At 71.2% G+C, this 55,734-nt stretch carries 56 protein-coding genes and 3 tRNA genes (2 of these 59 cut by a window edge); 24 read left to right on the forward strand and 35 right to left on the reverse strand.

What is annotated here, in order from left to right; translation table 11 throughout:
* Positions 1-837, reverse strand: the 5' portion of a protein-coding gene (locus ACLBWJ_RS07560; protein WP_323987108.1) for a cupin domain-containing protein. Its footprint begins 375 nt before the window's first position; the window shows 837 of its 1,212 coding nt (coding positions 1-837); the start codon lies at positions 835-837; the stop codon falls past the left edge of the window.
* Between the two features lie 152 nt (positions 838-989).
* On the opposite strand from ACLBWJ_RS07560, the gene ACLBWJ_RS07565 reads away from it, so the two are divergent.
* Positions 990-1,718, forward strand: coding sequence for a YoaK family protein (locus ACLBWJ_RS07565; RefSeq protein WP_323987107.1), 729 nt, complete (start codon positions 990-992; stop codon positions 1,716-1,718).
* Positions 1,719-1,878: 160 nt separating this feature from the next.
* Here the strand turns inward: ACLBWJ_RS07565 and ACLBWJ_RS07570 are convergent, their stop codons facing one another.
* On the reverse strand, positions 1,879-2,676 hold the full coding sequence (locus ACLBWJ_RS07570; RefSeq protein ID WP_447660012.1) for an MOSC domain-containing protein: 798 nt from the start codon (positions 2,674-2,676) through the stop codon (positions 1,879-1,881).
* Positions 2,677-2,853: 177 nt separating this feature from the next.
* Here ACLBWJ_RS07570 and ACLBWJ_RS07575 point away from each other — a divergent pair, with 177 nt between their 5' ends.
* The 6 genes from ACLBWJ_RS07575 to ACLBWJ_RS07600 all read left to right on the forward strand — a co-directional run bounded on the left by ACLBWJ_RS07575 (position 2,854) and on the right by ACLBWJ_RS07600 (position 9,881).
* The gene (locus ACLBWJ_RS07575) at positions 2,854-3,765 is read left to right on the forward strand and encodes a formate/nitrite transporter family protein (RefSeq protein ID WP_447660013.1); all 912 of its coding nucleotides are present in this window, start codon (positions 2,854-2,856) and stop codon (positions 3,763-3,765) included.
* 75 nt (positions 3,766-3,840) lie between these two features.
* Entirely contained in the window at positions 3,841-6,417 is a 2,577-nt protein-coding gene (gene nirB / locus ACLBWJ_RS07580; protein ID WP_447660014.1) for a nitrite reductase large subunit NirB, read from the forward strand.
* On the forward strand, positions 6,414-6,821 hold the full coding sequence (gene nirD, locus ACLBWJ_RS07585) for a nitrite reductase small subunit NirD (protein WP_447660015.1): 408 nt from the start codon (positions 6,414-6,416) through the stop codon (positions 6,819-6,821). The genes nirB and nirD overlap by 4 nt, the downstream gene beginning before the upstream one ends.
* Complete coding sequence (gene cobA / locus ACLBWJ_RS07590; protein ID WP_447660016.1) at positions 6,818-8,047, forward strand: uroporphyrinogen-III C-methyltransferase; 1,230 nt, start codon at positions 6,818-6,820, stop codon at positions 8,045-8,047. The genes nirD and cobA overlap by 4 nt, the downstream gene beginning before the upstream one ends.
* Positions 8,044-9,186, forward strand: coding sequence for a uroporphyrinogen-III synthase (locus ACLBWJ_RS07595; RefSeq protein WP_447660017.1), 1,143 nt, complete (start codon positions 8,044-8,046; stop codon positions 9,184-9,186). Before cobA ends, ACLBWJ_RS07595 begins: the two co-directional genes overlap by 4 nt.
* Complete coding sequence (locus ACLBWJ_RS07600; protein ID WP_447660018.1) at positions 9,183-9,881, forward strand: sirohydrochlorin chelatase; 699 nt, start codon at positions 9,183-9,185, stop codon at positions 9,879-9,881. Before ACLBWJ_RS07595 ends, ACLBWJ_RS07600 begins: the two co-directional genes overlap by 4 nt.
* Before the next feature lie 26 nt (positions 9,882-9,907).
* Here ACLBWJ_RS07600 and ACLBWJ_RS07605 read toward each other — a convergent pair whose 3' ends face one another.
* Together ACLBWJ_RS07605 and ACLBWJ_RS07610 are read right to left on the reverse strand one after the other, a co-directional pair.
* The gene (locus ACLBWJ_RS07605) at positions 9,908-10,576 is read right to left on the reverse strand and encodes a ThuA domain-containing protein (RefSeq protein WP_112616041.1); all 669 of its coding nucleotides are present in this window, start codon (positions 10,574-10,576) and stop codon (positions 9,908-9,910) included.
* A gap of 99 nt (positions 10,577-10,675) precedes the next feature.
* Positions 10,676-11,302 (reverse strand): TetR/AcrR family transcriptional regulator, encoded by a 627-nt coding sequence (locus ACLBWJ_RS07610; protein ID WP_447660019.1) that lies wholly within the window; start codon positions 11,300-11,302, stop codon positions 10,676-10,678.
* 63 nt (positions 11,303-11,365) lie between these two features.
* On the opposite strand from ACLBWJ_RS07610, the gene ACLBWJ_RS07615 reads away from it, so the two are divergent.
* The 3 genes from ACLBWJ_RS07615 to ACLBWJ_RS07625 all read left to right on the forward strand — a co-directional run bounded on the left by ACLBWJ_RS07615 (position 11,366) and on the right by ACLBWJ_RS07625 (position 15,612).
* A complete protein-coding gene (locus tag ACLBWJ_RS07615) occupies positions 11,366-12,457 on the forward strand; it encodes an agmatine deiminase family protein (protein WP_447660020.1) in 1,092 nt (363 codons plus the stop codon).
* The gene (locus tag ACLBWJ_RS07620; RefSeq protein WP_447660022.1) at positions 12,454-14,175 is read left to right on the forward strand and encodes an amidase; all 1,722 of its coding nucleotides are present in this window, start codon (positions 12,454-12,456) and stop codon (positions 14,173-14,175) included. The genes ACLBWJ_RS07615 and ACLBWJ_RS07620 overlap by 4 nt, the downstream gene beginning before the upstream one ends.
* A gap of 69 nt (positions 14,176-14,244) precedes the next feature.
* Positions 14,245-15,612 (forward strand): pyridoxal phosphate-dependent decarboxylase family protein, encoded by a 1,368-nt coding sequence (locus tag ACLBWJ_RS07625; RefSeq protein WP_447660023.1) that lies wholly within the window; start codon positions 14,245-14,247, stop codon positions 15,610-15,612.
* A gap of 36 nt (positions 15,613-15,648) precedes the next feature.
* On the opposite strand, the gene ACLBWJ_RS07630 is transcribed toward ACLBWJ_RS07625, so the two are convergent.
* From ACLBWJ_RS07630 to tilS, 17 genes are all read right to left on the reverse strand, one after another.
* A complete protein-coding gene (locus tag ACLBWJ_RS07630) occupies positions 15,649-16,383 on the reverse strand; it encodes a hypothetical protein (protein WP_447660024.1) in 735 nt (244 codons plus the stop codon).
* Between the two features lie 60 nt (positions 16,384-16,443).
* Positions 16,444-17,913 carry a cardiolipin synthase gene (gene cls, locus ACLBWJ_RS07635; protein WP_258524646.1) on the reverse strand — a complete coding sequence of 490 codons (1,470 nt, stop codon included), beginning with the start codon at positions 17,911-17,913 and terminating at the stop codon, positions 16,444-16,446.
* 65 nt (positions 17,914-17,978) lie between these two features.
* Positions 17,979-18,170, reverse strand: coding sequence for a hypothetical protein (locus ACLBWJ_RS07640; RefSeq protein ID WP_112615987.1), 192 nt, complete (start codon positions 18,168-18,170; stop codon positions 17,979-17,981).
* 4 nt (positions 18,171-18,174) lie between these two features.
* Positions 18,175-19,347 carry a DUF4192 family protein gene (locus tag ACLBWJ_RS07645; RefSeq protein WP_447660026.1) on the reverse strand — a complete coding sequence of 391 codons (1,173 nt, stop codon included), beginning with the start codon at positions 19,345-19,347 and terminating at the stop codon, positions 18,175-18,177.
* Between the two features lie 96 nt (positions 19,348-19,443).
* Positions 19,444-20,961 carry a lysine--tRNA ligase gene (gene lysS, locus ACLBWJ_RS07650; protein WP_447660027.1) on the reverse strand — a complete coding sequence of 506 codons (1,518 nt, stop codon included), beginning with the start codon at positions 20,959-20,961 and terminating at the stop codon, positions 19,444-19,446.
* Positions 20,962-21,141: 180 nt separating this feature from the next.
* Positions 21,142-21,780, reverse strand: a complete 639-nt coding sequence (locus ACLBWJ_RS07655; RefSeq protein ID WP_447660028.1) for a formylglycine-generating enzyme family protein — start codon at positions 21,778-21,780, stop codon at positions 21,142-21,144.
* Positions 21,777-22,481 (reverse strand): DUF2520 domain-containing protein, encoded by a 705-nt coding sequence (locus ACLBWJ_RS07660; RefSeq protein ID WP_282501918.1) that lies wholly within the window; start codon positions 22,479-22,481, stop codon positions 21,777-21,779. Before ACLBWJ_RS07660 ends, ACLBWJ_RS07655 begins: the two co-directional genes overlap by 4 nt.
* Positions 22,478-24,265: a PH domain-containing protein gene (locus tag ACLBWJ_RS07665; RefSeq protein WP_447660029.1), complete on the reverse strand. Its 1,788-nt coding sequence runs from the start codon at positions 24,263-24,265 to the stop codon at positions 22,478-22,480. Before ACLBWJ_RS07665 ends, ACLBWJ_RS07660 begins: the two co-directional genes overlap by 4 nt.
* Positions 24,262-24,870: a PH domain-containing protein gene (locus ACLBWJ_RS07670; protein WP_274178197.1), complete on the reverse strand. Its 609-nt coding sequence runs from the start codon at positions 24,868-24,870 to the stop codon at positions 24,262-24,264. Before ACLBWJ_RS07670 ends, ACLBWJ_RS07665 begins: the two co-directional genes overlap by 4 nt.
* Positions 24,818-25,306 (reverse strand): DUF3180 domain-containing protein, encoded by a 489-nt coding sequence (locus ACLBWJ_RS07675; RefSeq protein ID WP_112615975.1) that lies wholly within the window; start codon positions 25,304-25,306, stop codon positions 24,818-24,820. Before ACLBWJ_RS07675 ends, ACLBWJ_RS07670 begins: the two co-directional genes overlap by 53 nt.
* Complete coding sequence (gene folK / locus ACLBWJ_RS07680; RefSeq protein WP_282501916.1) at positions 25,303-25,851, reverse strand: 2-amino-4-hydroxy-6-hydroxymethyldihydropteridine diphosphokinase; 549 nt, start codon at positions 25,849-25,851, stop codon at positions 25,303-25,305. Before folK ends, ACLBWJ_RS07675 begins: the two co-directional genes overlap by 4 nt.
* Positions 25,848-26,216 carry a dihydroneopterin aldolase gene (folB, locus tag ACLBWJ_RS07685; RefSeq protein WP_114589233.1) on the reverse strand — a complete coding sequence of 123 codons (369 nt, stop codon included), beginning with the start codon at positions 26,214-26,216 and terminating at the stop codon, positions 25,848-25,850. Before folB ends, folK begins: the two co-directional genes overlap by 4 nt.
* Entirely contained in the window at positions 26,213-27,055 is an 843-nt protein-coding gene (gene folP, locus ACLBWJ_RS07690) for a dihydropteroate synthase (RefSeq protein WP_323987087.1), read from the reverse strand. Before folP ends, folB begins: the two co-directional genes overlap by 4 nt.
* The gene (gene folE, locus ACLBWJ_RS07695) at positions 27,052-27,642 is read right to left on the reverse strand and encodes a GTP cyclohydrolase I (RefSeq protein ID WP_323987086.1); all 591 of its coding nucleotides are present in this window, start codon (positions 27,640-27,642) and stop codon (positions 27,052-27,054) included. Before folE ends, folP begins: the two co-directional genes overlap by 4 nt.
* Before the next feature lie 9 nt (positions 27,643-27,651).
* On the reverse strand, positions 27,652-29,667 hold the full coding sequence (gene ftsH, locus ACLBWJ_RS07700) for an ATP-dependent zinc metalloprotease FtsH (protein WP_282501913.1): 2,016 nt from the start codon (positions 29,665-29,667) through the stop codon (positions 27,652-27,654).
* Between the two features lie 84 nt (positions 29,668-29,751).
* Complete coding sequence (gene hpt / locus ACLBWJ_RS07705; protein ID WP_023952935.1) at positions 29,752-30,303, reverse strand: hypoxanthine phosphoribosyltransferase; 552 nt, start codon at positions 30,301-30,303, stop codon at positions 29,752-29,754.
* Positions 30,304-30,312: 9 nt separating this feature from the next.
* On the reverse strand, positions 30,313-31,314 hold the full coding sequence (gene tilS, locus ACLBWJ_RS07710; RefSeq protein WP_447660030.1) for a tRNA lysidine(34) synthetase TilS: 1,002 nt from the start codon (positions 31,312-31,314) through the stop codon (positions 30,313-30,315).
* A 160-nt stretch (positions 31,315-31,474) separates the two neighbouring features.
* On the opposite strand from tilS, the gene ACLBWJ_RS07715 reads away from it, so the two are divergent.
* Positions 31,475-32,008: an inorganic diphosphatase gene (locus tag ACLBWJ_RS07715; RefSeq protein ID WP_120263697.1), complete on the forward strand. Its 534-nt coding sequence runs from the start codon at positions 31,475-31,477 to the stop codon at positions 32,006-32,008.
* An 80-nt stretch (positions 32,009-32,088) separates the two neighbouring features.
* Here the strand turns inward: ACLBWJ_RS07715 and ACLBWJ_RS07720 are convergent, their stop codons facing one another.
* Positions 32,089-33,534 (reverse strand): peptidoglycan DD-metalloendopeptidase family protein, encoded by a 1,446-nt coding sequence (locus ACLBWJ_RS07720; protein ID WP_447660031.1) that lies wholly within the window; start codon positions 33,532-33,534, stop codon positions 32,089-32,091.
* A gap of 228 nt (positions 33,535-33,762) precedes the next feature.
* Here ACLBWJ_RS07720 and ACLBWJ_RS07725 point away from each other — a divergent pair.
* The 4 genes from ACLBWJ_RS07725 (at position 33,763) to ACLBWJ_RS07740 (ending at position 34,458) form a co-directional block, all read left to right on the forward strand.
* Positions 33,763-33,835: transfer RNA gene (locus tag ACLBWJ_RS07725), tRNA-Glu, on the forward strand.
* A gap of 21 nt (positions 33,836-33,856) precedes the next feature.
* Positions 33,857-33,930: transfer RNA gene (locus ACLBWJ_RS07730), tRNA-Asp, on the forward strand.
* A gap of 70 nt (positions 33,931-34,000) precedes the next feature.
* Positions 34,001-34,073, forward strand: a tRNA-Phe gene (locus tag ACLBWJ_RS07735).
* 133 nt (positions 34,074-34,206) lie between these two features.
* Positions 34,207-34,458, forward strand: a complete 252-nt coding sequence (locus ACLBWJ_RS07740) for a hypothetical protein (RefSeq protein ID WP_447660032.1) — start codon at positions 34,207-34,209, stop codon at positions 34,456-34,458.
* Between the two features lie 73 nt (positions 34,459-34,531).
* Here ACLBWJ_RS07740 and ACLBWJ_RS07745 read toward each other — a convergent pair whose 3' ends face one another.
* The 3 genes from ACLBWJ_RS07745 to ACLBWJ_RS07755 all read right to left on the reverse strand — a co-directional run bounded on the left by ACLBWJ_RS07745 (position 34,532) and on the right by ACLBWJ_RS07755 (position 36,347).
* The gene (locus ACLBWJ_RS07745; RefSeq protein WP_447660033.1) at positions 34,532-35,227 is read right to left on the reverse strand and encodes an SOS response-associated peptidase; all 696 of its coding nucleotides are present in this window, start codon (positions 35,225-35,227) and stop codon (positions 34,532-34,534) included.
* 81 nt (positions 35,228-35,308) lie between these two features.
* The gene (locus ACLBWJ_RS07750) at positions 35,309-35,446 is read right to left on the reverse strand and encodes a hypothetical protein (protein WP_199484999.1); all 138 of its coding nucleotides are present in this window, start codon (positions 35,444-35,446) and stop codon (positions 35,309-35,311) included.
* A 16-nt stretch (positions 35,447-35,462) separates the two neighbouring features.
* Complete coding sequence (locus ACLBWJ_RS07755; RefSeq protein ID WP_447660034.1) at positions 35,463-36,347, reverse strand: DUF72 domain-containing protein; 885 nt, start codon at positions 36,345-36,347, stop codon at positions 35,463-35,465.
* A gap of 141 nt (positions 36,348-36,488) precedes the next feature.
* On the opposite strand from ACLBWJ_RS07755, the gene ACLBWJ_RS07760 reads away from it, so the two are divergent.
* The 4 genes from ACLBWJ_RS07760 (at position 36,489) to ACLBWJ_RS07775 (ending at position 41,094) form a co-directional block, all read left to right on the forward strand.
* A complete protein-coding gene (locus tag ACLBWJ_RS07760) occupies positions 36,489-37,652 on the forward strand; it encodes a polysaccharide deacetylase family protein (protein WP_447660035.1) in 1,164 nt (387 codons plus the stop codon).
* Positions 37,653-37,747: 95 nt separating this feature from the next.
* Positions 37,748-38,875 carry a glycosyltransferase gene (locus ACLBWJ_RS07765; protein ID WP_112615951.1) on the forward strand — a complete coding sequence of 376 codons (1,128 nt, stop codon included), beginning with the start codon at positions 37,748-37,750 and terminating at the stop codon, positions 38,873-38,875.
* Between the two features lie 19 nt (positions 38,876-38,894).
* Entirely contained in the window at positions 38,895-39,155 is a 261-nt protein-coding gene (locus ACLBWJ_RS07770) for a glutaredoxin family protein (RefSeq protein ID WP_023952954.1), read from the forward strand.
* Positions 39,156-39,489: 334 nt separating this feature from the next.
* Entirely contained in the window at positions 39,490-41,094 is a 1,605-nt protein-coding gene (locus ACLBWJ_RS07775; RefSeq protein ID WP_378716834.1) for a DEAD/DEAH box helicase, read from the forward strand.
* A gap of 156 nt (positions 41,095-41,250) precedes the next feature.
* Here ACLBWJ_RS07775 and ACLBWJ_RS07780 read toward each other — a convergent pair whose 3' ends face one another.
* The 5 genes from ACLBWJ_RS07780 to ACLBWJ_RS07800 form a co-directional block, all read right to left on the reverse strand.
* Positions 41,251-42,372: an adenosine deaminase family protein gene (locus ACLBWJ_RS07780; protein ID WP_447660036.1), complete on the reverse strand. Its 1,122-nt coding sequence runs from the start codon at positions 42,370-42,372 to the stop codon at positions 41,251-41,253.
* Positions 42,373-42,470: 98 nt separating this feature from the next.
* The gene (locus ACLBWJ_RS07785) at positions 42,471-43,553 is read right to left on the reverse strand and encodes an extracellular solute-binding protein (protein ID WP_447660037.1); all 1,083 of its coding nucleotides are present in this window, start codon (positions 43,551-43,553) and stop codon (positions 42,471-42,473) included.
* Between the two features lie 85 nt (positions 43,554-43,638).
* Positions 43,639-44,631: an ABC transporter ATP-binding protein gene (locus ACLBWJ_RS07790; protein WP_447660039.1), complete on the reverse strand. Its 993-nt coding sequence runs from the start codon at positions 44,629-44,631 to the stop codon at positions 43,639-43,641.
* Positions 44,628-45,425, reverse strand: a complete 798-nt coding sequence (locus tag ACLBWJ_RS07795; RefSeq protein ID WP_023952964.1) for an ABC transporter permease — start codon at positions 45,423-45,425, stop codon at positions 44,628-44,630. Before ACLBWJ_RS07795 ends, ACLBWJ_RS07790 begins: the two co-directional genes overlap by 4 nt.
* Positions 45,422-46,243, reverse strand: a complete 822-nt coding sequence (locus ACLBWJ_RS07800) for an ABC transporter permease (protein ID WP_274178182.1) — start codon at positions 46,241-46,243, stop codon at positions 45,422-45,424. Before ACLBWJ_RS07800 ends, ACLBWJ_RS07795 begins: the two co-directional genes overlap by 4 nt.
* Positions 46,244-46,449: 206 nt before the next feature.
* On the opposite strand from ACLBWJ_RS07800, the gene ACLBWJ_RS07805 reads away from it, so the two are divergent.
* Positions 46,450-47,436: a LacI family DNA-binding transcriptional regulator gene (locus ACLBWJ_RS07805; RefSeq protein ID WP_447660041.1), complete on the forward strand. Its 987-nt coding sequence runs from the start codon at positions 46,450-46,452 to the stop codon at positions 47,434-47,436.
* Between the two features lie 81 nt (positions 47,437-47,517).
* On the opposite strand, the gene pip is transcribed toward ACLBWJ_RS07805, so the two are convergent.
* Together pip and ACLBWJ_RS07815 are read right to left on the reverse strand one after the other, a co-directional pair.
* The gene (gene pip, locus ACLBWJ_RS07810) at positions 47,518-48,495 is read right to left on the reverse strand and encodes a prolyl aminopeptidase (protein ID WP_447660091.1); all 978 of its coding nucleotides are present in this window, start codon (positions 48,493-48,495) and stop codon (positions 47,518-47,520) included.
* A 40-nt stretch (positions 48,496-48,535) separates the two neighbouring features.
* Positions 48,536-49,888 carry an MFS transporter gene (locus tag ACLBWJ_RS07815; protein WP_447660042.1) on the reverse strand — a complete coding sequence of 451 codons (1,353 nt, stop codon included), beginning with the start codon at positions 49,886-49,888 and terminating at the stop codon, positions 48,536-48,538.
* 63 nt (positions 49,889-49,951) lie between these two features.
* Between ACLBWJ_RS07815 and ACLBWJ_RS07820 the strand changes: the two genes are divergently transcribed.
* The 4 genes from ACLBWJ_RS07820 (at position 49,952) to ACLBWJ_RS07835 (ending at position 53,830) form a co-directional block, all read left to right on the forward strand.
* On the forward strand, positions 49,952-50,542 hold the full coding sequence (locus tag ACLBWJ_RS07820; protein ID WP_282501901.1) for a CGNR zinc finger domain-containing protein: 591 nt from the start codon (positions 49,952-49,954) through the stop codon (positions 50,540-50,542).
* A 64-nt stretch (positions 50,543-50,606) separates the two neighbouring features.
* Positions 50,607-51,611 carry a malate dehydrogenase gene (locus ACLBWJ_RS07825; protein ID WP_447660043.1) on the forward strand — a complete coding sequence of 335 codons (1,005 nt, stop codon included), beginning with the start codon at positions 50,607-50,609 and terminating at the stop codon, positions 51,609-51,611.
* A gap of 15 nt (positions 51,612-51,626) precedes the next feature.
* A complete protein-coding gene (locus tag ACLBWJ_RS07830; RefSeq protein ID WP_447660044.1) occupies positions 51,627-53,327 on the forward strand; it encodes a cation:proton antiporter in 1,701 nt (566 codons plus the stop codon).
* A gap of 47 nt (positions 53,328-53,374) precedes the next feature.
* Positions 53,375-53,830 (forward strand): recombinase family protein, encoded by a 456-nt coding sequence (locus tag ACLBWJ_RS07835; protein WP_023952973.1) that lies wholly within the window; start codon positions 53,375-53,377, stop codon positions 53,828-53,830.
* 6 nt (positions 53,831-53,836) lie between these two features.
* Here the strand turns inward: ACLBWJ_RS07835 and ACLBWJ_RS07840 are convergent, their stop codons facing one another.
* The 3 genes in view from ACLBWJ_RS07840 to ACLBWJ_RS07850 are tightly spaced (at most 12 nt apart) and all read right to left on the reverse strand, a layout consistent with a single transcriptional unit that may run on beyond the window.
* Positions 53,837-54,856 carry a LacI family DNA-binding transcriptional regulator gene (locus tag ACLBWJ_RS07840; RefSeq protein WP_112615933.1) on the reverse strand — a complete coding sequence of 340 codons (1,020 nt, stop codon included), beginning with the start codon at positions 54,854-54,856 and terminating at the stop codon, positions 53,837-53,839.
* A 12-nt stretch (positions 54,857-54,868) separates the two neighbouring features.
* A complete protein-coding gene (locus ACLBWJ_RS07845; RefSeq protein ID WP_274178176.1) occupies positions 54,869-55,711 on the reverse strand; it encodes a hypothetical protein in 843 nt (280 codons plus the stop codon).
* On the reverse strand, positions 55,708-55,734 hold the 3' end of the coding sequence (locus ACLBWJ_RS07850; RefSeq protein WP_323987066.1) for a bifunctional 4-hydroxy-2-oxoglutarate aldolase/2-dehydro-3-deoxy-phosphogluconate aldolase. 579 nt of this gene lie beyond the right edge of the window; 27 of the gene's 606 nt are visible here — the last part of the coding sequence; its start codon lies off the right edge, out of view; the stop codon is at positions 55,708-55,710. The genes ACLBWJ_RS07845 and ACLBWJ_RS07850 overlap by 4 nt, the downstream gene beginning before the upstream one ends.

Consider the following 55,734-nt stretch of genomic DNA (forward strand, 5'->3'; position numbering starts at 1 on the left):
GGCGACCGTGGATGAGTACGTGTAGTTGGTCGAGTCGGCGATCTGGATGGAGCCGCCCGTGTTCTCGTGCAACGGCTTCGATCGCGAGAGGCGGAAGATGACCGGCTCCATGCCCCATTCGACGCCGGCCGCGGCCTGGTCGGCCTCGAGCGCCGGCGGCTCGTCACCGGGGAAGATCCACAGGTTGTGCAGAGGGATGTCGGAGAAGACCTCCTGGGCAACGCCGAAGTTCTTCGCCAGGACCTCCGGCGGTGTGTGGGCGAACCAGTCGGTGAGGAGCAGCGTGTTCGACTCGGACTGGTCGCCGTCATCGAAGGCGAGGACGAACTCGGCCCCGTCGGGTCCGAGACCCTGGAGCGAGTGCGGGGTACCGGCGGGGAAGAACCACAGATCGCCCTCCTCCACGTCTTCCACGGCGGGAAGACCGGAGCGACTGAGGGTCGTGACGCGCGCTTTGCCCCGGGTCATGACGGCCCACTCGGCAGTCTGGTGCCAGTGCAGCTCACGGATGCCGCCGGGCTCGAGGTACATGTTGACGCCGGCGATCTCGTCGGAGATGTGGAAATCCTGCTTCGTCAGCTCCCGCGCCCAGCCGCCCCGCTGGACGCGGCGCGGCGAGATGTTGAACGAGGACCAGAAAAACGGCTGGGTGCTGATGTCGGTCGCCGGCGCGTGAATCTGGTTGGGGAACTGCGAGGTGATAGCCGTGTTCTGCGGGCCGGTCATCGTGTTGCTCTGCGGGCGATCGGCGATGTTGACCTCGCCCTCCTGCGGCAAGTCGGGGTTGCCCAGCGTGGGAACCTCGTGCCCGACGGGGACGTTCTCAGACGAATCCATGGCTTGCTCCTTCGTGACGGATCCGGACGGTATTCAGGAGTCTGGCGATGCCCCGCGATGCGTCACAGGGATAGCTGACGAACGGGTATTCGACACTCGTCGGACGCCGTCGATCGCTCCGTTCGCTTGGGTGGAAGGCCCAGGGAGGTTCCATGTCGCTCGCCCACGCCTCATCGATTCGTCGCTACCCGCTCCTGGAGACGGTGTGGGCGTCGGCGTCTCTCGCGTTCGTCTCCGGACTGCTCGACGCATGGACGTTCGGCCAGGTCGGCACGTTCGCGACCGTGCAATCCGGCAATCTCATCTCGCTGGGCTACGCCACCGCGGAGGGAGACGTCGACCGCGCGCTCCTTGCGGCCAGTTCCGTTCTCGTCTTCGCGGCCGGAGCCTTCGCGTGCAGCATCCTCATCCTCGGGCTCGCTCGCCGGGGGAAGTCGTACTCGGCGCCCGTCCTTCTCGGCGAGGTCGTGATCGTCACGGTCCTCGCCGTGCTGAGCGTCACCCGCGGATCGGAACCGATGTGGATCGCCGGGGCCGTCAGCTTCGTCGCCGGCGTTCAGGGCAACGCCTTTCACCGCGAGACGGGGATGCTCTATGGCAACATCGCCGTCACCTCGGTCATCCAGATGGCCGCCGGCCTGCTGGGACGCGCGGTCGCACGCCGCATCGCCGACGACGGTGAACAGCACCTCCGCCCGGCAGGGGCGTACGTGGCCGTGCTCGTCGCATTCGCTGCGGGAGGCGGGCTCGGCTTCAGCGCGAACGCGGTCCGGTCCGGCTTCTCGTTGATTCTCGCCGCTGCGGTTCTCCTCGGGCTGTGGACGTATGCCGTCCGCGGACGCGGGGCCGTCGACCCGGCGCAGAACGCACCGACGCCGTAGAAGCTCCCGCCGCCGACATCCCGGCTCAGCCCTCGAGCACCAACCCCGTACCGCGCTGCAAGGCGCCGCGACCGACACGCCGCTCAGCGGCATCCGTCCCGGGGTGTCGGTCGGGAACACTTGCATCCCGGCACCCACGAACGGATGCCGTCATCCCGGCTCAGCCCTCGACGACGACCTCGTCGCCCACCCGCACCACTCCCCCGCCGGCGGCGGGGAGGAGGAGGATGCCGAGGGTCGGCTCGGCCTGATCGAACTCGGTCGTCAGCACGCGCAGCAGGCGCGCGTCGCGCTCGCCCGTGTCGGGGTTGGCCATGATCGCGGCGCACCGGCCGATGGGGCGCTGCACGTCGAACGCGACCTCACCGATGCGGACGCGCCCGCTCCACCCCAGTTCATCCCACGCCCCGGCACCCGAAACCACGATGTTCGAGCGGAACCGCCGGCTGTCGACGGGCGCGGCCACCGCGGCATCCACGTCCTCGACCGAGGCGGCACCGTGCAGCGAGACGTAGCCGCGGGCCCGGTCCTGGAACCGGGCGGTGACACCGTCGCCGACGAGCCGCAGGGGCAGCACCCCCTCCTTCTCGAGCCGCCGGGCATCCGGTGACGCCTGCACGAACGCGGTCACGGCTTCCTCGAGCTCGCGCCGCCCGGCCTCGTCGAGCCCCGCCTCCGCGAGCACGACACCGTCGGCGCTCAGTCGCAGCCGCCGCACGTCGGCGTCGAACTGCAGGGCCACACGAGCAAGCGCCGGGAAGTCCATGAGCGCGAGGCCGCGGCTCTTCGGCCACGACTCCAGGCCGTCGGCGCCCTCGGGCTCCACCGCGTCGGCGAAGCGGAACGCGAGCACCCGGTCGCCGGCGATTCGGCCGTCGGGCTGGACGACGAGCTCGTCGCGCGCTTCCGGAGTGAACCCCTTGACGGGATAGCGGTACAGGGCGGAGACGACGGGCACACCGCTACTCTGCACCACCCCGCCCGAATCGCCACCAGCGCCCGCGATCTCACAACCGCCGATGGTCCGAAGAGAGAAAGAGGTAACGGAACGGACGATCAGCGAGACCGCCGGGGAAACACCCCGCCTCTAGCGTCGAGCACCATACCCACCGGCTCTCGACCGAAGGAGGACGCGATGTCCTACGTCAAGCCCACCGAGCTCGTTCAGACCGTCATCGACGCGGGCGCGTCGAAGGTCATGCTCTCGACCCGCGACACGCTCATCCGCTCCATCATGGGCGGCGCCGTCCTTACGATCGCCGCTGCCTTCGCCGTGACCATCACCGTGACGACGGGGATACCGCTGCTCGGCGCCGTGCTCTTCCCGATCGGCTTCATCATGCTGTACCTGCTCGGCTACGACCTGCTGACCGGCGTCTTCGTGCTCGCGCCGCTCGCCTGGCTCGACCGGCGGCCGGGGGTGACGCTCGGCGGCATCCTGCGCAACTGGGGGCTGGTGTTCCTCGGCAACTTCATCGGCGCCTTCACCGTGGCCGTGCTGATGGCGATCGTCGTCACGTACGGCTTCTCGACGCCGCCGAACGAGGTGGGTCAGGCGATCGGCCACATCGGCGAGGGCCGCACGGTGGGCTACGCCGAGCACGGCGCGGCGGGCATGCTCACGCTCTTCGTCCGCGGCGTCCTGTGCAACTGGATGGTCGCGACGGGCGTCGTGCTGGCGATGATCTCGAAGGATGTCATCGGCAAGATCTTCGCGATGTGGATGCCGATCATGCTCTTCTTCTTCATGGGATTCGAGCACTCGATCGTGAACATGTTCCTGTTCCCCTCGGGGCTCCTCCTCGGCGGCGACTTCACGATCATGGACTACCTGATCTGGAACGAGATCCCCACCGTGCTCGGCAACCTCGTCGGAGGCCTCGTCTTCGTCGCGATCCCGCTCTACTTCACCTACGGCCGGCCGACTTCGCCGCGCCGCGTGCGCGCGCCGAAGCGAACCCGTGCGACCGGGACCGCCGAGCCTGTAGCCACCGAGCCCGCCGCCGCGGAGCCGGCAGCCGTCGAGCCCGCGACCGCCCGGGTGTGACGCATGGTCCGCACCGTAAACAGCCGGAAACACGCCGCTGACGGCGCCGCAACCTCGCCCGCGTACGGTCACGACATGAGCTCCACCGGCCCCACCCGACACGTCGTCGTGGTGGGTGCCGGGATGGTCGCCCACCGTTTCGTCGAGAGCCTGCTGAGCCGCGCAGACGACACCTGGCGCGTGACGGTCGTCGGCGACGAGCCGCGACACCCCTACGACCGGGTCGGGCTGACGTCGTTCTTCGCCGGCGCCTCCACCGAAGACCTCGAGCTCGACCGGTCGCCGTTCGACGACGAGCGCGTGCGGTTCCTCCGCGGGCGCACCGTCACCGGCATCGACCGCGACGCCGGCGAGGTGCTCGTCGACACCGGCGAGCACATCGCTTACGACCGGCTCGTGCTCGCGACGGGCTCGTACGCGGCCCGGCTCGCCGTGGACGGATACGACCACGAGGGCTGCTTCGTCTACCGCACCCTAGACGACGTCGAAGCCCTCGAGGCGTTCGTGCAGCGCCGGTCGGCCGAGCTCGGCCGGCCGCTCACCGGAACCGTCATCGGCGGCGGCCTGCTCGGCCTCGAAGCGGCGGGCGCGCTGCAGGGACTCGACGTCGACTGCACCGTCGTGCAGTCCTCCGACAGGCTGATGTCGGCTCAGCTCGACCTTCCGGCCGGAGATGCCCTGCGCCGCCTGATCACGGCACGGGGTATCGGGGTGCGCACCTCGGCGCTGACCACCCGACTCGACGCCGATCGCACCGGCCAGGTGGTCGGGCTCGAGCTCCGCGACGGCACGTGGGAGCGCACCGACGTCGTCGTCTTCACCGTCGGCGTCCGGCCCCGCGACGAGCTCGCGCGCGCAGCGGGCCTCGCTGTCGACCCGCGCGGCGGCGTCGTGATCGACCAGGGGTGCGACACCTCGGATGCCCGAATCCTGGCGATCGGCGAGGTCGCCAGCTTCGGCGGGCAGTGCGTCGGTCTCGTTGCTCCCGGCTACGCGATGGCCGAGGTCGCCGCGACGCGCCTGCTCGGGCTCGAGGCCAGCTTCGGCGGCTTCGACGTGTCGACGAAGCTGAAGCTGTCGGGCGTGGATGTCGCGAGCTTCGGCGACGCGTTCGCCGAGACGCCCGGAGCGCTCGACGTCGTGTACGCCGACCCGGTGGCCGGGGTCTACAAGAAGCTCGTGCTCTCCGACGACGCGAAGACACTGCTCGGCGGCATCCTCGTCGGAGACGCGTCGGCCTACGGATCGCTCCGCCCGCTCGTGGGCGGCGCGCTCGGCGGCGACCCGGTCGCCTACCTGATGCCGGACGGCGGCGTCGCGGCCCCGACCGGCGAGCTGCCCGATGCGGCCCTCGTCTGCTCGTGCAACAGCGTGACGGCGGGCGGCATCCGTTCGGCCGTCCACGACGAGGGATGCACGGATGTCGCCGCCGTCAAGGCCTGCACGAAGGCGGGAGCCGCGTGCGGCTCGTGCGTCCCGATGATCAAGAAGCTGGTCGGCGCCGAGCTCGCGAAGTCGGGCGCGACCGTCAGCAACGCCCTCTGCGAGCACTTCGACCTGTCGCGCCGGCAGCTCTTCGACGCGGTGCGGGTGTCGGGCCTGACGACGTTCAGCGCCGTGATCGAGCGCTTCGGCGCGGGGCGCGGATGCGACATCTGCAAGCCCGCGCTCGCCAGCATCCTGTCGACCCTCACCGGTCGCCACGTGCTCGACGGCGAGAACGCGACGCTGCAGGACACGAACGATCACGTCATGGCGAACATGCAGAAGGACGGCAGCTACTCCGTCGTCCCGCGCATCCCCGGCGGCGAGATCACCCCGGCGAAGCTGCTCGTGATCGCGCAGGTCGCCCAGGACTTCAACCTGTACACGAAGATCACCGGCGGCCAGCGGATCGACCTCTTCGGGGCTCGGCTCGAACAGCTGCCCGCGATCTGGGGGCGGCTCGTCGACGCCGGCTTCGAGTCGGGTCACGCCTACGGCAAGTCGCTGCGCACCGTGAAGTCGTGCGTCGGGTCGACCTGGTGCCGATACGGTGTGCAGGACTCCGTCGGCATGGCGGTGCGCCTCGAACTGCGGTACCGGGGCCTGCGCGCCCCGCACAAGTTCAAGCTCGGGGTCTCGGGATGCGCCCGTGAATGCGCCGAGGCCCGAGGGAAGGACGTCGGGGTCATCGCGACCGAGACCGGGTGGAACGTCTACGTCGGCGGAAACGGCGGGTTCACTCCGCGTCACGCGGTGCTGCTGGCCGAGAACCTCGACGACGACGCCCTCCTGAGGGCGATCGACCGCTTCCTGATGTACTACATCTCGACGGCCGACCGGCTGCAGCGCACCGCTCCGTGGTTCGAAGACCTCGAGGGCGGGATCGACGGTCTGCGTGCGGTCATCTTCGACGACGCGCTCGGGATCTGCGCCGATCTGGATGCCGCGATGGCACGCCACATCGACGCCTACGAGGACGAGTGGGCGGCGACCCTCGCCGACCCCGAGAAGCTGCGGCGGTTCGCGTCGTTCGTCAACGCGCCGACGACGCCCGACCCGTCGCTGGCCTACACCGTCGAGCGCGGTCAGCCGCGACCCGCCACCGCCGACGAACGCACCGACGACCGCGTGCTCATCGCCGGCACGACCCTGGAGGTGCGGTCATGACTCTGGTGGACGACACGGTGAGCGAGACCGCCAGCGCATCGCGCGCACAGCGGCGCAGCTCGGCATGGACGGCGGTGTGCCGGCTCGACGACCTCGAGGTCGAACGCGGCCGTGCGGCGCTGCTCGGAGACCGGCAGATCGCCCTGTTCCTCCTGCACGACGGTCGTGTTCACGCGACGGCCAACCTCGACCCGTACAGCGGCGCGCACGTCATGTCCCGCGGGATCGTCGGCACTCGCGGCGACGCACCCACCGTCGCGTCCCCCATGTACAAGCAGGTCTTCGACCTGCGGACGGGCGCGTGCCTCGACACCCAGGGCAAGGACCCACGGATGCTGCCGGTCTGGCCGGTGGCCGTCGACGGCGAGGGCACCGTGTTCATCCGCGACGGAGGTGCGGCATGACCACGATGCTCGGGCTCTCGCTCACCGGCCGGCGCGTCGTCTTCGTCGGCGGCGGTGATGTCGCTGCCCGGCGGATCGGACGCTTCCTCGATGAAGGAGCGGACGTCCGGGTCGTCTCCCCCGTTCTCGGCGACGCCATGCGGGATGTCGTGACCGCGCACGGCCTCACCTGGCTGCCCCGCGACGTGCGGCGCGACGACATCGCCGACGCCTGGCTCGTGCACACGGCCACCGGCATCCCTCGCGTGGATGCCGCGGTCGCGGCCTGGTGCGAATCCGAACGGGTCTTTTGCGTCAACACGTCCGACGGCGCGCACGGCACCGCGCGACTGACGGCCGAGACCCGCAGCGGCGATGTCATCGTGGGGGTCGCCTCGGACGCGGGCGTCGACCCGCGGCGGGCCGTGCGCCTGCGCGACGCGATCGCCGCCGCGCTCCGCGCCGGCACGCTGCCGCTGCGCCGCCGTCGCCGCGGCGGGGGCCGGGTCGATCTCGTGGGCGGCGGGCCGGGTCCCGCCGATCTCATGACCGTGCGGGGCCGGCGCCTGCTCGCCGAAGCGGATGTCGTCGTGGCCGACCGGCTCGGCCCCATCGATGTCCTTCAGGAGCTCGAGCCCGGCGTCGAGGTCATCGACGTCGGCAAACAACCCGGTCACCACCCGGTCACGCAAGGCGAGATCAACGCGCTGCTGGTCGCTCACGCCCGTGCCGGCAAGCGCGTCGTTCGGCTCAAGGGTGGCGACCCGTTCGTGTTCGGGCGGGGCGGCGAGGAGGTCGCGGCCTGCCACGCGGCCGGCATCCCGGTCGAAGTGGTGCCGGGGCTGACGAGCATCGTGTCGGTGCCGCAGGCCGCCGGCATCCCCGTCACCCACCGCGGGGTCTCCGCCGGCCTCCACGTCGCCAACGGCCAGGGGCCGATCACGCCGTCGACACGGGCGGCGCTCGGCGACGACGCGATCACGACCGTCTTCCTGATGGGCGTCGCCGCGCTGCCGCGCATCGTCGAGGCCGCGCGGGCCGCGGGCGCTCCTCTCGAGTGTCCTGTCGCCATCGTCGAGCGGGGGCACACGCCGCAGCAGCGCACGACCCGATCGACGCTCGCGACGGTGCTCGCGGATGCCGCAGCCGCCGGTGTCACGAATCCCGCCGTCATCGTGATCGGCGAGGTCGCCCGAGCGGGCCTGCTGCTCGCGCCGGCTGAGGAGCGGGAGCGCGTCATCCAGTGAACCAGTCCGTCCGTCCCGCGCTCTCGGCCGCCCTCGGCGGCTGCACGATCGTCATCGCCGTCGATCGGCGATCGAACGAGCTCGCGACGGCGCTCGAGAGACACGGAGCGACCGTGCGCCATGCCCCGGCGCTGAGCATCGTGCCCCACATCGACGACGAGGCGCTCATCTCGGCGACGCGCTCGCTCATCGCCGATCCCCCGGATGTCGTCGTCGTGACGACGGGCGTGGGATTCCGGGGCTGGATGGAGGCTGCCGACGAAGCGGGACTCCTCGACGATCTGCACGACGCCTTCGCGGGTGCCCAGATCGTCGCCCGCGGGCCCAAGGCGCGCGGCGCGATCCAGCAAGCGGGTCTGCTGGCGGACTGGGTCGCCGAGTCGGAGACCTCGGGTGAGCTCGGCGAGTTCCTGCTCGCCGAAGGCGTGCGCGGTCGCCGCGTCGCGGTGCAGCATCACGGTTCGGGAGCCGATGGCCTCGACGAACTGTTCACGGGGGCGGGCGCGGAGGTCGTCAGCCTCACCGTGTACCGGTGGGGGCCGCCGCCGGATCCGGCCGCCGTCGCGCGCTCGGTCGTCGCGACCGCGCAGGGTGAGGTCGACGCGGTGCTGTTCACGTCCGCTCCGGGCGCAGCGGAATGGATCGCGACGGCCCGGCGGGAGGGTGTCATCGACGAGATCGTCCGGCGGGCGCGGGGCCGGCGGCTGCTTCTCGCGGCGGTCGGGCCGATCACGGCGGCTCCGCTCCGCGGTGCCGGAGCGGAACCCCTCATCGCCGAGCGCGGGCGGTTGGGCTCGCTCGTCCGTGCCGTGGTCACCCACTTCGGCGGCGGGCACGCACCCTCGCTTCCGACGCCGGCGGGGCTGCTGGAGCTGCGCAGCTCGGCCGCCGTTCTCGATGGCCGCGTCATCCCGCTCTCGCCGACCTCGGCCCTCATCCTCGAAGCGCTGTTCACCGCGGCGGGTGGCGTCGTGAGTCGCGCCGATCTGCAGCGGTCGCTTCCGCGTTCGAACGCCGGCGACCACGCTCTCGACGTCGCGATCGCCCGCACGCGCGAAGCGCTGGGGTGCCCCGGCCTCATCCGGACGGTCGTCAAGCGCGGCTACCGACTCGACCTGACGACGGGAACGACACCATGACGCCGGTCCTCATCGCCTGCTCTCACGGCACGAGCTCCCTCGAGGGGCGCGCCGCGATCGCCGGCGTCGTGACGCGAGTCCGACAGATGCTTCCCGGGGTGCAGGTCGAAGAAGCGTTCGTCGACGTGCAGGAGCCCGAGATCGACGCCGTCGTGGCAGGCGTGCCCGCGGGGGCGGCATCCGTCGTGGTGCCTCTCCTGCTCTCCACCGGCTTCCACACGCGGGTCGACATCGCACGCGCGGTCGCAGCGGCTCCCGGCCCGTGCGTCGCGACTCCCGCGCTCGGTCCGCACGACCTGCTGGCCGGTCTGCTCGCCGAGCGGCTGCGCGCCGCCGGCCTGGGCGCAGCCGACGCGCTGCCCGGCGCCGAGGCCGTCGTGCTCGCGGCGGCGGGATCGTCCGATCCGGCGGCCGAGGTCGACGTCGCGGCGATGGCCGACCTGCTGGCCGCCCGCCTGGGGATGCCGGTGTCGGTGGGTTTCGCCGCGGGCGCCGGCATCCGCATCGACGCGGCGGTCGCGGCCGCGCGCTCCGCCGGAGCGACACGCGTCTTCGCCGCGAGCTATGTCCTCGCGCCCGGGCACTTCGCGGGCGTGATCGCGGGCGCCGGCGCCGACGACGTGACCGACCCCCTCGCGCCCGACGAGGCGGTGGCAGCCGTCGTCGTCGAGAGGTACCGCGCCGCGCTTCGCTGACGCGTCGGGTACCGCTGGCACGCGATTCAGCTGCCGGCGACCGCCCAGGCCGCGAGGGCGGCGACGAGCGTGCGATGGCCCGAGGCCTCGAAGGCTTGCGCGTCGTGGCCGAGCACGTCAACCGCGATGCGCCCGCCGCCGTACTCCCGCACCCACGCCGCGGCCTCCTTCGCGCCGTCGCCCTCGTGCCACGCCACGACGGTGCGCTGCCCGAGCCGCTGCAGCGCGCAGTAGCGCTCGTCGTGGGTGTGGAAGGTGGTCGGCACCTCGGCGGGCACGGCATCCGGCTCGACCTGGACCGTCATCTCGCCCGCCTCGGGGTGGAACGACAGCTCGGGCAGCCAGATCGCGCCGAGCGCCGGCGCCCACTCCGGGTAGTCACGCAGCGATGAGACCGCCGAGTGCACGGCCAGGACGCCGATGCCGCGCTCGAGCGCCGCGGCGAATCCGGCCACGGACGACGGCGGAGCACCCCGCGTCAGGCTGGTGCCGCTGCGCCACGGGTCGCCCGCGCAGACCGCGACGAGGTCGTATCCGTCGAGGTTCGCCATGCCCTGGTCGACGTCGTCCGAGACGGCGACATCCCAGTCGCGGTGGCGAAGGATGTCGGCGACCTGCGCCCCGACCTCAGCGAAGGGGTGCCACGGATCGGCGTACCGACCCGATCCGGTCAGGACGAGTGCTCGATGTGCCATGGCGGTGTCCCCCTCGCTTGTGTGCTCCCCACCGTAGGGCGACCACCGGAGACGTCGCAGACGGGTTGAGATTGGACGCCGCCTGTGACAGCGACGTGGTCACGCGGCGGTGAGCTCCCCGGGCCGGAGTCCGAGCATCGCCTCGACGGCGGTCGACATGAGGCGGATGCGCGCATCGGCGTCGCGCCACGAGACGAGAGCGTGGGCGTTGAGCCCGTCGATCATCCCGAGCACCTGAGCCGCGACCGCAGCGGGGTCGTCGACCCGGAACGACCCCGTGCGAACGCCGTCGCGGATGATGCCTTCGAGCAAGGCCGTCCAGGCATCCATCTGCGCGCGCACGCGCTCGGCGAGCGCGTCGTTGCGGCGACCGAGCGCCCACGACTGCACCCACACGAGGGTGACGTCGGAACGGGTGCCGTCGAGGAGCGTGCGCAGCAGCTCGCGGACGAGGGCGACGGCATCGGGACTGCCCGCCCGCAGGTGCTCGAGGTCGCACAGCTCCGCCGCGACGATCGTCTCGAAGGCGGCAGCGACGACGTCGTCCATGCTCGGGGCGTGGTGCGCGACGAGCGCTGGCCCCACGCCGACGGCCGTCGCGACGGCGCGCAGAGTCACCGCGCTCAGACCGTGCTCGCGGGCGATCCGTTCGGCGGCGGCGGCGATCTGCGCGCGGCGCTGCTCTCCGCTCAGTCTCGCTCGCCCCGCGGAATCCTTTGACGCCATGCCCGCCAGTCTGTACGCTTCCGAGAAATTGATCAACTGATCAACTAATCCGGAAGGACCGCGATGGCCTGGAGGATGCCGGCTGAGACCGCGCCGCACGATCGCACGTGGATGGCGTTCCCGCGCGTCGGGTTCACCCTCGGAGACACCGATGCCGACCGGGCCGACGGATACGCCGCCTGGACCGCCGTCGCCCGGGCCGTCGCCGAGTTCGAGCCCGTCTCGATGCTCGTCGATCCGACCGAGACCGCGCGGGCGCGCGACCTGCTGGGCAGCGCGATCGAGCAGCACGAGACACCGGTCGACGAGTTCTGGATGCGCGACCACGGGCCCACCTTCGTCGTCGACGACGAGCGGCCGGGCGTGCTCGGTGCGGTCGACTGGATCTTCAACGGGTGGGGCGCCCCCGCCTGGGCCGACTGGCGCCTCTCGGCCGAACACGCGCGCATCATCGCCGCCCACGTCGGAGCAGAGCTGGTCAGCTCGATGCTGGTCAACGAGGGCGGCGGCATCCACGTCGACGGCGAGGGCACGGTGCTGCTGACCGAGACCGTCCAGCTCGATCCGCGCCGCAATCCCTTCGCCGATCGGGCGCGCGTCGAGGCCGAGATGCTGCGCACGATCGGCGCCGACACGGCCATCTGGCTGCCGCGCGGGCTCACGCGCGACTACGACGAGTTCGGCACGAACGGCCACGTCGACATCGTCGCGACCTTCGCCGCGCCCGGACGGGTGCTCCTGCACGCGCAGCCCGACCCCGCGCACCCCGACCACGCCGTGATGCCCGAGATCCGCGCTGCCCTCGAGGCCGCGACGGATGCCGCGGGCCGGCACCTCGAGATCGTCGACCTGCCCGGCCCCGCGCAGCTGCGCGACGCCGAGGGCTTCGTCGACTTCAGCTACGTCAACCACCTCGTCGTCAACGGCGGGGTCATCGCGTGCGGCTTCGGCGACCCCGCGGCCGACGACCGCGCCCGCGGCATCCTCGCCGACGCCTACCCCGGCCGCCGCGTCGTGACCGTCGACGCCCGGCCGCTCTTCGCCCGCGGCGGCGGCATCCACTGCATCACGCAGCAGCAGCCCGCTCTGCCCTCCCCCGCCGGACACGCACTTCGTGGCGACTCGACGGGAAGAGCAGCGGGGACAGAACGGTGATCGAGGTCTACGAGGCCTGCATCGGCGAGCTGGGGGCGGCGCTCGCGAGCGGCGAGGCCACTGCGGTCGAGCTGGTCGAGGCCTACCTCGCCCGCATCGACGCCTACGACGGCCCCGACACGGCAACGGGGCTGAACGCCGTCGTCGTCCGCAACCCCGATGCCCTCGCCGAAGCCCGCGCGTCGGATGAGCGTCGCGCGCGCGGCGAGAGCCGGGGCCCGCTCGACGGCATCCCCTACACCGCGAAGGACAGCTACCTCGTGCGCGGCCTCACCGCGGCCGCCGGAAGCCCCGCGTTTGCCGACCTCGTCGCGCGACGCGACGCCTTCACGATCGAGCGGCTGCGGGATGCCGGGGCCATCTGCCTCGGGCTGACCAACATGCCCCCGATGGCCAACGGCGGCATGCAGCGCGGTCTCTACGGGCGGGCCGAGAGCCCGTACAACGCCGATTATCTGACCGCCCCGTTCGCATCGGGATCGTCGAACGGCTCGGGGACGGCCACCGCAGCGAGCTTCGCCGCGTTCGGGCTCGGCGAAGAGACGTGGTCGAGCGGGCGCGGCCCGGCCTCGCACAACGCCCTCTGCGCCTACACCCCGTCGCGCGGCGTGATCTCGGTGCGCGGCAACTGGCCACTGGTGCCGACGATGGATGTCGTCGTCCCCCACACCCGCACCATGGCCGATCTGCTCGCCGTGCTCGACGTCGTCGTCGCAGACGATCCCGACACCCGCGGCGACTTCTGGCGGATGCAGCTCTGGGTCGAGATCCCGGCCGCCTCCGCCGTCCGCCCGCAGAGCTACCGCGACCTCGCGGTCACGGGCCCCGCCGACGCCCGCGCCGTGCTGGCCGGCCGGCGCATCGGCATCCCGCGCATGTACATCGGCGCCGATCCGGATGCCGGCACCGCCGACTCACCCGGCATCGGCGGGCCGACCGGGCAGCGCATCGAGACGCGGCCGGGCGTGATCGCGCTGTGGCGGTCGCTTCGCACCGAGCTCGAGGCAGCCGGAGCAGAGGTCGTCGAGACCGACTTCCCCGTCGTGTCGCGCTACGAGAACGACCGGCCCGGCGCGGGGTCCGTCGCGACGAACGGACGCGTGAGCCCCGAGTACCTGCGCCGCGAGATCGTCGACCTGTCGGCGTGGGCGTGGGACGACTTCCTCCGGGCCAACGGCGACCCCGCCTTTCCCGGTCTCGCGGGCGTCGACGGAGCGCGGATCTTCCCGCATCCCGACGGCGCCCTGCCCGACCGCTACGACGGATTCGACGACGACATCGCCGAGTACCCCGCCTGGGTCCGCGCACATCCGGGCATCGCGCTCACCGACATCCCGCATCTCGAGGCCGGGCTCCGCGGTCTCGAGGAGACCCGGCGCGTCGACCTCGAGGAGTGGATGGATGCCGCGGGCCTCGACGCCGTCGTCTTCCCCGCCGTCGCCGATGTCGCTCCCGCTGACATGGACGTGAATCCCGCTTCAGCCGACATCGGGTGGCGCAACGGCACGTGGATCGCCAACGGCAACCTCGCCATCCGCCACCTCGGCATCCCGACCGTGACGGTTCCGATGGGACTCCTTCCCGACAACAGGATGCCGGTCGGCCTGACGATCGCCGGACGCGCGTACGACGACAGCGCGCTGCTGCGACTCGGGGCGGCCGTCGAGGCACTCGCTCCTCGCCGGATCGCACCACCGCGCACGCCGCCGCTGACCTGACCCGACCCGACCCCGCCCGGGGTCCCCGCCCCTGCCCTTCCCGAACTACCCTCGACGCAAGGAGGACCCATGACCGAGCGCTTCCCCGCCCGCATGCACGACGTCACCGATGAGACGCGCGCGATCGTCGATCTCGTGCTCGAGTACTCGCGCGGCCGGCTCCTCGCCGAAGACACGCCGCTCGACAAGCCTCTGCCGCCGACCGAACTGCGCCGCCTGGCCGGGCGCACCATCGACGCGGACGGCATCGGCGCCCGCAAGGCCATCGGCGTCTTCGAGCACATCCTCGCCCCGTCGTGCATCTCGACCGACGACCCCCGCTACCTCTCCTTCATCCCGAGCGCGCCGTCGAAGGCCGCCGCCGCGTTCGATCTCGTCGTCTCGGCGAGCGCGCTCTACGGCGGGTCGTGGCTCGAGGGCGCCGGAGCGGTGCACGCCGAGAACGAGGTGCTTCGCTGGCTCGCCGACGAGTTCGGGCTGCCCGCGAGCGCCGGTGGTGTCTTCGTGCAGGGCGGCACGCTCGGCAACCTCTCGGCGCTCGTCGCCGCTCGCGAGACCGCTCGCGGACGCGGCATCCGTCCCGACCGCTGGCGCGTGGTGTGCAGCGCGGAGGCCCATTCGTCGATCGCGTCGGCCGCTCGGGTCATGGATGTCGAGGTCGTGGCCGTACCCGTCGCGGATGACGGCGTGCTGCGCGGCGACGCGGTGCGGGCCGCGCTGGCGGAGCACGGCGAGAGCGTGTTCGCGGTCGTCGCGACCGCCGGGTCGACCAACTTCGGCATCGTCGACGACATCGCCTCGGTGTCGGCGGTCACGCGCGAGCACGGCGTCTGGCTCCACGTCGACGGGGCGTACGGTCTCGCGGCGATGCTCTCCCCGGTTGCGCGCCACCGCTTCGCCGGTGTCGAGAACGCCGACTCGGTCATCGTCGACCCGCACAAGTGGCTGTTCGCACCGTTCGACGCCTGCGCGCTGATTTACCGCGACCCCGAGCTCGGGCGACAGGCGCACACGCAGCACGCCGAGTATCTCGACACCCTGACCGAGACCTCCGACTGGAGCCCGTCCGACTACGCCGTGCACCTCACGCGCCGGCCGCGCGGTCTTCCGCTGTGGTTCTCGCTCGCGACCTACGGCACCGACGTGTACCGCGACGCCATCACCCGGTCGATCGAGCTCGCCGAGCGCATCGCCGCCGAGATCGGACGCCGCCCGGAGCTGACGCTGGTGCGCCGCCCGCAGCTCGGCGTCGTCGTCTTCGAGCGCGTCGGGTGGGAGCGGTCCGACTATGCGCGCTGGTCCTCGGATCTGCTCGAGCGTCAGCACGCGTTCGTCACCCCGAGCAGTCACGCCGGTCGGACGAACGCCCGCTTCGCGATCCTCAACCCGCGGACGACGTACGACGACCTCACCGGCATCCTCGACACGATGGCCTGATCGGCACGCGGGCGCTGACGGCCGCAGGGGCCAGCGTCAGCCGATGATGGAGATCCGCTGCTCGTCGCCCGCGGGCGACACCAGCACGATCTCGCCCGGGCGAGCGTCGTCCGAGACGCCCTCGACCGCGACCACGCTCAGCCGGGGCGCGTAGTCCATCGTGCAGACCTGGTCGGCGGCGGGCGTCGCCTCGGTGGCGCGCACCGCGTCGCCGTCGAGGGCGACGGTCTCGAACACGGGCGGGCAGCTCGACGAGCCCCAGGTCAGCAGAACGAGGCCCGCGTCGTCGAACCAGCCGGCGCTCGGCAGCATCTCGTCGTTCACCCCGCCCGTCGAGCCCTCGAGACCGGCGACCCCGTCGAGGTCGGCGTCGCCGGTGTAACCGCCGGACACGACGATGTCGACGTCCTGCGTGGGGTCGACGCCCGTCGGCAGCCCGACGTACGACGCGCGCGGCGCATAGTCGCGCGTGCAGGCCATCCCTTCGGGATCGCTCAGCTCGACCGTGACCGTCTGCCCCGAGGCTGTCACCTCGCCGACGACGGGCTGACACGAGGAGCTGCCGTAGGTCACGAGGCCGACAGCACGCCCGCCGTCGAGCCACGCCGCCTCGACGTCGGCGTCCTGCGACGGCGCCGCGGAGCCGGCATCCGATCCGCTGGAACCCGTGTTTCCGGGCGCGGCCCCGCCGGGGGTCGTGGCGCAGCCGGCGAGCGCGAACGCCGAGAGGAGCAGCAGTGCGGATGCCGTGGTCGTACGTGTCGTCGTCATGGTCTCATCCTTCCGTCATCCCGAGAGTGTCGCGTCACCGCGCATCGTCTCAGAACCCGATCACTGCAGGGCGGAGGTCAAGCGCGCGAGGTTGTCGAGCACCGTCGATCTGAGCGGCTGCTTCATCCACTCCTCGAGCGTGAGCTCACGCGAGAGCGACCGGTACTGGTCTTCGACCTGGCGCAGCTGGGCGATGAACTCCTCGCCGCGCACGAGCATCGAGATCTCCAGGTTCAGACCGAACGACCGCATGTCCATGTTGCTCGAGCCGATGATGGCGACATCGTCGTCGATCGTCAGGCTCTTCGTGTGCAGGATGTAGGGCTTGCGGTACATCCAGATCTTAACGCCCGCGCGCAGCAGCGCCTCGTAGTAGCTGCGCTGGGCGTGGTAGACCATCGCCTGATCGCCCTCTTCCGAGACGAACAGCTCGACCTGCAGGCCACGTTGGCAGGCTGTCTGCACCGCCAACAGCAGCCCCTCGTCGGGCACGAAGTACGGGCTCACGATGATCACGCGCTTCTGAGCGGCGAAGAGGAGCGCGGTGAACAGCTTGAGGTTGTTCTGGAACTCGAACCCGGGTCCGGACGGGACGATCTGGCAGTCCAGGTCGCCCGGCCCGCTCTCGAGCTCGAACAGACCCACGTCCTCCGATGGCGCCGAGCCGGTCTCGCTGTACCAGTCGGAGAGGAACACCGCGTCGATGCTGGCGACCACGGGACCCTGCACCCGCACCATCAGGTCGACCCAGTGCAGGCCGCGCTTGATGTTCTTCTTCAGGTTGTAGGTCGAGTCGGTCATGTTCTGCGATCCGGTGAACGCCACGCGGCCGTCCACGACGATGAGCTTGCGGTGGTTGCGGAGATCGGGGCGCTGGTACTTCCCCCGCAGCGGCTGCACCGGGAGCATGTGGTGCCAGTCCGCGCCCATGGCCGTGAGGCGCTTGACCGTGGCGCGATAGTTCGGCTTGCCTCGGTTGGCCCAGTAGTCCAGGAGTACGCGCACAGTCACGCCGCGGGCTGCGACCTCCTCGAGCGCCGCGAAGAAGACGTCGGTCGTCTCGTCGGACTGGAGGATGTAGAACTCGACGTGCACGTATCGCTCGGCCGTGCGCACCTCTTCCGCCATCCGGCGGATGCTCTCCTCGTAGTCGGAGATGATCTCCGCGCCGTTGTCGCCCGCGAGCGGCATCGCGCCCAGATTGCGGTTGAGCGTGACGACCGAGGTGAACCACGCGGGGGCGTCGGGTCGGAGGGTGCCGAAGTCGAGCCCCTCGCTGGTCTCGCGGATGTACTGGTTGATCTCGCGCTGCATCCGGCGCCGCTTCCGCGGCAGGCGCGGGTTGCCGATCAGGAGGAACAGCAGCACACCGACGAATGGGATGAAGTAGATCGCGAGCAGCCAGGCCATGGCCGCCGTGGGCCGCCGGTTGCGCGGGACGACGATCACCGCGGTGATGCGGATGATGAGGTCGGCGATGAACACCAGGACGAGCCACCAACCGGGGAACTCGAACGCGGTGAACTCGATCGTCACGCCGCCCCTCCGATCTCCTCGGAATCAGCGTATCGGGCGCGACCGCTCATCCCACGGGTTCAGGGGGTCGAGCTGTCGGGCGCCGGAGCGGCGAGCCCACGGGCCGCACGCTCTTCCGCCTCGATCTTCGCGTACGCCCGGCGCTCGGTGCGATCCATGCGCAGGATGCCGCGGAGGACGAAGACGAAGAGCACCGAGACCACGAGGGTCGGCAGCAGCGACCAGATGACCGCGCTCACGTATTCGTCCATGCCCCTATCGTACGGGTCCCCGCTGATGAAAGGCCCAGTCCGGCAGGTGACCGATCTGCGCGAACGACAGCAGGATCTCGGCAAGCCCGTGATCGGGATCGATCTCGAGGGCGCGCTCGGCGTACGACGCGGCATGCGACGATCGCCCCAGCGCCCAGGCGAGCCACGCGCACAGCGCAAGCGGTCCGGGCCGCAATCGACGCGGAGCCAGCGCGGCGACCTCGCGCACCACCGCGAGCGCGGCGAGCAGGCGCTCGGGATCGGGCCGGTCGCCGTTGCCCCACATGATCCGGCCGAGGCGCTCGGGATACTCCTCGCCCTCCTCCCACCGACGCTGCGCATCGAGGGCGTCGTCGCCGCGGCCGGCATCCGTCGCCCATTGCACGAGGGCGACGTCACGCAGGGAGGGTCGCGAGAGGCACCAGGCAAGCAGCGCGACGACGAGGGGATCGAGCTCGGCGGGATCGCCGTCGAGGACCCGTTCGAACAGTCGCGGCGGGTCGTCGAGCTCGCACGCCGCCTCGAGCGCGGCGGGGTCGACGCCGCTCCCACCCTCTGCCCCCGCGTCTCGCGTTCCCCGCCGGCCGCCGCCCACCCGAGGGATGCCGCACAGCACCGCGAGGGCCGTCTCGAGCGAGCGGAGCGCGCCGCCCACCACGCGGCGCTCTGCGGCGCTGCGCCGCGGCAGCTCGGCGCCCGACGTGTGATCGCGATCGATCGCCGGCCCCGGGCCCGGATCGCCGTCGCGCGCGGCGGCCCGTTCGATCTCGCTGAGCGGCCTCCCGCCCGCCGGGCACGACGCGTCGAGGTGAGATCCCCAGCCGTCCGTCGCGACGGTCAGCAGGTCGACGACCCGCACGCCGCAGACGTCGGCCGCCCGGCTCACCGCCGCCAGGACGGGAACCGCCGGCAGCCCGTCAGCCGCGGACTCCGAAGCGTACGCGATCGCCGTCAGGGCATCGGCATCCGGAATGCGACACACCATTCCCACGATGGTCGCGGCGGCGCTGTCGAGGTCACCGAGGGCGCCGGTCGGCAGGTCGACGCGCATCGCCCCGAGGCTCCGCGACCCCGCGAAGGGCACAACGACGAGGCTGCGGCTCGGAGCGAAGCCGAGCAGGTGAGGAACGAGAGAGAGGAAGTGCGCGGCATCCGCGGCGCGAACAGTCGTGGTCATGCAGACCAGGCTGGCGCCGGGCCGAGTGGTGCAGAGCCCGGCCGGGGCAGGATGTGGAAACCCGGACGGCTCCCTGGCCCTCGCAGGAACCGCCGGTTACTTGACGAGCGGGAAGAGGATCGTCTCGCGGATACCGAGGCCCGTGATCGCCATCAGCAGGCGGTCGATGCCCATGCCCATGCCACCGGTGGGCGGCATGCCGTGCTCGAGGGCGCGCAGGAACTCCTCGTCGACGCGCATCGCCTCATCGTCGCCGCGCGCGCCGAGCTTGGCCTGCTCGACGAAACGCTCGCGCTGGATGACGGGGTCGACGAGCTCGGAGTAGCCGGTCGCCAGCTCGAAGCCGCGGACGTAGAGGTCCCACTTCTCCACGACGCCCGCGATCGAGCGGTGCTCGCGGACGAGCGGCGACGTGTCGACCGGGAAGTCCATGACGAAGGTGGGGCGCTCGAGCCCGCCCTTGACGAAGTGCTCCCAGAGCTCTTCGACGAGCTTGCCGTGCGTCGCGACCTTCTCGGGTACGACGACACCCACCTCCGCGGCGAGGGCCTGGAGCTCCTCGAGCGAGGTGGCGGGCGTGATGCCGCGTCCCGCGGCGGCCGAGAGCGAGTCGTACATCGAGATGCGGTCCCACTCGCCGCCGAGATCGAACTCGGTGCCGTCGGCCCACGTGACGGTCGTCGATCCCGCGACGGCGATCGCCGCGTTCTGGATGAGCTCCTGCGTCAGGTCGGCGATGCCGTTGTAGTCGCTGTACGCCTGGTAGGCCTCGAGCATCGCGAACTCGGGGCTGTGGGTCGAGTCGGCACCCTCGTTGCGGAAGTTCCGGTTGATCTCGAACACGCGGTCGATCCCGCCCACGACGGCACGCTTGAGGAACAGCTCGGGCGCGATGCGCAGGAACAGCTCGGTGTCGAAGGCGTTCGAGTGCGTGATGAACGGGCGCGCGGCGGCACCACCGTGCTGCACCTGCAGCATCGGGGTCTCGACCTCGAGGAAGCCGTGCTCGTCGAACGTGCGACGGAGCGAAGCGTTGACCTTGGCGCGGGCGACGACCGTCTCGCGTGCGGTATCGCGCACGATGAGGTCGAGGAAGCGCGAGCGCACGCGGCTCTCCTCGCTCAGCTCGGAGTGGAGGTTCGGCAGCGGCAGCAGCGCCTTCGACGCGATCTGCCAGGCGGACACCATGATCGACAGCTCACCGCGGCGGCTGGAGATGACCTGGCCCGTGACTGAGACGTGGTCGCCCAGGTCGACGAGCTCCTTCCACGCCTGCAGCGACTCGTCGCCGACCTCGGCGAGCGAGACCATGGCCTGGATGCGGCTGCCGTCACCAGACTGCAGCGACGCGAAGCAGAGCTTGCCGGTGTTGCGGCTGAACACGACGCGCCCCGCGACCGAGGCGGTCACGCCGGTCTCGGCACCGGCCTCGAGGTCGGCGTAGCGCTCGCGCAGCGCCGGGATGGTGTCGGAGACGGCCACAGCGACGGGATAGGCGCCGCCCGCGGCATCCTCTCGCTCGCTCAGCAGCCGCTCGCGCTTGGCGAGGCGCACGGCCTTCTGTTCGATGACGTCGTCGGCGTCGTCGACGGGGGGCACGGGCGCGTCGCTCATGGCAGAAGAACTCCTCGGGATTCGACGTGCCAGTCTACCGAGCGTGCCGCGGGCGCTTGACGATACAGCCGTCGGACCGCTGGTGCTAGTGTCGCCTCGGCGGCGTCGCGGCACTACTCCAGCACCGCCGATCCGACGAGTGTGCACCTACCGGCCACCCGACGACCCCGAGCCGGGCCGCTAAGCGACGGCGCCGCGGGCGACGCGCAGGCCGATGTCGTCGTGAGCGCTGTCGGGGCGCGCCCCGCGGCGCGTTCCCGCCCGCACGGACGTCGCGGCATCGGCGAACCCGCCGCCCCGGAACACCCGGTCGCGCGACCCGGCGTCGGGGGCGAAGAGGTCCCAGCACCACTCCGAGACGTTGCCGAGCATGTCGAAGAGGCCGAAGAGGTTCGGATGCCGCCCGCCCACGTTCTGCGGCGACGAGAGGTTGTCGGCCGCGGTCCAGGCGATCTCGGCGAGCGGGCCGTAGTGCGCGGCACGCGAGCCCGCACGGCAGGCGTACTCCCACTCGCGCTCGGTCGGCAGCCGGTACCCGTCGGAGTCGTCGTACCAACGCACCTCGTCGCCGTCGACCGCGTAGGCGGAGTCGAGCCCCTCCCATTCCGACAGCGCGTTGCAGAACCGCACGGCTCTCAGCCACGACAGCTGCACCGCCGGACGCCGCGGGTGCGCGGCGGTCACCCCGAGCACCTCGCCGAGTTGCTCCTCGGTGACGGGATACACCCCGATCTCGAAGGACTCGACCCGCGGGCCCTGGCCCGCGCCCGCGACGGGCAGCTCTCCGGCCGGGATGCGGGCCAGCTCGACGTCGCTCACAGCAGTTCGTCGTCGGGGGTCGCGCCGCGGCCCGCCTCGGTCAGCGCCCGCTCGACGGTCGAGTGCACAAGGGTCGAGAGGAAGCGACCCGGGGCCGGCACTCCGGCGTCCTCGAGCAACGCGGCCGACTGCTGCACGATCGAGGCGGCGAACTGCGTCGCGGTCGCGATCGCCTCGCCGTAGGCCGGACGGTCGGCGTCGGCGACGACGACGGGCTCGCAGCCCAGCTCGACGGCGAGCGCCTGCCCGATCGGCAGGACGGCGGCCGGCGCGGTCACCGCGGCGTAGGCGCCCGTGAGCTGGCGGAGGTCGAGGGTCGACCCGGTGAACGCGATCGCCGGGTGCACGGCGAGCGGGATGGCTCCTCGTGCGGCGGCCGGCGCCAGCACATCGAGCCCGTGCCCGGGGTCGGTGTGCAGCACGAGCTGCCCGACCTGCCAGGCGCCGAGCTCGGCGAGACCGCTGACCAGCGGGCCGAGCTCGTCGTGCGGCACCGCGATCACGACCAGTTCGCTGCGACGCACGACCTCGTCGGCGTCGAGCACCGGCACCCCCGGGATGACCGCGTCGACTCGTTCCCGATCGGATCCCGCGGTGACGCCGGTCAGCGCGTGGCCGGCGCCCGCGAGCGCCGCGCCGATGACGGGTCCGACCCGGCCTGCGCCGATGATGCCGACGCCCAGGCGCGAGCTCGCGGTCATCGTTCGCTCTCCGGCGAGGTCTCCCCCGCGGGAGGCACATACGGCGGGGGCGGCACGGCGCCCGGCGGGAGCTCGGTCACGCTCGGCGGGGGCGGCACCGGGCTCGGGCCCGCGTTCGGGCTCGGCACGGGAACGGGCGCCGCCGGCACGGGAGGCACCGACTCAGCGACATCCGCCACCTCGGCCCAGCGGTGCGAGCGGTCGGATGCCGCGGCCGAGACGGCTACGTGGGCCACCCGCTCGAACGCTGCGATCACGTCGTCGCGGTCGATGCCCGCGACCGCGGTGAGCACCGGGCCCGAGACGGTATGAGCGCGCAGCGTCGCGACGCGCAGCGCGCGCGACACCGGCCCCTGGTGCAGCGCGACGGACTGCAGCCGGGCGAGCGGCAGCACCGCGAGCATGCGCCAGATCAGCCCGCGCCGCAGCATCAGCAGGTCACCCTCGATCGCGAGGCCGTTCCGCCGCCACGACAGCGGGCGCACGATGCGTGCCCGCCGCGGTGTCGTGACGTATCCCCCGGCGGACGAGCCGCCGAGCACACCGTTCCGGACGATCGCCGCGCGCTCCTCCTCGCTGACCGATGGCAGGATGAGGCCGAGCACCCGCTCGACGTCGGCGAGCGTGCCGACGGGAAGGACCGTGGTGAACTGATCGGTCGTCGTGTCGGAAGCGCTCCGGCCGGTCATGCGGTTGATCCGAACCGTCCACCACCCGAATCCGCGCCAGAGGATGGACTGCGTGATCTCTACGGCATGGATGCGTCCGGGAGGCAGGATCTCCGACACGGTCGTGAGCAGGCCGAACGTCACGCGCACGCCGTCGCGCGTCGGCGCGATCGAGTAGCGCAACGACTTCACGATCGTGCGCACCCAGTACGCGCCGAAACCGAGCAGCGCGGGGAAATAGGCGAAAAGCACCCAGTACACGCCCTGCGACAGGGCGATCGCGAGCGCGGTAGCGCCCGCCAAAATCACGACGGTGCCCCAGCTGGCGAGCTGCGACCCGATGAGTCGCCCGGGCGGGATGCGCACGACGGACTCGGGCTCGGCAGCATCCGCGTCGTCGCCTTCGATGAGACCGGTGATGCCGCGGGCGACGGTGTCGGCGACGGCGATGCGCGCGCCGCCGGCCGCTGCCGCGGCAGCCCGCTGTTCGGCCAGACGCTGCCCCGAGGCCAGCCTCAGGATGTCGGCGCGGATCGTCTCGGCATTACCGGTGGAGAGGTATTCGAGCTTGACGTTCGCGTCGGCACCCGCACCCACGATCTCGAGCTTCGCCGCGCCCAGAAGCCGCGCGACCGCGGGGCGGGTGAGGTTGACGCCCTGCACCCGGTCGAGCGGTGCGCGACGATGCGTGCGCGAGAGGATGCCGCTGCGCACCTCGACGTCGTCGTCGGTGATGCGGAAGGTGTGGAAGCGCCACGACAGGTAGAACGCGCCGATGATGAGCGCGAGCACGCCGACGGTGACGAGCAGGGCGATCAGGAGGAGGTTGTTCGCCAGCACCCACCCGATCGGGTCGCCGGCGGCCTCGTACTCCTCCCACTCGTCAATGGGGGCGTCGGGAGCGAACGCCGGCACGAAGATGCTGATGAGCCGGTCGCGCATGTTCGCGACCACGATGCCGAGCACCACGAGCAGCGCCAGCCCGCCGCGCAGCAGCGGCGTCAGCGGATGCAGCCGGTGCCACTCACCGTCGCTCAGGGGTGAGCGGACGAGCTCGGCCGGCGGAGCGGAGACGGTCGCGTCGGCCGGGGGCGGGGTCGGTACGGGGTCGGTCACAGCCCGGTCCGCCGCGATTCAGCCACCGACATCAGGTGGTCGCGCAGCGCCTCGGCAGCCTGCTGCGTGAGGCCCGGGATCACGACGCCCGTCGCTGCCGCGGCCGTGACGAACTTCAGCTGCGCGATGCCGAACCCGCGGTCCATCGGCCCGTGCGTGATGTCGACGAGCTGCATGCGGCCGTACGGCACGGCGACCATGCGCTGCCACAGGATCCCGCGGCGGAAGACCAGGTCGTCTTCGCGCAGCTGGTATCCGATCGAGCGCACCTGGCGCGGCAGGATCGCCATGCCCGCCAGGGTCAGCACGATGAGGATGATGCCGGGGATCAGCAGCCAGGGCAGATCGAAGACCAGAAGCGCCACGAGCAGCGCGGCGACGATGATCGCCAGGATGAACCCGTTGCTGATCAGCTGCACGGTGAGGTATTTGCGCGAGATCTGGTGCCAGACGCCCTGCTCGAGGGCGAGACGCCCGGCTCCGCGGGGCTCGCGGATGCGGTCGTACGTGCCGGCGTCGAGGGTGGCGTCGATCGCGCCGGACTCCGCAGCGTCAGTGGTGGGAGGGAGTGGCGTCGGGCTCGGGTGGTCCGGGCTGGTCGTCATCGTCGTCCTTCCGAATGGTGCAGAGCTGTTCTGCGATCACACCGGCCGCCACGAGCACGACGGCTCCGACGATCGCGGCGACGACCGCTCCCGTCGAGCCTACTGACGGCGGGACCGGCCGTGTGAGAAGGAAGAGCAGGAGGCCGACGCCGATACCGCCCACGAGCGCTCCGACGATGCTCGACGCCTTCGCCAGCATCGCGACGCGCACGGCGCGGAACGGGTCGACCCGCGGAGCCTGACCCCGCGTCGCCCGACGGATCGGCAGCGCGAGGGCGATGACCGAGACCGCCAGCAGCACGAAAAGCACCGGGAGCATGACCGACGGGGTGAAGGTCGCGCGCCCCGCCCCCGTGAGCACCTGATCGATGACGAACCCCGCGGCGATGCCGAGCACCGCCGACACGATGAGGGTCGCGGGAGACGTTCGTCTCACGGCGTGCTCCCGGGCAGCGCGGCCAGCAGCGCGTCGACGCGCCCGCGTCCGGGGAGCACGGCGTCGGGGTCGACCGCGAGCCACGGCCGGAGCACGAAGTCGCGCTCGTGCGCACGCGGATGCGGCAGGACAAGCGTCGGGGTCTCGCAGACGACGTCGCCGTGCGCGATGAGGTCGAGATCGAGCGTGCGATCCTGCCACCGGGCCTGGTCGGCCGAGCGCGGGGCCCGGCCGTGACGCTCCTCGATCGCGTGCAGGTAACCGAGCAGCACGCTGGGCGCCAGCCGCGTGTCGACGAGGGCGACCGTGTTGAGATAGGCCGGGGCCGCGGCATCCGGTCCGTCGAGGGTCAGCGCGACCGTCTCGATCGGGTCGGCCGACCGCGCGACCCGGGTGAGCGGCAGCCCGTCGAGATCAGCGATCGCTCGCGCGACCGTGTCGGCCCGGTCACCGAGGTTCGCGCCGATCGCGACGACGGCTCGACGCGCGGGCGCGCTGTCGGCCGGGCGGGGCTCGGGCGATTCTTGGGCGAGGCGGCGGCTCATCGGTTCTCCCGTCGTCGGGTGAGGGTCACGCTGACATCGCCGAAGGGCACCGCGATGGGCGCCTGCGGCTTGTGCACGGTCACGGCAACGGCATCCACGCGATCGAAAGCGAGGGCCGCGCGGGCGATACGGTCGGCGACCGTCTCGATGAGGTCCGCGGGCTCGCCCGCCAAGATCGCGGCGACCTGCTCGGCCAGCTCTCCGTAGTGGACGGTGTCGGCGACGTCGTCGCTCGCGGCGGCGTCGGCCAGCGACAGGTCGAGCTCGACGTCGGCGATGAACTCCTGGCCCTCGCGTCGTTCGTGCTCGTAGACGCCGTGATACCCGACGGCCCGGATGCCGCGCACCGTGATGCGGTCGCTCATGAGGCCTCCCGCCATCGCGCACGCACGGCCAGCGCGTCGCGGGTCGTCGCGACATCGTGCACGCGCACTCCCCACGCTCCTGCATCGGCCGCCAGCACGCTCGTGACGGCGGTCGCGAGATCGCGCCGGGCGAGGTCGAGCCGGCCGGCGTCGGGGATGTCTGCGCCGGGGGCTTCTGCGTCGCGGGCGTCTCCGATGGCCTCGCGCAGGAAGCCCTTGCGGCTCGTGCCGACGAGCACGCGCTTGCCAAGCCCGACGATGCGTTCGAGGTGGTGCAGCACGGTCCAGTTCTGGTCGCCGCGCTTGCCGAAGCCGATGCCCGGGTCGAGGACGATACGCGAAGGAGCGATGCCGGCCGCCGTCGCCGCGCTCACGCGATCCTGGAGCTCGGCTACCACTTCTGCGACGACGTCCTCGTAGCGGGCCGTGGCGTACATGTCAGTCGAGTGTCCGCGCCAGTGCCCGATGACGACCTCCGCATCGGATGCCGCGACCGCCGCGAACATATCGGGATCAGCGAGCCCGCCCGAGACGTCGTTCACCATGCGGGCCCCCGCGGCGACGGCGGCCGCGGCGGTGCCGGCGTTCATGGTGTCGACGCTCACGACGATGCCGCGCGCCGCGAGCGCCTCGACCACCGGGACGACCCGCTCGCGCTCGACATCGGGGTCGACGCGCTCGGCGCCCGGGCGGGTCGACTCGCCGCCGACGTCGACGATGTGCGCGCCGCTGCGACGCAAGGCCTCGGCGTGACCGACGGCGGCGTCGAGGTCGAGGTAGCGCCCACCGTCGCTGAACGAGTCGGGCGTGACGTTGAGGATGCCCATGATCGCCGTCATGCCGCACCGCCCGAGATCAGGGCGATGAGCTCGGCCCGCTCGGCCGGCCCGGTGTAGACGCCGCGGGCGGCGACCGTCACGGTCGAGGCATCCGCTTGTCGTCCGCCGCGCATCGTGACGCACTCGTGTGCGGCATCGAGCACGACGAGCACGCCGCGCGCGTCGAGTGCGCCGGCGATGGTGTCGGCGATCTGCTCGCCGAGGCGCTCCTGCACCTGCGGGCGCGCCGCCAGGGTGTCGACCACACGGGGCAGCGCGCCGAGCCCGACCACCTGCTCACCCGGCAGGTAAGCGATGTGCGCGTGCCCGGCGAAGGGCAGCAGGTGGTGCTCGCAGAACGAGCGGAACCGGATGCCGCGCACCATGACGGCGCCCGACGGCAGCGTGTCGGGAGCCGGGCCGCGCGCGACCGAGATCGTGTGCGCCAGAGGTTCGGCGGCGTCAGCGCCGACTCCCGAGAAGAACTCCGCGTACGCGTCGGCGACCCGCTGCGGGGTCTGCTTCAGCCCGGGACGGTCGGGGTCCTCCCCGATCGCCTCGAGCAGGTCGCGCACGAGGGCGGCGACGCGTTCGCGATCGACGGCCACGCCCCGAGCCTACGCGGTCGCGGGTCGCGCCTGCCCCGAGGGGCGGCGGTGCGGAGCGCGCTCGGCGGCGGTCTCGGCATCCGTCTCGGCGACGGTGGATGCCGCCAGCCCGGCCTCTTCACGACGCTTGGGGACGTCGATCGGGGGCAGGCTCGAAACCGGACGGTCCTGGCTCGAGAGCCACTGCGGGCGCGGCGGGAGCTTCTTGATGTCCTTGAAGATCTCGGCGAGCTGCAGGTGGTCGAGGGTTTCCTCCTCTAGCAGCGCGAGCGCCAGCTTGTCGAGGATGTCGCGGTTGGCGTTGATGACCTCGTACGCCTCGTTGTGCGCCTGCTCGATCAGCAGCCGCACCTCGGCGTCGACGCGCTCGGCGATGCGCTCGGAGAAGTCACGGCCGTGCCCCATGTCGCGACCCATGAACACCTCGCCCGACGACGACCCGAGCTTCACGGGGCCGACCTCGGTCGTCATCCCGTACTCGGTGACCATTTTGCGGGCGATACCGGTGGCCTTCTCGATGTCGTTGGAGGCACCGGTCGTCGGGTCGTGGAACACGACCTCTTCGGCGACGCGTCCGCCCATCGCGTAGGTGAGCTGGTCCTGGAGCTCGTTGCGGGTGACGGAGTACTTGTCCTCGAGCGGCAGCACCATCGTGTAGCCGAGCGCCTTGCCGCGCGGGAGGATCGTGACCTTCGTGACCGGGTCGGAGTGGTTCATCGCCGCGGCGGCGAGGGCGTGGCCGCCCTCGTGGTACGCCGTGATGAGCTTCTCCTTGTCCTTCATGACGCGCGTGCGGCGCTGGGGACCGGCGATGACGCGGTCGATCGCCTCGTCGAGTGCGCGCATGTCGATCAGCTGCGCGTTCGAGCGCGCGGTCAGCAGCGCGGCCTCGTTCAGCACGTTCGCGAGGTCGGCGCCGGTGAAGCCAGGGGTCTTGCGAGCGATGACGGCCAGGTCGACCGAGGGCGAGAGCGGCTTGCCGCGTCCGTGCACCTCGAGGATCTTCTGGCGGCCCTTGAGGTCGGGCGCGTCGACACCGATCTGGCGGTCGAAGCGGCCCGGACGCAGCAGCGCCGGGTCGAGGATGTCGGGACGGTTCGTCGCGGCGATGACGAGCACCGAGACCTTCGGGTCGAATCCGTCCATCTCGACGAGCATCTGGTTGAGCGTCTGCTCGCGCTCGTCGTGACCGCCGCCCATGCCGGCGCCGCGGTGGCGGCCGACGGCGTCGATCTCGTCGATGAAGATGATGGCGGGCGAGTTCTCCTTCGCCTCCTTGAAGAGGTCGCGCACCCGGCTCGCGCCGACACCGACGAACATCTCGACGAAGTCCGAGCCCGAGATCGAGTAGAACGGCACACCGGCCTCGCCCGCGACGGCGCGCGCGAGGAGCGTCTTACCGGTGCCGGGAGGGCCGTACAGCAGCACGCCCTTCGGGATGCGGGCGCCGACGGCCTGGAACTTCGTCGGATCCTTCAGGAAGTCCTTGATCTCCTGCATCTCCTCGATGGCCTCGTCGGAGCCGGCCACGTCGCCGAAGGTGACCGTCGGGGTCTCCTTCGTGACGAGCTTGGCCTTCGACTTGCCGAACTGCATGACGCGGCTGCCGCCGCCCTGCGCGCTCGACATGAGGAACCAGAAGAGCAGGCCCAGCAGCACCAGCGGCAGCATGAGCGAGAGGAAGCCGTCGAACCACGTGGCCCGCGGCACGACGTCGTTGTACCCGTCCGCCGGGTTCGCCGCGTCGACGGCCGCGACGACCTCGTCGGCACGTGCGGAGGTGTAGTAGAACTGCACCTGCTTCGAGCCCTCGAAGTCGTCGGAGAGCGTCAGATCGACGCGCTGATCGCCGTCCGTGGTCTGCACCTTCGTGACGGTGTCGCCCTTGAGCAGCTCGAATCCCTGCTGGGTCGTGATCTGCTTCGCGCCGGTGAGGCTGGAGATCAGCATGAAGCCGATCAGCAGCAGCGCGCCGATGAGCAACACGTACATCAGCGGGTTGCGCGTGACTTTCTTGACGTCCATGGTGCGATCAGGCTACCCCGCGCCGACTATGCGGGCTCTGTGCGTTCGTTTTGGGCGTACCGGGAGCCGGCACGCGAAGCCCGTTCAGCTGTAGACGTGGGGCGCGAGGATCGCGACATCCCGCAGGTTGCGGTACTTCTCCGCATAGTCGAGGCCGTAGCCCACGACGAAGTCGTTCGGGATGTCGAAGCCGACGTACCGGCAGTCGATCTCGACCTTCGCGGCCTCGGGCTTGCGCAGCAGCGCGAGCACTTCGAGCGACTCGGCACCGCGCGACTGGAAGTTCTCGAGCAGCCAGCTGAGGGTCAGGCCCGAGTCGATGATGTCCTCGACGATCAGGACGTGCTTGCCGTGCAGATCGGCGTCGAGGTCCTTCCGGATCTGGACGACTCCGCTCGACTTCGTGCTCGCGCCGTAGGATGACACCGCCATCCAGTCCATCGTGATGTCGCGCTTGAGCGCGCGGGCGAAGTCGGCCATGACCATCACGGCACCCTTGAGCACGCCGACGAGGATGAGCTCCTTGCCCTCGTAGTCGGCCTCGACCCGGGCGGCGAGCTCGGCGAGCTTGGCCTGGATCTCCTCCTCCGTGACGAGGACATCGGTGAGCTGGTCGGCGATCTCGGCAGCACGCATGCGACGAGTTTAGGCGCCGCTCCCGCCCGCCGAGAACTCGACGAGTCGGCCGACGCGGCGGGCGCGGCATCCGGGAAGGTCGATCGGCCCCTGGCCGGAGTAATCGGTGATGAGCCGGGCGACCTCGAGGGTCTGGCTGCGCGTGAGGCTCTCGTGGAACTCGCTCTGCACGACGTGGCGGATGATGCGGTGGCGCAGCGCCGGCGGGTTGGCGGCGAGCGCGGCGACCGAGATCGCGATGCCCGCCTCGGCCGGCTCGACGATGTCTTCGATCGTCTCGGCGATCATGTCGTCGAAGGCCTGCGCGTCCTCGCGCAGTTGCTCGGCGGTGCGCGCGAGCGCCTCGGCCACGCCGGGGCCGAGCTCGGCCTCGAGAAGCGGAAGGACGCGGTCGCGGACCCTCACCCGGCTGAAGCGATCGTCACGGTTGTGCGGGTCGAGCCAGGGCTCGAGCCCAGCCGCCGCGCAGGCCGCGACGGTGGTTTCGCGCCGCACCGCCAGCAGTGGACGGAGCCAGCGCACCCCGGAATCGTCGTCGGTGCGGTCGGGCGCCATGCCCGCGAGGCTCGTGGCGCCGGAACCTCGAGCGAGCCCGAGCAGGACCGTCTCGGCCTGGTCGTCGAGAGTGTGGCCCAGCAGGACCGCGGCGGCGTTCGCGTCGCGCGTGGCATCCCGCAGCACCCCGTAGCGCGCCTCGCGGGCCGCAGCCTCGGGGCCGCCCGCGGTGCCGACCTCGACGCGCACCACCAGCGGGTCGAGGCCGAGGCCTGCCGCGGCCCGCGCGGCAGTGAGCGCGACCTCGTCGGAACCGGGCTGCAGCCCGTGGTCGACCGTCACCGAAGCCGCGCGCAGGCCGAGCTTCGGAGCCTCGAAGGCCGTCGCGGCGGCGAGGGCCAGCGAGTCGGGCCCGCCCGAGAGCGCGACGATCACGGTGCTGCCGGCAGGCAGCGCCGACAGCGATGCGCGCACGGCGCGACGGACCTCGGCGATGGCGGGGCTGAGCGACGGCACGCCCCTACGGTAGCCGTGCTCGTGCCGTCGCCAGGCTGGAGCGGCGCAGCGCGGCCCCGTCGCGGGCGCGAAACCCGGGCTGAGCCTTGTATAGGGCGCGGCGGGCGGCGCAAGTAGGCTGGACGGCGGCATCCCACCGTCTTATCGAAGGAGCACACGTATGGGCGCGTACGACGCCGTCATCGAAATCCCCCGCGGCAGCCGCGTGAAGTACGAGGTCGACCACGGCACCGGCCGGGTCTTCCTCGACCGCGTGCTGTTCACGCCGATGGGATACCCCAGCAACTACGGCTTCTTCGAGAACACTCTCGGCGAGGACGGCGACCCGCTCGACGTGCTCGTGCTGCTCGACCGCGACATCTACCCCGGCGTGCTGGCGAAGGTCCGCCCCGTCGCCGTGCTGAAGATGAGCGACGAGGCCGGTGGCGACGACAAGGTCGTGGCCGTGCTCGCGAAGGACCCGCGCTGGGCGCACATCCAGGATGTCGGCGACATCGACGACTGGACCAAGAACGAGATCGGCCACTTCTTCGAGCACTACAAGGACCTCGAGCCCAACAAGTGGGTCAAGGTCGACGAGTGGGCCGGCGCCGCTGAGGCCGAGCGTCTCGTCTCCGAGGCGTTCGAGCGCTTCGAGGAGCACGAGGGCCAGACGAAGACGCAGGGTGAGGGCGAAGCGCCCAACTCGCTCTGACGCTCAGACGAACGCGAGGAGGGGCGGATGCTGCGGCATCCGCCCCTCCTTCGTCGTTCCGGGCTCGCGAGCGCTGAGGCTCAGACCGAGATGCCCCGATCGCGCAGGAACGGCGCGGGGTCGATGCGCTCGCCGTTGCGGTAGATCTCGAAGTGCAGGTGGCAGCCCTGCGAGATGCCGGTATTACCGGCATAGGCGATGACCTGTCCGGCCGAGACGCGCTGCCCGTATCCGACGTTGAAGCCGCCGTTCTGGATGTGCGCGTAGCCCGAGATGATGCCGCCGCCGTGGTCGACCTTGATGTAGTTGCCCCAGCTGTTCGTGTACGCCGCGAAGACGACGGTGCCGGATGCCGCGGCATAGATCGGGGCGCTGCATCCGCCGGCGAAGTCGATGCCGCGGTGCCCGCTGGTGCACACACCGCCAGAGCAGATGGTGCCGCGATTGCCATACCAGGAGCTGATGTAGCCGGGACCGGGGCGCACCCAGCCGGAGGGCTGGACCTGTCCGGCGCCGCCACCACCGCCGCCACCGCCGCCGCCGCCACTGTTGCCGCCGCCACCGCTACCGCCGCCACCGCTGTTGCCTGCGGCGGCTGCCGCTGCTGCGGCCTCCTGGCGACGACGCTCTTCCTCGGCGGCACGACGGGCTGCCTCTTCTCGCTCGCGGCGACGACGCTCCTCGTCGCGACGGCGCTGCTCTTCGACTCCGGCCTGGTAACCGGCGACCGTCGTCGCCGTCTCGTCCTTGAGCGCCGCGAGCTGCGCCTCGAGGGTCGCCATGTTCGCGGTCTGTTCTTCGAGGGCCGCCTGAGCCGCCGTCGCAGCTTCCTGCGCGGCGATCATCTTCTGCTCGGCTTCGACCTTGAGGCGGTCGCGCTCGTCGCGAGCGACGCCGGCCTGGTCACTGAGGCTCTGTGCGGTCTCGCGGGCGGCGACGGCATCCGTGTACACGCCTCGGTTCGCCTGCAGCAGCTTGTCCATGGTGCCGAGGCGGGCGAGCAGATCGTCGGCGCTGGCCGCGGAGTCGGAGAAGAAGAGCTTGAGGCTCGTGTCGTCGCCGCCGTTTCGGTAGAGCTGGGCGGCCAGCTTGCCGGCGCGGCGCGCGGCCTCGAGGGCGGCGGCAGACTGCGCATCCGCCTGCTCCTGAAGCGAGGTGGCGCGGGCACTGGCGTCTTCGAACGCGGCCTGGGCCTGCGCGTACTCCTCGCCCAGGCGCGCGGCCTCGGCCTGCTTGTACGCGACATCTGCGGCGAGGTCGGAGATCAGCTTCTCGATACGCGAGATCTCGGCGGCCTTCGCCGCCTCGTTGCCCTTGGCGCGCTGCACGTCATCCCACGACGGATAGCCCTCGATACCGAAGGCCGACGGGATGCCGGGGGCGAGAAATGCCGTCGCTGCGACGAAGCCGACGGCGCCGAGGCCGAGGGCGCCACGGCGCGAGATCAGCTGGGAGAGCTTCTTGCTCTCTGCGGGCGTCGGGGCGCAGCCGCAGTCTTCCGGGGAGTCGAGGCTCTCGTATCGCACGCGGGTGATCCTCCATATCGCGTGAGCAACTTCGTTCACAGTAGCAACACACGTCACAACACCGGAAGCGTCGTCGACGACGTCCGGAGCGTGCGAACCCGGCCATTGTGACCCGGAGACACGCCCGGGCGGCGGACGCCACGCCCCCGATTCGCACATCCGCGCCGGATCGCATATGCTTGTCCCTCGGTAAGCGTGAACGTTTGACTCCCGGGTCTGGGTTCGCTCGGCCCCATCGTTTAGCGGCCTAGGACGCCGCCCTTTCACGGCGGTAGCACGGGTTCGAATCCCGTTGGGGTCACTCCCACAACTTAATAAGCATGGCCCTGTAGCGCAGTTGGTTAGCGTGCCGCCCTGTCACGGCGGAGGTCGCGGGTTCAAGTCCCGTCAGGGTCGCTCTAAAGCGACGGGCCCTTTGGTTTCCAGAGGGCCTTTCGTCTAGGACATGGCATCTCTGACGCCATGCGGCTCTGTAGCTCAGTTGGTAGAGCGCACGACTGAAAATCGTGAGGTCACGGGATCGACGCCCGTCGGAGCCACACGGACCGTCATTACAACGGTCCCAGAAACCCTCGCCTAGCTTCTACATGGCGGGGGTTTTGCTTTGGGCTGGCGCCGCAGCGCGTCGCGCCGGCCGGGCCGGCAAGCGCCGACGGCCGCTATCGTCTTGGCATGAAGGCGTCGCTCCAGCTGCAGAGTCCCCGCACGCAGCGGCCGCGCCGGTGGGCGGTGGTGCTGGCCGCATTCAGTGGCGCCGCGTTCATCGCGTCGATCGTCTTCGCGGGCGTGCTTCCGGATGCCCCGGCACTGGTCTACCCGGCACTGCACTTCATCGGCCTCGCGACGGGGCTCAACGGGTATCTCCTGTGGCAGCGGTCGGACCCCGCGTACGACTACCGTCAGGAGCCGACAGCCGACGAGTGACGTCGCCGGACGGCGCGCCAGCGCCCGCGTCACGACGCCCCCGCACGCCACACGGCACGACAACCGCCACCGGCTAGGCCACCGGGTCCAGCAGCGTCGGGTCGGCGGGATCGACCGTGCGGGAGTTGCTGACCTTGCGGTCGACGACGTGCTCGCGGATCGTCGAGGCGACCTGGCCGGACGTGTGCTCCAGCATCGCGAGCGTCTCCGCCTTGCGGTCACCGGTGAGCTTCTCTGGGCTCAGCCAGGCATCCCAGGTATCGGGTGTCAGAAAGGCCGGCATCCGGTCGTGCACCTGTCCGCTCGCATCCCGCGCCTCGCGGGTGATGACGACGAAGCAACGCGTCTTCTCGCCGGTCGGCAGTTCCATCGACCAGGTGAGCCCGGCAGCCGAGAGCAAGCGGTCGCCGTGGAGGAAGTGCGGGGTCTTCGGGGTCTTCTCGCCGGTCCACTCGAAGTAGCCCCGCATCGGAACAATGCATCGAGCCGCGCTGAATGCCGGCGCCCAGAATCCCTGGGCCAGCTTCTCCATCCGCGCGTTGATGATCGGACCGCCCCGCGGGCGATTCGCCGGCTTCTGCCAGTCCCAGCGCACGAGCTCCAGGACCCGCCCTTCGCCCCGGTCGCGGACGATCGGAGCATCCTCGGTCGGCGCGATCGAGTACGCACCGGCCCACGACTTCACCCAGTCCTCGGGGTCGCCACCCTCGGCGACGTACTCCCGGATGAGCTCATCCGTCTTGGCGTCGTTCGCGAATCGACCGCACATGTCAGCGACCCTACGGCCCGGGGCGGACGGCGTCGAGCAGATACCTCTGCACCTTGGGCGAGGTACGGAGGCCCGACCGGCTCAGGCCGGCTCGGTGACGCGGACGAGTCCGCAGTTCAGACACGACCACGCCACGAGGAACGCTTCGTCGTCGAGGATCTCGAAGCGCAGCGGATCGCCGCAGGTCGGGCAGACCCACGGTGCCGGCTGCGCGCTCACGCGCCATCCCGATCGGTCACCCGCCGAGCCTAAACGCCGCATCGCGCCGTCGGGCGAGAGCGACGGCATCGTGCGGCGCCCTCCCCCGGGCGTCGTTGTCGAAGTACACCCACACGTCACGCGGACGGCCATCGGATGCCGCCGAGCCGTCGGCCCATCCGCGGATGCGGTCCGCCCACTCGTCGAGCTCGGCGTCGGTGTACCCGCTGGCGTACAGGTCGGTCGCACCGTGCAGCCGGACGTACACGTGCCCCGCGGTCGTGACCTCCTCGAACCGGGGGAAGCGTCCGGCGGTGTCGGCGACCACGAGCGCGGTGTCGTGCGAACGCAGCAGCGCGAGCGCGGCATCCGAACCGAAACCGGCCGACCGGGGCTCGAGGGCGTGGCGGATCGGGCGGTCCTCCTCGATCTCGAGCCACGCCCGCCCGTCGAGGCGTTCGTCGTGCCGCTCGGCGAGCGCGAGGGCCTCGCCTGTCGTCCGCGGCAAGAGCGCCAAGAACTCTGCGAGCACATCGGCGTCGAACTCCTCGCGTTCGGGAAGCTGCCAGAGCACAGGTCCGAGCTGCCGTCCGAGCGCGAGCACCCCTGAGGCGAAGAAATTCGCCAGCGCCGTCTCGACTCCGCGCAGCCGCAGCATGTGCGTGACGTAGCGCGAGCCTTTGACGGCGAAGACGAACGACTCAGGCACCTCGCTCCGCCACCGCTGATAGCTCGACGGGCGCTGCAGCGAATAGAACGACCCGTTGAGCTCGGCCGTCGACATCCGCTCCCCGACATATTCGAGCTCGCGTCGCTGAGCGAGTCCCGTGGGATAGAAGTCGCCCCGCCACCCGGCGTACCGCCACCCCGAGATGCCGACGCGCACCCGGCCGGCGTCGGCTCCTGCAGGTGGCGCGTTCATTATTCCCCAGTCTCCACCCGCGAACCGAGGCAGGAAAAGGGGGTTGCCCTCGCCCGAGCATCCCAGAACACCGGCGAGTACCCGCATAGCCGAGCGCCCTAGGATTCGACGGACGCACCGGGCACCACAGGGGGAGTAACGATGGGCGCAACGCGACGTTCGAACGCGGGAGGACGGCGCAAGCGCCGGGCGATCGGCATCGGGGCAGCCCTCACCGGGGTTCTGCTCGTCGCAGCGGTCGGGGGCTGGTTCGCCGCCGATGCGATGCAGCGCGCGAGCACGACGCCCGACCCGGCGGCATCCGAGCCCACCCCCGCCCCCACGACCGACGCCGCGACCCCGACGCCCGAACCGCTGTCGCCGGCGGAGCAGCTCATCGCCGATGCGGACGATCCGAACGCGTGCGCCGTGTCGTTCACGGGCGACGCGATCGACATCGCCCCGGTCCTCGAGACGCAGGGGAAGCCCTACGCCTCCCTGCCGCTCCCCTCGCGGGAGGGCATGGTGTTCGCCGGCTGGTACGACACCGCCGAGCATGCCGCGGCTCTGTCGATTCCCGGCCGCCTGAACGGCGCGGATGCCGTCGCCTGCGACGCCCAGCAGCGCACCGTGCACGCCGCATGGATGAGCACCGCCGATAACGACGGCGCGAGGACGCGCGTCCCGATCCTGATGTACCACCAGTTCACGACGAAGCCGGAAGGCGAATCGGGCTGGCTCCGCGGCAACTACGCCTACATCGGCGACTGGGAAGCTCACCTGAAGTACATCTCCGAGCAGCAGTTCTACCTGCCGACATGGCCGGAGCTGAGCGCCTTCATCGACGGCAGGCTCTTCCTGCCCGACCACTCGGTCATCATCACCGACGACGACGCCGACCCGACGTGGCTCGAGCTCGCCGTGCCGCTCGTCGAGAGATACCGCGTGATGACGACATCCTTCGTGATCACCTCCAACGGCGCCGGGCCCGAACTCACCCCCTACGTGCTCAAGCGCTCGCACACCCACGACATGCACTCCGCGGGAGCCGACGGGAAGGGCCGCATCGTCAACTGGACGCATGACGAGATCGTCGCCGACCTCGAGACCTCGGCGACCGTGCTCGGCGGCGCGAAAGAGGTGATCGCCTACCCGTTCGGCCACCACAACGACGCGGCCAAGCAGGCGGTCGCCGACGCGGGCTTCGAGATGGCGCGCACCACCGAGCCCGGCTACGTGTCGATTGGAACCGACAAGCTGGCGCTGCCGGTGGTCCGCGTCAACTACGGGATGACCGTGGATGACATCAAGAAGGCCATCGGGTGAATCTCAGGCGATATCCAAAGAGTCAACGGGTTGTACGCATATGAATCCTCAGTACTGTGTGAACTCCCCCGTCCGTTTCCACTTGCGAGCGATTCATGGATCTGACGATCGTCGTCCCGACCTTCAACGAAGGCCCGAACGTCGTGGAGCTGCTGCGGCGGATCGGTGACGCGGTCGACGACCGGATGATCGAGGTCGTCTTCGTCGACGACTCCACCGACGACACCCCCGCCATCATCGAGCGGGCGGCGAAGACGGCCGACTTCCCGGTGCGACTGATCCACCGCGACGAGCCGGTGGCGGGACTCGGCGGGGCCGTGGTCGACGGCATCCGGGCCGCGAACTCGTCGTGGTGTCTCGTGATGGACGGCGACCTGCAGCATCCTCCTGAGGACATCCCGCGGCTGCTGGCGCGAGCCGACCGCGGCGACGTGGATGTCGTCGTCGCCTCGCGCTACATCGCCGGCGGCGACTCGAAGGGCCTCGCCGACGCCACGCGAACGACCGTCTCGCGCGCGTCGACACTGCTGACCAAGGCGATGTTCCCCCGCAAGCTCGGTGAGTGCAGCGACCCGATGACCGGGTTCTTCCTGGTCGACCGCGACACGATCGACATCGACGCTCTGCGTCCGCGCGGCTTCAAGATCCTGCTCGAGATCCTCGCTCGCCGGCACATGCGCGTCGCCGAGGTGCCGTTCGCCTTCGCGCCCCGTTACGCCGGCTCGTCGAAGGCGACCTTCACGCAGGGCATCCGGTTCCTGACCCAGCTGCTGATGCTCCGCTTCGGGCGGATGTCGGCGTTCGCGCTCGTCGGCGGCGTCGGCGCCATCGCGAACCTGGTGATCATGTGGGGCCTCATCCGGCTCGGCATGGACTATCTGCCGGCATCCATCATCGCGAGCGAGATCACGATCATCGGCAACTTCCTGTTGCTGGAATACCTCGTCTTCAGCGATATGCGCTCGGAATCGGGCAGCATGACGCAGCGGTTCGTGAAATCGTTCACCTTCAACAACGCCGAGGCGATCATCCGGATCCCGGTGCTGTGGGTGCTCGTCGAGAACGCACACATCCCGAGCGTCATCGCCGCGGGACTGACCCTCATCGCCGCGTTCGTCGTGCGCTTCGTGTTCCACGCGCTCGTCGTCTACGCGCCCAAGAAGCAGCGCGTCGCCCCGGTGCTCGAGGCCGCCCCCGAGCGCGCCCGGGCCGCCGAGTACTGAGCGGACGTACCCTGGAAGCATGACCGCTTCCACCGACACGATCACGATGTTCGGCGCCGACTGGTGCCGCGACTGCCGCCGCACGAAGGCTCAGCTCGACGAGCTCGGCGTCGACTACACCTACATCGACCTCGAGGCGGAGCCCGCCGCGGCCGACGTCGCGCGCGAGATCTCGGGCCGCACCCAGATCCCCGTGGTGGTCTACCCCGACGCGACCCACCACGTCGAGCCGAGCAACGACGACGTGGCAGCCAAGCTGCGCGAGCTCTCGCTCATCTGACCGCGTTCCGCGCTTCGTGCGCTGTGCGCGTGCGCGGATGCAAGACATCCGGTCCGACACCCCGTGACGGATGCCGTCCGGCCGGGGTGTCGGGCCGAATCCCTTGCATCGCGACGCGCAGGCCCCGGCCAGGGACCGGACCGTCATACAGGCGGGCACTGGTAGGCTGAGGGTTCTTGTGGCGCGCTCGCGCCGCACGCGTCGTAGAACGCCTTCCGCCCCACCGGGTCACTACCGGCATCCCGCGGACTCTTTCGTACGGCGACCCCGCATGCGCACCCGCATCCGGGCCACCGATCAGGGCGCCGACGTGCGCCCGGAGACACACTCCCTCATGACTGACACCACTTTCCGCACGCTCGGCGTGCCCGCTCCCCTCGTCGAAGCCCTCGCGAAGGACGGCAAGACCACCGCCTTCCCGATCCAGGTCGACACCCTGCCCGACACGCTCGCCGGACGCGACGTGCTCGGCCGCGGCAAGACCGGCTCGGGCAAGACTCTGGCCTTCTCGATCCCGATGGCCGCGCGCCTCGGCGGCGAGCTCGCCGGCGGCAGCCGCCGTGCTGCCCGCATCCTGGGCCTCGTCCTCGCCCCGACCCGCGAGCTCGCGACGCAGATCAACGCGACCCTCGAGCCCCTCGCGGCGGCCTACGGCATGAAGACGACCACCATCTTCGGCGGCGTCAACCAGAACCGTCAGGTGCAGGCGCTCAACGCGGGCGTCGACATCGTCGTCGCCTGCCCGGGCCGCCTCGAAGACCTGCTGCAGCAGCGCCACCTGACGCTCGACTCGGTCGAGATCACAGTCATCGACGAGGCCGACCACATGGCCGACCTCGGCTTCCTCCCCGCCGTCACGCGCATCCTCGACAAGACGCCGCGCGACGGACAGCGGATGCTGTTCAGCGCGACCCTCGACAACGGCGTGGACAAGCTCGTCAAGCGGTTCCTGCAGAACGAGGTCCTCCACTCGGTCGACGAGGCCCACTCCCCCGTCGCCGCGATGACGCACCACGTGTTCCACCTCGCCGGCGCGGAGGAGAAGAAGGATGTCGTCAAGGCGCTCGCCTCGGGCATGGGCCGCCGCATCCTGTTCACCCGCACCAAGCACGCCGCGAAGAAGCTCGCCAAGCAGCTGACTTCGCAGGGCATCCCCTCGGTCGACCTGCACGGCAACCTCTCTCAGCCGCAGCGCGACCGCAACCTCGCCGCGTTCTCGTCGGGCGCCGCGAAGGTGCTCGTCGCGACGGATGTCGCCGCGCGCGGTGTCCACGTCGACGACGTCGAGCTGGTCGTGCACGTCGACCCGCCCATGGAGCACAAGGCGTACCTGCACCGTTCGGGTCGCACCGCCCGCGCGGGCGCCGAGGGCGCCGTCGTCACCCTCGTGATGCCGGGCCAGGAGCGCGACGTCAAGGACCTGCTCCGCAAGGCCGCCATCGCGGTCACCCCGATCACGGTCACGGCCGAGTCGCCCGAGGTCGTCGCCCTCGTCGGAAAGGTCGCGCCCTACGTGACTCCGGCGCCGGTCGAGGTCGCACCCCGCGGCACGAGCCAGGGCGCCAACGCGCAGCGCAAGCGCGCCGCACGTGACGCTCGCGAGGGCGGTTCGTCGAACGGCGGCGGTCGCTCCGGCGGTGGCCGCGGTCGCGGCGGACGCACCCAGGGTCAGGGCCAGGGCGCTGCCGGTGGTCGCGACGGCCAGGGCGCACGCTCGGGCGGTCAGCGCGACCAGCAGCAGAGCCGCGGCGGACAGCAGTCCTCGCGCGGCGGTCAGACCAGCGACCGCGCGCCCCGCGAGACGCGCGACGCCGCTCCCGCGGGCAACCCGCGCCGCACCGGCCGTCGCGCCTCGTCGAACGGCGGTGCCGCCGGCGGCAAGCTCATGGTCGGTTCGGTCGTGCGCCAGAACAGTGCCGGCCGCCGCGGCGGTCGCTGACCCGCAGCATCCGGCTCACCCCGGCATCCGGCGCTGCCCCGCCCGCCGAGAACGCACGCTCGCCGCGAGAACGCACCCTCAACCGTGCGTTCTCGCGGCGACGGTGCGTTCTCGGCGCAACCCGGCGCAACCCGGCGCCCGGCCGGGGGCCGGGGCTCAGACGGAGAGCGCGAACTCGGCGTCGAGGGCGTCGATCTCGGCGGTGACCTCGGCGACGCGACGGGCGCGCTGCTCGGCGGGCAGCCAGGATGCCTCGAACGACGAGATCGCCATGCGGCGGACCTGCTCGTGGGTGGCGCCGATCTGGTCTGCGACGATCTCGTACTCCGCGGCGAGGGTCGTGGGGAACATGCCCGGGTCGTCCGAGCACGGGATGACGTTGAGCCCGGCCTCGAGCATCGCGGCGATCGACGCGCGGCGCCAGGGCCGCCACGAGCGGCGTGACGTGGTCGAGGCGACGGTGAACGCGACCTGATCCTCGCGCATCCGCTCGATGACGGCGTCGTCTTCGAGCACGTAGTAGCCGTGGTCGATGCGGTCGCAGCCGAGCAGGTCGAGGCACGTGATCGTGTTGACGGCGGTCGGGGCGTGCTCCGACGAGTGCGCGGTACGGCCCAGCCCGGCCTCGCCGGCGAGGCGGTACGCGTCGACGAAACGCTCGGGCGGACCGGCCGTCTCGAGGTTGTCGAGGCCGATGCCCGCGACGTACGGATGCGGGTTGTCGACGACGCGGCGGACGACGGCGAGGGCCTCCTCGCCGCTGCGGCTGCGGTCGATGCCCTGGATCATCAGCCCGGTCATGCCGAAGTCGCGCTCCGCCATGCGGATGCCCTCTGCGTAGGCCTCGACCGCGCCGAGGTATCCGAGCGAGTCGAGGTGCGGCGGCAGCGCGTCGAAGAACAGCTCGAGGTGGCGGGTGCCGCTGCGGCGGTGGGCGTCCTCGAACGCCTCGTAGACGATGCGGGTCAGGTCGTCGGCATCCCGGAGCACCTCGACCACCCAGTTCGACACCTGGAAGAGCGAGTACGACACCTCGGGCTCATCGGCGCCGCGCTGCTGCGGAACCGGGATGCGCGTGTTGCGGTACAGCGCCGGGTCGGGCGGCAGCGAGTTGATGTCGGCGAAGATGCGCTCGGGGTCGTCCGGCAGCTCGAGCGACTCCCGGCGGGCGAGTTCCGCGAACGTCGACGCGCGCACGGTGCCGATGAGGTGGCAGTGCAGGTCGGCCTTCGGCAGGCGCTGAAGGTACTCGGCGGGGAGGGATGCTGCGGAGGTCATGGTGCCGTTCGTGCGTCGTGGAGCGATGCGGTCGGAGAACCGCGGGAAGAGGCCCGGCCGCCGAGGATGGGGGGTGCTCGACGGCCGGGCGGTCTGGATCAGCGCGAGGCGACCTCGCGCGCGAACCGCTCGACCCACTGCGCGCGGTTCGGGACGACCTCGGCGGGGTCGAGCGTCGCGTAACCGACTGCGATCGGGTCGGTGGCGATGTCGCCGACCACTGCGGTGATCTCGGCGGGGATCGTCGCGTCGAGGGCGACGGGGAGGTCGCCGACGATCTCGGCCGACGCGGTCTGGGCCTCGACGGAGAGCAGGTAGTCGATGAACGCGTACGCACCCTCGAGGTTCTTCGCACCGCTGGGGATCATGGCCCGGTTGGTGGCCATGTAGCGGCCCTCGGCCGGAGCGGTCCACGCGACGGGCTCACCCGAGGCGACGAGCGTCGTGGCGAAGCCGCTGAGGGCATCGGCCGCGACGATCTCGCCCTGGGTGAGGAGGTTGGTGACCTCCGTCGACGACGAGTAGAACTGCAGGATGTTCGGCGCCCATCCGCCGATCGTCGTGTATGCGGTATCGATGTCGTACGGGCCGTCGCCGAAGGTCGAGGCGACGCCCGAGACGGCGAGCTGCCCGGCCGTCACGGCGATGTCGGGGAAGGCGAGACGGCCGCTGTAAGCGGAGTCGGCGTAGAGGGACCAGTCGGCGGCCTGCGCGGCATCCAGCTCGTCGGTGTTGTACAGCGTGCCGTTGAGCTGGTAGCTGTAGGCCGGGCCGTCGTAGCCCTCCTCGACGGCGAAGTCGGCGATCTTCGCGAGGTTGGGGACGTCGGACTCGTCGAAGTCCTGGAACAGGTCCTGCTCCTGGCCGGATGCCGCGAAGGTGTCGGAGATCAGCATGACGTCGATGCCGGCGTCGCCACCCGCGAGCTGCAGCTGCGACAGACGGTCGGCGTTCGAGCCGGTCTCGATCTCGACCGTGATGCCCGTCTTCTCGGTGAAGGGGTCGACGATCGCCTCCTGGAACTGCTCGACCCCGAACGGGAACGCGCTGACGACGATGGAGTCGCTCGAGCCACCGTCGCCGGAGTCTCCCGAGCCGCCGGAGCAGCCGGTGACGACAAGGGCCGTGGCGGCGACGGCGGCGGATGCCGCGAGGACGCGGCTGGTGCGGGTGCGGATCATGCGGGTTCCTCTCGGGGCTCTGCGGGCGGGCCGCAGGGGCGCGGGTGCTGGTGCTGGTGCGGGCTGGGCGGGACGGCGGATGCGTTCAGGCGGCGAGGCGGATGAGCCGGGCCGCGGGAGCGGTGACGGTGACCCGGTCGCCCGGGCGTGCAGCGACGGCCTCGTCGCGAACGTCGGCGATGAGACGCACGGCCGCGCCGGTGGCGTCCGCAGTCTCGACCGTCACGAGACGGTCGACCCCGCGGTAGGCGACGTCGAGCACGACTCCGTCGAGCGCGAGCCCGGTGCCGTCGGCGGGGAGTCCGAGAGCGAGATGCTCGGGGCGCACGGTCGTGAACGAACCGTCAGCGGCGGCGAGGAAGTTCTCGTAGCCGAGAAACTCCGCGACGAAACGATTGGCCGGATCGGTGAAGACCTCAGAGGGAGCACCCTCCTGCATGATGCGGCCGTCGCGCATGAGGACCATGCGGTCCGACATCTCGAGCGCCTCGTCCTGATCGTGCGTGACGAGCACGACGGTCAGGCCGGTCTCGGACTGGATGCGGCGGATCTCGGCGCGCATCTGCACGCGCAGGCGCGCGTCGAGGTTCGACAGCGGCTCGTCGAGCAGGAGCAGGGTCGGGCGGATGGCGATGGCGCGCGCGAGAGCCACGCGCTGCTGCTGCCCGCCCGAGAGCTTTTTGGGCCGGCTCGCCGCGAGGTGTCCGAGACCGACGAGATCGAGCGACTCCTCGACGCGGCGGCGGCGCTCCGCTGCCGGGACCTTGCGCAGCTTCAGGCCGTATCCGACGTTCTCGGCCACGCTCATGTGCGGGAACAGGGCGTACGACTGGAACACCATGCCGAGCCCGCGCCGCTCGGGCGGGGTGCGGGCGGCGTCCTCGCCCGCGATCATGATGCGGCCCGAGGTGGGCTGCGTGTAACCCGCGAGCATCCGCAGCGAGGTGGTCTTGCCGCATCCGCTCGGCCCGAGCAGCGTGGTGAGCTGCCCCGACGGGATGGCGAGGTCGATGTCGTCGACGGCGGTGAAGTCGCCGAAGCGCTGGGTCACCCCGACGAACTCTGCTGCGGTGGTCATCGGTTGATCCCTCCGAAGATGCGGGCGAAGCCGACCGTGCGCTCGGCGATGACGGCGATGACGACGGTGCCCGCGAGGATGATGGTGCTCGTGGCCGCGACCATCGGGTCGTAGCTCTGCTGGACGTAGTCGAGCATGGTGACGGGGAGCGTGCGGAAGTCACGGCTCTGCAGCAGCAGCGACAGCGGCACGTTGTTGAACGAGGTGACGAAGCTCAGCAGCCCGGCCGAGAAGATGCCGGGGCGCAGCAGGGGCAGCGTGACCGAGAAGAAGGCGCGGAGCGGCGAGGCGCCGAGGCCGCGCGCCGCCTCTTCGATGCCGGGATCGGCGAGTGCGAGCGACGCCCCGGTGACCCGCACCGCGTAGGGCAGCATCAGCACGGTGTGGCCGATGAGCAGCACCGGGAAGTTGTCGAGGCGCAGGCCGATCATCAGCTGCTGGTAGAGCGCGAGGCCGACGACGAGCTCGGGGACGATGAGCGGCGAGAGGAACAGCCCCTCGACGAGCCCCTTGCCGGGGAGCCGGCCGCGGTGGATCGCCAGCGTCACCGGAACCCCGATGAGCAGCGCGAGCACCGTCGCGATGAGGGCGAGCTGGAGGCTCGACAGCAGCGCGCTGATGAACGGGTCGTAGTTCAGCGCTGCCTCGAACCACTGCAGCGAGAAGCCCTCGGGCGGGAAGCGCAGGGTGCGTCCGCCCGTGAACGCCGTGGCGACCACGAAGAGGATCGGCACGATCATGATGATGTAGCCGGCGACGGCGAGGGATGCCGCGACGGGACGACTCGTCTTCACGCGGTGGCCCCCCGTCGTCCGACGACGGCGGACAGGCCCGACACGGCGAACACGAGGACCGTCATGATGATGGCCGTCGCACTGGCCGCCGCCCAGTCGATCGTCACGCTCGAGTACGAGTAGAGCTGCGTCGACAGCATCCGCTGGCTCGATCCGCCGAGCAGGTAGGGGGTCGTGTAGGCGGTGACGCTCCCCGCGAAGACGAGGGTCGACGCGACGACCATGCCCGGCGCCGAGAGCGGCACGACGATGCCCCAGAAGGTACGGGTGCGGCTCGCGCCGAGACCGCGCGCGGCGTCGTCCAGTCCGGGGTCGACCTGAGCGACGGCGGAGTAGCAGGAGATGATCGCGAGCGGCAGGAAGAGCTGCGTCAGACCCAGCACGATCGCGAGCTCGGTGTAGAGCAGCTGCGGCGCGCGGTCGACGAGTCCCAGCCCCGTGAGCAGCTGACCGATCGCGCCGTTCGACCCCAGCAGCACGAGCCAGCCGAAGGTGCGCACGACATTGCTCAGCAGCAGCGGGAAGATCGCGAGGGCGAGCAGCACACCCGACCAGCGCGAGCTCGAGCGGGCGAGCAGGTAGGCGATCGGGAACCCCAGCACGATGCAGATCACGGTGACGATGAGGCCCAGCCCGACCGTGCGCCCGATGATCGCGAGATCGAACGGGTCGGTCAGCATCCGGCCGAGGCGTTCGAGGATGTCGACCAGGCTGACACCGGGAGGGGCGAACAGCATCGCGATCGACGGGATGAGGAACCCCGCCAGCAGGAGCGCGAGCCCGGGAAGGGCCAGCAGTCCGGTGCGGCGTGAAACCACGAGCGAACTCCGTTCGTGCGAGGGGGTGCGGGTGCAACCGGTTGCGCAACCGGTTGCTCCTACCGTAGAGCCCACTCGGGGAGGCGCGCGACCATTCGTGTTAACACCGTGTAAAACCGGCGTTCATCGGCGGCGCAACCGGTTGCTCCCGCTCAGTAGGATGAGCGGACCGTCGCGCCATGCGGCGGCGGGACGAAGGGGGCGCGGTGACGACACTCGCCGATGTCGCCGCGCATGCGGGTGTGTCGAAGTCGACGGCATCCCGGGCGCTCAGCCGCCCCGACCTCGTCGCCCCCGAGACGGTCGCGCGCGTGCGCGCCGCGGCCGAGACGCTCGGCTTCATCCCGAACCGCGCCGCCAGCCACCTCGCTCGCGGGCGCAGCGGCATCGTCGCCCTCGTCGTGCCGACGCTCGACAACGCCTTCTTCACGCCGATCATCGCGGGGGCTCAGGAGCGCGCCCGCGAGTCCGACCTGCAGCTCACGGTCGCCGTGCACCGGCTCGACGACGTCGACGGGCTCGACGAGCTCGAGCGCCTCGCCCGGCAGGTCGACGGCTGCATTCTCGTCGCACCGCGTGGCCCCGACGACATCGTCCGTGCCGCCGGCGCCTTCGGGCCGACGGTCCTCGTCGACCGTGAGATCGACGGCATGACCTCGATCGTGGCCGACACCGCGAGCGCGTTCGCCGAGCTCGCGACGCGCCTGGCCGACGCGGGCCACCGCGGAATCGTGTACCTCGGAGGTCCGGAGGGATCATGGCAGGACCGGCAGCGCTCGGCCGCGATCGAGGCCGCCGTCGGCGAGCGCGTCGAGCTGACCGCGCTCGGTCCCTTTCCGGCGACGTTCGCGGCGGGTGTCGCGACCGCCGACGCGGTCATCGACTCGGGCGCGACGGCGGCTGTGCCTTACGCGACATCCATCGGGCTCGGTCTCGTCTTCGCCCTCCGCGCTCGCGGCGTCGCCTCGCCCGGAGAGATCGTCGTCAGTGCGGAACGCCTGGTGGCCGAGGCGATCGGAGCCGACGACGTGCCCGCGATCGACGTCGACGGTGACGAGCTGGGCCGCGAAGCGATGGCCGCGCTCCTCCCGATGCTCGTCGCCCCTGGGTCCGGCCCGACCCGCCGTCGCCTCGATGTGCCGGTGCACTGGCCCGCGGCTCGACCCGCCGAGACCGCACTCTCCCCGCGATAACGCACCATCCGCGGTGCGCTCTCGCGGCGACGGTGCGTTCTCGGCGCCGGCGCGGCACCGGCGCGCGCGGCGCGGCGCGCGTCAGCGGGCGAAGCGGTCGGTCGCGGCGACGAGGGCGGCGGCGATGCCGGGCTCACCGGCCGAGTGGCCGGCGTCGTCGACCATGACGAACTCGGCCTCGGGCCAGGCCCGGTGCAGGTCCCATGCGGTCATCGGGGGCGTGCACGCGTCGTAGCGGCCCTGCACGATGACACCCGGGATGCCGCGGAGGCGGCCCGACGCGGCATCCTCGATCAGCTGCCCTTCACGCAGCCATCCGCCGTTGAGGAAATAGTGGTTCTCGATCCGCGCGAACGCGGTCGCCGACTCCGCCTTCGTCATCCCGGCCACCAGCTCCGGGTCGGGACGCAGGGTCACGGTCGAGGCCTCCCAGCGCGTCCAGGCCTGGGCGGCGGGAACGTGCACCGCCGGATCGGGGTCGGTCAGCAGCCGGTGGTACGCCTCGATCAGTCGGCTCCGCTCGATGACCGGAACCGGGGCGAGGTAGTCCTCCCACAGGTCGGGGAACAGCGCTGCCGCCCCGCCCTCGTAGAACCACTCGAGCTCATGGCGCCGCAGCGTGAAGATCCCGCGCAGCACCAGCTCCGAGACGACATCCGGGTGCGACTGCGCGTAGGCGAGTGCGAGCGTCGAGCCCCACGAGCCGCCGAACACCTGCCACCGGTCGATGCCGAGGTTGCGACGCAGCAGTTCGATGTCGGCGACGAGGTGCCACGTGGTGTTGTAGCGGAGGTCGGCGGCCGGATCGCTCGCGTGCGGCGTCGACTTCCCGCAGCCGCGCTGGTCGAACAGGATGATCCGGTAGACCTCGGGGTCGAAGAAGCGGCGGTGCCAGGGCGAGGTTCCGCCGCCGGGGCCGCCGTGCAGGAACACGACCGGCTTGCCCTCGGGATTGCCCGACTGCTCCCAATAGACGCGCTGGCCGTCGCCGGCGAGCAGGAAGCCCGTCTCGTAGGGCTCGATCTCGGGATACAGGATGCCGGCCAGGGCGGCCGACACGCTCACCGTGCGGCTCCGCGGTCGCGTTCGTTCATGCGCTTTACCGTACCTGCGGCGCGTCGCCCACCGCGTCGCCGCACGGAGACGAGCCGGGATGCGCCGCCTCGGGTCCTCCGTCCGAGACGCCGCTCGCGTCGACCAGCTCGCGGGGATCGCGGATCGACCGCAGCGGCGACAGCACGACCCAGACGACCGTCAGCATGACGCCCGCACCCGCGATGGCCATCCCGGCCCGGGTGCCCACCAGCTCACCGAGCCCGCCGCCGATCGCCGCGCCGATCGCGACCACCCCGTACGAGACCCAGCGCATCGTCGCGTTCACGCGCCCGAGGACCTCGTCCGGCGTCCGCAGCTGACGCAACGTCACGGCGACGACACTCGACAGCGACGTGCCGGCTCCGTTCAGCGCGAACGCCGCGGCCAGCACCGCCACCAGCACCGTGGGCGACCAGGATGCGGGCACGAGCGGCAGCATCGACAGCGCGATGCTCTCCGCGACTGCGCATGCGATCAAGACCGACCCCGCCCCGAAGCGGCGCACCGCTGCCGGGGCACTCGCCGCGGCCGCCACGGCACCGACGGCACCGAGCCCGAAGATCAACCCGAGCTGCCCCGCATCCAGCCCGAGCTCGCGGACGGCGTGCACCGTGAACAGCACCGTGATCGCCTGGGCGAACAGGTTGTAGATGGCGGCGAATCCGACGAGGGCGATCAGGAAGCGATCTCGCCGCACGAAACGCAAGCCCTCGCGCAACTCCGACAGCGCACCGTGGCCGCTGGGGACGGGGCGGTGTTCCCGGGTGGAGATGCTCGTCAGGGCGAGTGCCGAGACGAGGTACGTGGCCGCGGGAGCGATGAGGGCCCAGGCGGCGGTCAGCGTCTGGACGAGCAGCCCCGCCATCCCGGGGCCGCCGATCTGAGCTACGGCGGCCGTCGCCTGCAGGCGACCGTTCGCGCGCTCGAGGTGAGACCGGCCCGCGACGGTGGGCAGATAGGACTGGTAGCTCACGTCGAACGCCACGGTGAAGGCGCCCAAGAGCAGGACAAGCCCGACGAGAGCGGGCAACGTCAGCACCCCGGCGACGGCGAGGCCGACGATCACGACCGTCAGGAAAGCTCGGGCGAGGTCCGCGACGATCAGGATGCGGCGGCGACGGGACCGATCGACGAGCACGCCGAGCGGCAGCGCGAGGAGCAGGAACGGCATCCATTTCGCCGCGCCCAGCAGCCCCACCTCGCCGGCGCTCGCCCCGAGCACCACGACGGCGAGCAGCGGGAGAGCGAGGTCGCCGACCTGCGCTCCGACAGAGGAGGCCCCCTGCGCGACCCAGAGACGGCGGAAGTCCGCGCCGAGACCGTCCGCGGAGTGTCTAATGGGTGCTCTGGCTTTCATGCGTTACACACTCTCAGCCCTGAACTAATGGCACAAGCTGACGACGAGCGTTAGCATTCATTCGTGGCGCAGTCCGACGCAGCGGCGTTCCCCCGGGTCGCGGGGCACCCCGCTCTCGATCTGGTCGACACGGTGCACTGGCGGCTCGACCCGCAACGCGCGATCGACACCCTCCGCGACTTCGACGACGTCGTGTCGTGGTGCCACCAGATGGATGTCGGCGCCGCGACGGGCGCCGCGAGAAGCGCACTGCCCCGGGCCGAATCGGACGTGGCGGCCCGGGAGCACCGCGCGGTCGTCGCGCTTCGCGAGGCGGTCTACGAAGCGGTGTTCCAGCATTCCTCGGCAGCCGCCGATCTCATCGCCCGCGAGCACGTCGACGCCCTCGCCCGCTCGTCGCTGAGCTTCGACGAGCCCGCCTCGGCGTGGGTGTGGGTGCCGCCCGCTGATCTCTCCGGACCGCGCGCGGCGGTGGCCATGAGCGCCCACGACCTGCTGACATCCGATCTCACCACCGCACGGCAGTGCGCCGACGACGCCTGCGGGTGGGTCTACCTCGACCGCTCGCCTCGACGCAATCGGATCTGGTGCACCGCCGCCGGGTGCGGCAACCGCAACCGTGTGGCCCGGCACCAGGCGAAGCAGAAGGGCTGACCGCGAGGTCGATTCTCCGGTCCGGCACCCCGTGCGGCCGCGGCGGCAGGAATAGGCTCGGCACATGGACGCCACCACCGTCACCGTCACCGGCGCGGCCGGTCAGATCGGCTACGCCCTGCTGTTCCGCATCGCCTCCGGCGAGATGCTCGGCCCCGACCGGCCGGTGAACCTCCGCCTGCTCGAGATCCCCGACGGGGTCCGAGCCGCGGAGGGAACGGCGCTCGAGCTGCAGGACTGCGCGTTCCCGCTGCTGCGCTCGGTCGAGGTCACGGATGACGCGCGCACGGGGTTCGCGGGTGCCAACATCGCGATGCTCGTGGGTGCCCGGCCCCGATCGGCCGGCATGGAGCGCGGCGACCTGCTCGCCGCCAACGCGGGCATCTTCGGCCCGCAGGGCGCGGCCATCGCGGCATCCGCGGCATCCGACGTCCGCGTGCTGGTCGTGGGCAATCCCGCCAACACGAACGCGCTGATCGCGGCGTCGGCGGCCGAAGGCGTGCCGCCCGAGCGCTTCAGCGCCATGACCCGCCTCGATCACGAGCGCGCCGTCGCTCAGCTCGCCGCGCGGCTCGAGGTGCCCGTCAACGACATCGAGGGCGTGGTGATCTGGGGCAACCACTCCGCGACGCAGTTCCCCGACATCGCCTCCGCGACCGTCGCCGGGCGCCCCGTGGCCGACGCCCTCGCCGACCGGCTGGGCGGAACGGATGCCGCACGGGCCTGGCTCGACGACGAGTTCGTGCCTCGCGTCGCGAAGCGCGGCGCCGAGATCATCGCGGTGCGCGGGGCGTCATCTGCCGCATCGGCCGCCAACGCGGCACTGCGGCACGTGCGCGACGACGTGCTCGGCACCCGCGGCCGGCGCACCTCGGCCGCCGTCGTCTCGCGCGGCGAGTACGGCGTGCCCGAGGGTCTGGTGTGCTCCTTCCCCGTCACGAGCGACGGCTCGGGTTATCGCGTCGTAACCGGGCTCGAACTCGACGAACGCGGCCGAACCCGGCTCGACGCATCGGTCGCCGAGCTCATCGACGAGCGCGACGCCGTCCGGGCCCTCGGCATCCTCTGACAGGCACCCGGACGCGTGGAACTGCTGCCCGGACTCATCCTCGGTGTCGTCGCGATCACCGTCTCGACCTCGCTGTCGAAACGTCTCGGTGTCGCGGGGCCGCTGATCCTCGTCGCGGTCGGACTGGCCGCGTCGTGGCTGCCGATCCTCGACGACTTCGAGGTCGACCCCGAGCTGATCCTCGTCGGCGTGCTGCCTCCCCTGCTCTATGCGGCGGCAGTGCGTCTGCCCGCGGTCGAGTTCCGGCGCGATCTGCCGTCGATCTCGGGGCTCGCCGTCGCGCTCGTCGTCATCAGCGCGCTCGCGATCGGCGGCTTCCTCACCCTCGTTCTGCCCCAGCTCGGGTTTCCGCTGGCGGTGGCGCTCGGGGCGGTGCTGAGCCCGAGCGACGCCGTCGCGACCTCGATCGTCAAGCGGCTCGGCATATCCCCGCGGGTCGTGACGATCCTCGAGGGTGAGAGCCTCATCAACGACGCCACCGCCCTCGTTCTGCTGCGCAGCGCGATCGCGGCGGTCGCCGGCGGGTTCGCATTCGCCGACACGGTCGGAACCTTCGTCTGGGGAATCGTCGCCGCCGTGATCGTGGGGGTCGTCGTCGGCGGACTGAACCTGCGCGTCCGGGCGCGCATGAACACGGTCGCCGCCACCGCCCTCGGATTCATCGTCCCGTTCGTGGCGTACCTGCCGACCGAGCACCTCGGCGGCTCTGGGCTCGTCGCCGCCGTCGCGGCGGGCATCACCACGGGTCAAGGTGCCGCACGACGCTTCACCGCCGAGCAGCGAGTCTCCGACGAGATCAACTGGCGCACGGTCGAGCTCGTGCTCGAGGGCGGGGTTTTCCTCGTGATGGGGCTGGAGCTGCGCGGCATCCTCGACGACAACTTCCGGCAGCAGAGCGGTCCCGGAAAGGCGATCCTGCTCGCCCTCGGCTCGCTCGCGATCCTGCTCGCCATCCGCGCCGTCTACGTCGCGGGGCTCATCTTCTTCCAGGGGCGTCGTGCACGCCTGCGCCAGCGCAACCGCCTCGAGCAGATCTCGGAGCGCCTCGACAGCCTGCCGCCTGATTTCGCCGGGCGCGGCCGCAATCCCGGGGCCACGCGCCGGCGTCTGGAGAGCATGCGCACCCGGGTGACCCGGGCGTTCCACGACCTCGACTACTACGAGGCGTCGCCGCTGGGCTGGAAGCACGGCACGATCATCGTGTGGGCCGGGATGCGCGGGGTCGTCACCCTCGCCGCGGCGCAGACCCTTCCCCGTGAGACCCCGGAGCGCGAGCTCCTCATCCTCACCGCGTTCCTGGTCGCCGTCATCAGCTTGCTCCTTCAGGGCCTCACGCTGCCGGCTCTGGTGCGGGCGCTTCGTATCCCGAGCAGCACCGCCGACAGCTCGCTGCTGCGCGAGGAGGGGGAAGCGCTCGACGCCGAGCTGCGCACCGCGGCGATCGACCGGCTGGCCGACCCGACACTCGCCGTCGAAGAAGGCGGCAAGTGGGACGCCCGGACGCTGACGATCGCGCGCCGCCGGCTGGAGCACGCGGCAGACGAGGACGCCGGCGCCCTCGCCCGCGAGCTGCAGCTGCTGCTCATCGGTGCGATGCGCGCGCGACTGCTCGAGCTGTCGAGCGAGGGCGCGTTCTCGTCCGAGGTGCTGCGCGAGTCGCAACGCCGGCTCGACTCGCAGCAGGTGAGCCTCGAGATGCGCCAGAACGACCTCTGACGCGAACTCGTGGTGAAAACCGTTCTCGCGTCGGCGACAATGAGAGGGTGAGCACCCCGACCGACGACGACCGGACCACGCGCCCGGCGGCGGACTACGCCGAGACGCGTACGATCGCGCTGCCCGACTCCCCCGTCGACGAGCTGCCCGACAGCTTCGCGGCCCTGCAGCCGAGCCCGGAGTGGTGGGCAGCCCGCCCTGCCGGCGCTCGCCTCGTCGGTCTCGTCGTCTCGCGCGACGACATGCCGAGCATCGTGGCGCAGCGCGACGCGCTGGCTCAGTTCGGAGTTCCGATCGAGGGCTTCCGTCATCCCGCGCCCGAGACCGGGGAGAGCTGGCAGGAGCGCCTGTCACGACTGTTCGGCCATCTGACGGCGGGCGATGTCGTCGTGGTCTCGGACGTGCACGCGCTCGGCCGCGACGCCGACGAGGAGACCCGGACGATCGCCGAGCTGCGCCGTCGGTCCGTGATCGTGAAGGTGCTCGGCTCGCGCCAGGCCTGAGGCCGGTCAGGCAGTCAGCGACGCCGTCGACTCGCCCGCCACGAGGTCGCCGGCGATCCGGTGCAGGCCCGGCTCGTACGGCTGTCCGTCGATGACGTCGGCCAGGTGAGCGGCCGCCCGGGCGCCCAGGTCGGCGAGGCGGAAGTCGATCGTGGTCAGGCTCTCATCGTCCTGGCCCGTGAGGCCCGAGATGTTGTCCATCCCGGTGATGGCGACATCCTCCGGCACGCGGACACCGGCCTCGGCGAGCGCAGCGATCACCGCGCGGGCGATCGTGTCGTTGCCGCAGCAGACGGCGTCGAACCTCTCGCCCGACGCGATCAGCCGCTCGGCGGCCTCGCGACCCCAGCCCCGTGACCAATCGCCGCGCAGCACGAGCTCCGGCGCGAGGTCGGCGCCGGCGGCCGCGAGGGCCGCGGCGAGGCCGTCCGCGCGCTCGCGCGCCGAGTGGTCGTCGGCAGAGGCCGTGATGTGCGCTATGCGCCGACGACCGGAGGCGATGAGATGCTCGCCGGCGCGCTTCCCGGCGGCGTAGCCGTCGTGGACGAACGATGCGTCGGCGGCGTCGTCGGAGATGCCGTAGACGTAGACCACCGGCGCGGGGAACCCCGCGGTGACGGAGCGGATCTCCGACCCGGAGCCGTCGCCGACGACGAGCAGCCCGTCGATGCTGCGGGCACGGAGCTTGCGGACCGTGGCCGCCAGCACCGTGCGGTCGAGGTGCGAGTCGGTCACGAGGACCGACAGGTCACGCGTGCCGAGGGTCGTCGTGGCACCGGTGAGAACGGGCATCGTGAAGGCGCCCGGGGCGTTCATGGTGAGCACGCCCACGGTGGCGCTGCGCCCCTGGACGAGGAACTGGCCCAGCGCGTTGGGCTGGAAGTCGAGCCGCTCGGCAGCCTCGAAGATGCGCTCGCGCGTGGCATCCGACGCCTTGCCCTGTCCGCGCAGCACCTTCGACACGGTCGACACCGAGACGCCGGCGACAGCCGCAACGTCACGGAGGGAAATCGCTTTTCTCGCCATCTCGCTTCAAGTCTATGACGTCGCCCCCGGCGCCACATCGCCCGATCGGTCGACACGTAGCGAGACGACGGATTCCCGGCTCTCCCCGGGCTCGAGCTTCAGCGAGCCGAGCGCGTCGAGAGGTGTGCCGTACGGGTCGGCGGCCGGCTCGAGCCCGACGGCATCCATCGCACCCCACCACGGGAAGCCGGTGCTCCCCCGCTGTTCCTGCCACACGTAGAGTCGCGGCATCAGGCCCGCGTCCCAGGTCAGCGCGACCTCGACCCCGGCCTCGGGCGCGGTGATCGTCACGTCGCCCGCGGGCGCGGCGAGGTCGGTGAAGGATGCCGCGGGTGCCGGGTCGAGCGGCACGACGCGGTCGCCCGTGCGCACGGTAGAGGCCGGACCGAACAGTTCGCCGGCGAACGCCGGGTGCTCGGCCCATCCGTAGCTCACCGGCTCACTGCCCACGTTCCGTACCGCGGTCTCGATCACGAGCATGTTCGCGCGCACCGACATCCACCGGTCGATCGCGAGCGGGACGGTGCGAAGGACGACCGACGCGCGGCAGGCGTTGCGGCTGCCGGTCAGGCGCCACGTGCGCCAGGCCGCTTCGCCGTGAAACGGCTGGGGCGGAGACGCCGTTGCCGGGCTGTCGCCCGCCCGCGGCAGCAGCAGATGCCACCCGCCACGGTAGGCGCGATGCCACTGCGCGCTCGAGTCGGCCATGACGAAGGCGTCGACGGGGTCGTCGGCCCACGGCGTCGACGCGAGCAGCTCACGCTCGGTGGGCAGGTGGCGCAGCGACGAGATGCGAGCCCCGTCTGCCTCGACGACCGCGACGAGGTCGTCCGACCCGATCCGGAACCGGGTCACGACGTCCGTCGGAGCGACCCGAC

It is taken from the genome of Microbacterium sp. M4A5_1d (assembly GCF_053345465.1).

Coding starts and splice junctions, on each gene's coding strand:
- ACLBWJ_RS07565 (WP_323987107.1), top strand. CDS start 990: ATGTCGCTCGCCCACGCCTCATCGATTCGTCGCTACCCGCTCCTGGAG.
- ACLBWJ_RS07575 (WP_447660013.1), top strand. CDS start 2,854: ATGTCCTACGTCAAGCCCACCGAGCTCGTTCAGACCGTCATCGACGCG.
- nirB (WP_447660014.1), top strand. CDS start 3,841: ATGAGCTCCACCGGCCCCACCCGACACGTCGTCGTGGTGGGTGCCGGG.
- nirD (WP_447660015.1), top strand. CDS start 6,414: ATGACTCTGGTGGACGACACGGTGAGCGAGACCGCCAGCGCATCGCGC.
- cobA (WP_447660016.1), top strand. CDS start 6,818: ATGACCACGATGCTCGGGCTCTCGCTCACCGGCCGGCGCGTCGTCTTC.
- ACLBWJ_RS07600 (WP_447660018.1), top strand. CDS start 9,183: ATGACGCCGGTCCTCATCGCCTGCTCTCACGGCACGAGCTCCCTCGAG.
- ACLBWJ_RS07605 (WP_112616041.1), bottom strand. CDS start 10,576: ATGGCACATCGAGCACTCGTCCTGACCGGATCGGGTCGGTACGCCGAT.
- ACLBWJ_RS07610 (WP_447660019.1), bottom strand. CDS start 11,302: ATGGCGTCAAAGGATTCCGCGGGGCGAGCGAGACTGAGCGGAGAGCAG.
- ACLBWJ_RS07615 (WP_447660020.1), top strand. CDS start 11,366: ATGGCCTGGAGGATGCCGGCTGAGACCGCGCCGCACGATCGCACGTGG.
- ACLBWJ_RS07625 (WP_447660023.1), top strand. CDS start 14,245: ATGACCGAGCGCTTCCCCGCCCGCATGCACGACGTCACCGATGAGACG.
- ACLBWJ_RS07630 (WP_447660024.1), bottom strand. CDS start 16,383: ATGACGACGACACGTACGACCACGGCATCCGCACTGCTGCTCCTCTCG.
- ACLBWJ_RS07640 (WP_112615987.1), bottom strand. CDS start 18,170: ATGGACGAATACGTGAGCGCGGTCATCTGGTCGCTGCTGCCGACCCTC.
- ACLBWJ_RS07645 (WP_447660026.1), bottom strand. CDS start 19,347: ATGACCACGACTGTTCGCGCCGCGGATGCCGCGCACTTCCTCTCTCTC.
- lysS (WP_447660027.1), bottom strand. CDS start 20,961: ATGAGCGACGCGCCCGTGCCCCCCGTCGACGACGCCGACGACGTCATC.
- ACLBWJ_RS07660 (WP_282501918.1), bottom strand. CDS start 22,481: ATGACCGCGAGCTCGCGCCTGGGCGTCGGCATCATCGGCGCAGGCCGG.
- ACLBWJ_RS07670 (WP_274178197.1), bottom strand. CDS start 24,870: ATGACGACCAGCCCGGACCACCCGAGCCCGACGCCACTCCCTCCCACC.
- folK (WP_282501916.1), bottom strand. CDS start 25,851: ATGAGCCGCCGCCTCGCCCAAGAATCGCCCGAGCCCCGCCCGGCCGAC.
- folB (WP_114589233.1), bottom strand. CDS start 26,216: ATGAGCGACCGCATCACGGTGCGCGGCATCCGGGCCGTCGGGTATCAC.
- folP (WP_323987087.1), bottom strand. CDS start 27,055: ATGACGGCGATCATGGGCATCCTCAACGTCACGCCCGACTCGTTCAGC.
- ftsH (WP_282501913.1), bottom strand. CDS start 29,667: ATGGACGTCAAGAAAGTCACGCGCAACCCGCTGATGTACGTGTTGCTC.
- hpt (WP_023952935.1), bottom strand. CDS start 30,303: ATGCGTGCTGCCGAGATCGCCGACCAGCTCACCGATGTCCTCGTCACG.
- ACLBWJ_RS07715 (WP_120263697.1), top strand. CDS start 31,475: ATGGGCGCGTACGACGCCGTCATCGAAATCCCCCGCGGCAGCCGCGTG.
- ACLBWJ_RS07740 (WP_447660032.1), top strand. CDS start 34,207: ATGAAGGCGTCGCTCCAGCTGCAGAGTCCCCGCACGCAGCGGCCGCGC.
- ACLBWJ_RS07745 (WP_447660033.1), bottom strand. CDS start 35,227: ATGTGCGGTCGATTCGCGAACGACGCCAAGACGGATGAGCTCATCCGG.
- ACLBWJ_RS07755 (WP_447660034.1), bottom strand. CDS start 36,347: ATGAACGCGCCACCTGCAGGAGCCGACGCCGGCCGGGTGCGCGTCGGC.
- ACLBWJ_RS07760 (WP_447660035.1), top strand. CDS start 36,489: ATGGGCGCAACGCGACGTTCGAACGCGGGAGGACGGCGCAAGCGCCGG.
- ACLBWJ_RS07765 (WP_112615951.1), top strand. CDS start 37,748: ATGGATCTGACGATCGTCGTCCCGACCTTCAACGAAGGCCCGAACGTC.
- ACLBWJ_RS07770 (WP_023952954.1), top strand. CDS start 38,895: ATGACCGCTTCCACCGACACGATCACGATGTTCGGCGCCGACTGGTGC.
- ACLBWJ_RS07775 (WP_378716834.1), top strand. CDS start 39,490: ATGACTGACACCACTTTCCGCACGCTCGGCGTGCCCGCTCCCCTCGTC.
- ACLBWJ_RS07780 (WP_447660036.1), bottom strand. CDS start 42,372: ATGACCTCCGCAGCATCCCTCCCCGCCGAGTACCTTCAGCGCCTGCCG.
- ACLBWJ_RS07785 (WP_447660037.1), bottom strand. CDS start 43,553: ATGATCCGCACCCGCACCAGCCGCGTCCTCGCGGCATCCGCCGCCGTC.
- ACLBWJ_RS07790 (WP_447660039.1), bottom strand. CDS start 44,631: ATGACCACCGCAGCAGAGTTCGTCGGGGTGACCCAGCGCTTCGGCGAC.
- ACLBWJ_RS07815 (WP_447660042.1), bottom strand. CDS start 49,888: ATGAAAGCCAGAGCACCCATTAGACACTCCGCGGACGGTCTCGGCGCG.
- ACLBWJ_RS07825 (WP_447660043.1), top strand. CDS start 50,607: ATGGACGCCACCACCGTCACCGTCACCGGCGCGGCCGGTCAGATCGGC.
- ACLBWJ_RS07840 (WP_112615933.1), bottom strand. CDS start 54,856: ATGGCGAGAAAAGCGATTTCCCTCCGTGACGTTGCGGCTGTCGCCGGC.